The organism is Micromonospora sp. NPDC050187, from assembly GCF_044459745.1.
Classification (GTDB): Bacteria; Actinomycetota; Actinomycetes; order Mycobacteriales; family Micromonosporaceae; genus Micromonospora.
Genome location: NZ_JBITJH010000001.1, coordinates 510199 through 566165, shown reverse-complemented (window position 1 = coordinate 566165; position 55967 = coordinate 510199). Strand labels below are relative to the sequence as shown.

54 protein-coding genes and 1 pseudogene (2 of these 55 only partly in view) are annotated in these 55967 nt (G+C 73.3%); 14 read left to right on the top strand and 41 right to left on the bottom strand.

What is annotated here, in order from left to right; all coding sequences use genetic code 11:
- Positions 1-33, bottom strand: the beginning of a protein-coding gene (locus ACIBJE_RS02805) for a phenylalanine 4-monooxygenase (RefSeq protein ID WP_396742044.1). The gene continues 852 nt to the left of window position 1, outside the view; the window shows 33 of its 885 coding nt (coding positions 1-33); it begins with the start codon at positions 31-33; its stop codon lies beyond the left edge, outside the window.
- Between the two features lie 312 nt (positions 34-345).
- On the opposite strand from ACIBJE_RS02805, the gene ACIBJE_RS02800 reads away from it, so the two are divergent.
- A complete protein-coding gene (locus ACIBJE_RS02800; RefSeq protein ID WP_396742042.1) occupies positions 346-1629 on the top strand; it encodes a cytochrome P450 in 1284 nt (427 codons plus the stop codon).
- On the opposite strand, the gene ACIBJE_RS02795 is transcribed toward ACIBJE_RS02800, so the two are convergent.
- Positions 1592-2620 (bottom strand): ArsR family transcriptional regulator, encoded by a 1029-nt coding sequence (locus tag ACIBJE_RS02795; RefSeq protein WP_396742040.1) that lies wholly within the window; start codon positions 2618-2620, stop codon positions 1592-1594. The genes ACIBJE_RS02800 and ACIBJE_RS02795 overlap by 38 nt on opposite strands.
- A gap of 192 nt (positions 2621-2812) precedes the next feature.
- Here ACIBJE_RS02795 and ACIBJE_RS02790 point away from each other — a divergent pair, with 192 nt between their 5' ends.
- The 3 genes from ACIBJE_RS02790 to ACIBJE_RS02780 are packed head-to-tail and all read left to right on the top strand — an operon-like array spanning position 2813 to position 8054.
- Positions 2813-5998: an amino acid adenylation domain-containing protein gene (locus ACIBJE_RS02790; protein WP_396742038.1), complete on the top strand. Its 3186-nt coding sequence runs from the start codon at positions 2813-2815 to the stop codon at positions 5996-5998.
- The gene (locus tag ACIBJE_RS02785) at positions 5995-6870 is read left to right on the top strand and encodes an alpha/beta fold hydrolase (RefSeq protein WP_396742037.1); all 876 of its coding nucleotides are present in this window, start codon (positions 5995-5997) and stop codon (positions 6868-6870) included. Before ACIBJE_RS02790 ends, ACIBJE_RS02785 begins: the two co-directional genes overlap by 4 nt.
- Positions 6843-8054 (top strand): MFS transporter, encoded by a 1212-nt coding sequence (locus ACIBJE_RS02780; protein ID WP_396742035.1) that lies wholly within the window; start codon positions 6843-6845, stop codon positions 8052-8054. The genes ACIBJE_RS02785 and ACIBJE_RS02780 overlap by 28 nt, the downstream gene beginning before the upstream one ends.
- A 72-nt stretch (positions 8055-8126) precedes the next feature.
- Here ACIBJE_RS02780 and ACIBJE_RS02775 read toward each other — a convergent pair whose 3' ends face one another.
- Positions 8127-8573: a protein phosphatase gene (locus tag ACIBJE_RS02775; protein WP_396742033.1), complete on the bottom strand. Its 447-nt coding sequence runs from the start codon at positions 8571-8573 to the stop codon at positions 8127-8129.
- Between the two features lie 69 nt (positions 8574-8642).
- Here ACIBJE_RS02775 and ACIBJE_RS02770 point away from each other — a divergent pair, with 69 nt between their 5' ends.
- Both ACIBJE_RS02770 and ACIBJE_RS02765 read left to right on the top strand, forming a co-directional pair.
- Positions 8643-9782, top strand: coding sequence for a DUF6461 domain-containing protein (locus ACIBJE_RS02770; RefSeq protein WP_396742031.1), 1140 nt, complete (start codon positions 8643-8645; stop codon positions 9780-9782).
- 126 nt (positions 9783-9908) lie between these two features.
- Positions 9909-10307 (top strand): DoxX family protein, encoded by a 399-nt coding sequence (locus ACIBJE_RS02765; protein ID WP_396742029.1) that lies wholly within the window; start codon positions 9909-9911, stop codon positions 10305-10307.
- Positions 10308-10336: 29 nt separating this feature from the next.
- Here ACIBJE_RS02765 and ACIBJE_RS02760 read toward each other — a convergent pair whose 3' ends face one another.
- On the bottom strand, positions 10337-10906 hold the full coding sequence (locus tag ACIBJE_RS02760) for a DUF2087 domain-containing protein (RefSeq protein ID WP_396742027.1): 570 nt from the start codon (positions 10904-10906) through the stop codon (positions 10337-10339).
- Positions 10907-11318: 412 nt separating this feature from the next.
- Here ACIBJE_RS02760 and ACIBJE_RS02755 point away from each other — a divergent pair, with 412 nt between their 5' ends.
- Together ACIBJE_RS02755 and ACIBJE_RS02750 are read left to right on the top strand one after the other, a co-directional pair.
- Entirely contained in the window at positions 11319-11681 is a 363-nt protein-coding gene (locus tag ACIBJE_RS02755; protein WP_396742025.1) for a DUF952 domain-containing protein, read from the top strand.
- Positions 11682-11850: 169 nt separating this feature from the next.
- Complete coding sequence (locus tag ACIBJE_RS02750) at positions 11851-12312, top strand: hypothetical protein (RefSeq protein ID WP_396742023.1); 462 nt, start codon at positions 11851-11853, stop codon at positions 12310-12312.
- 150 nt (positions 12313-12462) lie between these two features.
- Here ACIBJE_RS02750 and ACIBJE_RS02745 read toward each other — a convergent pair whose 3' ends face one another.
- Complete coding sequence (locus ACIBJE_RS02745) at positions 12463-13941, bottom strand: MFS transporter (protein ID WP_396742239.1); 1479 nt, start codon at positions 13939-13941, stop codon at positions 12463-12465.
- Positions 13942-14014: 73 nt separating this feature from the next.
- Positions 14015-14731 carry a siderophore-interacting protein gene (locus ACIBJE_RS02740; protein WP_396742022.1) on the bottom strand — a complete coding sequence of 239 codons (717 nt, stop codon included), beginning with the start codon at positions 14729-14731 and terminating at the stop codon, positions 14015-14017.
- A gap of 115 nt (positions 14732-14846) precedes the next feature.
- On the opposite strand from ACIBJE_RS02740, the gene ACIBJE_RS02735 reads away from it, so the two are divergent.
- The gene (locus tag ACIBJE_RS02735; RefSeq protein WP_396742237.1) at positions 14847-15413 is read left to right on the top strand and encodes a GNAT family N-acetyltransferase; all 567 of its coding nucleotides are present in this window, start codon (positions 14847-14849) and stop codon (positions 15411-15413) included.
- Positions 15414-15442: 29 nt separating this feature from the next.
- On the opposite strand, the gene ACIBJE_RS02730 is transcribed toward ACIBJE_RS02735, so the two are convergent.
- From ACIBJE_RS02730 to ACIBJE_RS02705, 6 genes are read right to left on the bottom strand one after another with little or no spacing between them, the layout of a single operon-like run.
- Positions 15443-17020: a hypothetical protein gene (locus ACIBJE_RS02730; protein ID WP_396742020.1), complete on the bottom strand. Its 1578-nt coding sequence runs from the start codon at positions 17018-17020 to the stop codon at positions 15443-15445.
- The gene (locus ACIBJE_RS02725) at positions 17020-17319 is read right to left on the bottom strand and encodes a YciI family protein (protein ID WP_377661206.1); all 300 of its coding nucleotides are present in this window, start codon (positions 17317-17319) and stop codon (positions 17020-17022) included. Before ACIBJE_RS02725 ends, ACIBJE_RS02730 begins: the two co-directional genes overlap by 1 nt.
- Positions 17316-18638 carry a hypothetical protein gene (locus ACIBJE_RS02720; protein ID WP_396742017.1) on the bottom strand — a complete coding sequence of 441 codons (1323 nt, stop codon included), beginning with the start codon at positions 18636-18638 and terminating at the stop codon, positions 17316-17318. Before ACIBJE_RS02720 ends, ACIBJE_RS02725 begins: the two co-directional genes overlap by 4 nt.
- 40 nt (positions 18639-18678) lie before the next feature.
- Positions 18679-19512: an SDR family NAD(P)-dependent oxidoreductase gene (locus tag ACIBJE_RS02715; protein ID WP_396742015.1), complete on the bottom strand. Its 834-nt coding sequence runs from the start codon at positions 19510-19512 to the stop codon at positions 18679-18681.
- Positions 19509-20489 carry an alpha-ketoacid dehydrogenase subunit beta gene (locus tag ACIBJE_RS02710; protein ID WP_396742013.1) on the bottom strand — a complete coding sequence of 327 codons (981 nt, stop codon included), beginning with the start codon at positions 20487-20489 and terminating at the stop codon, positions 19509-19511. The genes ACIBJE_RS02715 and ACIBJE_RS02710 overlap by 4 nt, the downstream gene beginning before the upstream one ends.
- Entirely contained in the window at positions 20482-21417 is a 936-nt protein-coding gene (locus tag ACIBJE_RS02705; RefSeq protein WP_396742235.1) for a thiamine pyrophosphate-dependent dehydrogenase E1 component subunit alpha, read from the bottom strand. Before ACIBJE_RS02705 ends, ACIBJE_RS02710 begins: the two co-directional genes overlap by 8 nt.
- Positions 21418-21547: 130 nt before the next feature.
- Between ACIBJE_RS02705 and ACIBJE_RS02700 the strand changes: the two genes are divergently transcribed.
- Positions 21548-22678: a mandelate racemase/muconate lactonizing enzyme family protein gene (locus ACIBJE_RS02700; RefSeq protein WP_396742011.1), complete on the top strand. Its 1131-nt coding sequence runs from the start codon at positions 21548-21550 to the stop codon at positions 22676-22678.
- A gap of 125 nt (positions 22679-22803) precedes the next feature.
- Here ACIBJE_RS02700 and ACIBJE_RS02695 read toward each other — a convergent pair whose 3' ends face one another.
- The 6 genes from ACIBJE_RS02695 to ACIBJE_RS02670 all read right to left on the bottom strand — a co-directional run bounded on the left by ACIBJE_RS02695 (position 22804) and on the right by ACIBJE_RS02670 (position 28610).
- The gene (locus ACIBJE_RS02695) at positions 22804-23199 is read right to left on the bottom strand and encodes an L-rhamnose mutarotase (RefSeq protein WP_396742009.1); all 396 of its coding nucleotides are present in this window, start codon (positions 23197-23199) and stop codon (positions 22804-22806) included.
- Complete coding sequence (locus ACIBJE_RS02690) at positions 23196-24029, bottom strand: carbohydrate ABC transporter permease (protein ID WP_396742007.1); 834 nt, start codon at positions 24027-24029, stop codon at positions 23196-23198. Before ACIBJE_RS02690 ends, ACIBJE_RS02695 begins: the two co-directional genes overlap by 4 nt.
- Positions 24026-24985 (bottom strand): carbohydrate ABC transporter permease, encoded by a 960-nt coding sequence (locus ACIBJE_RS02685; protein WP_396742005.1) that lies wholly within the window; start codon positions 24983-24985, stop codon positions 24026-24028. Before ACIBJE_RS02685 ends, ACIBJE_RS02690 begins: the two co-directional genes overlap by 4 nt.
- Before the next feature lie 64 nt (positions 24986-25049).
- Positions 25050-26348, bottom strand: coding sequence for an ABC transporter substrate-binding protein (locus ACIBJE_RS02680; RefSeq protein WP_396742003.1), 1299 nt, complete (start codon positions 26346-26348; stop codon positions 25050-25052).
- On the bottom strand, positions 26335-27363 hold the full coding sequence (locus tag ACIBJE_RS02675) for a Gfo/Idh/MocA family protein (RefSeq protein WP_396742001.1): 1029 nt from the start codon (positions 27361-27363) through the stop codon (positions 26335-26337). Before ACIBJE_RS02675 ends, ACIBJE_RS02680 begins: the two co-directional genes overlap by 14 nt.
- On the bottom strand, positions 27360-28610 hold the full coding sequence (locus tag ACIBJE_RS02670; protein ID WP_396742000.1) for a M20 family metallopeptidase: 1251 nt from the start codon (positions 28608-28610) through the stop codon (positions 27360-27362). Before ACIBJE_RS02670 ends, ACIBJE_RS02675 begins: the two co-directional genes overlap by 4 nt.
- A 111-nt stretch (positions 28611-28721) precedes the next feature.
- On the opposite strand from ACIBJE_RS02670, the gene ACIBJE_RS02665 reads away from it, so the two are divergent.
- Together ACIBJE_RS02665 and ACIBJE_RS02660 are read left to right on the top strand one after the other, a co-directional pair.
- Positions 28722-29609: an amidohydrolase family protein gene (locus ACIBJE_RS02665; RefSeq protein WP_396741998.1), complete on the top strand. Its 888-nt coding sequence runs from the start codon at positions 28722-28724 to the stop codon at positions 29607-29609.
- Positions 29610-29706: 97 nt separating this feature from the next.
- A complete protein-coding gene (locus ACIBJE_RS02660) occupies positions 29707-31047 on the top strand; it encodes a hypothetical protein (protein WP_396741996.1) in 1341 nt (446 codons plus the stop codon).
- A gap of 115 nt (positions 31048-31162) precedes the next feature.
- Here the strand turns inward: ACIBJE_RS02660 and ACIBJE_RS02655 are convergent, their stop codons facing one another.
- The 13 genes from ACIBJE_RS02655 to ACIBJE_RS02595 all read right to left on the bottom strand — a co-directional run bounded on the left by ACIBJE_RS02655 (position 31163) and on the right by ACIBJE_RS02595 (position 41889).
- A complete protein-coding gene (locus tag ACIBJE_RS02655; RefSeq protein WP_396741994.1) occupies positions 31163-31465 on the bottom strand; it encodes a hypothetical protein in 303 nt (100 codons plus the stop codon).
- 143 nt (positions 31466-31608) lie between these two features.
- Positions 31609-32064, bottom strand: a complete 456-nt coding sequence (locus ACIBJE_RS02650) for a RidA family protein (protein ID WP_396741992.1) — start codon at positions 32062-32064, stop codon at positions 31609-31611.
- A 23-nt stretch (positions 32065-32087) separates the two neighbouring features.
- Positions 32088-32816, bottom strand: coding sequence for a 2-keto-4-pentenoate hydratase (locus ACIBJE_RS02645; protein ID WP_396741990.1), 729 nt, complete (start codon positions 32814-32816; stop codon positions 32088-32090).
- Positions 32813-33886 (bottom strand): 4-hydroxy-2-oxovalerate aldolase, encoded by a 1074-nt coding sequence (dmpG, locus tag ACIBJE_RS02640; protein WP_396741988.1) that lies wholly within the window; start codon positions 33884-33886, stop codon positions 32813-32815. Before dmpG ends, ACIBJE_RS02645 begins: the two co-directional genes overlap by 4 nt.
- A complete protein-coding gene (locus ACIBJE_RS02635) occupies positions 33883-34833 on the bottom strand; it encodes an acetaldehyde dehydrogenase (acetylating) (RefSeq protein WP_396741986.1) in 951 nt (316 codons plus the stop codon). Before ACIBJE_RS02635 ends, dmpG begins: the two co-directional genes overlap by 4 nt.
- Positions 34830-35627 carry a 2-keto-4-pentenoate hydratase gene (locus ACIBJE_RS02630; RefSeq protein WP_396741984.1) on the bottom strand — a complete coding sequence of 266 codons (798 nt, stop codon included), beginning with the start codon at positions 35625-35627 and terminating at the stop codon, positions 34830-34832. The genes ACIBJE_RS02635 and ACIBJE_RS02630 overlap by 4 nt, the downstream gene beginning before the upstream one ends.
- A complete protein-coding gene (locus ACIBJE_RS02625) occupies positions 35624-37129 on the bottom strand; it encodes a 2-hydroxymuconic semialdehyde dehydrogenase (RefSeq protein WP_396741982.1) in 1506 nt (501 codons plus the stop codon). Before ACIBJE_RS02625 ends, ACIBJE_RS02630 begins: the two co-directional genes overlap by 4 nt.
- 14 nt (positions 37130-37143) lie before the next feature.
- Positions 37144-37404, bottom strand: coding sequence for a EutN/CcmL family microcompartment protein (locus ACIBJE_RS02620; RefSeq protein ID WP_396741980.1), 261 nt, complete (start codon positions 37402-37404; stop codon positions 37144-37146).
- Positions 37404-37730, bottom strand: coding sequence for a BMC domain-containing protein (locus ACIBJE_RS02615; RefSeq protein WP_396741978.1), 327 nt, complete (start codon positions 37728-37730; stop codon positions 37404-37406). Before ACIBJE_RS02615 ends, ACIBJE_RS02620 begins: the two co-directional genes overlap by 1 nt.
- A 17-nt stretch (positions 37731-37747) precedes the next feature.
- The gene (locus ACIBJE_RS02610; protein WP_396741976.1) at positions 37748-38038 is read right to left on the bottom strand and encodes a BMC domain-containing protein; all 291 of its coding nucleotides are present in this window, start codon (positions 38036-38038) and stop codon (positions 37748-37750) included.
- A 20-nt stretch (positions 38039-38058) separates the two neighbouring features.
- Positions 38059-38889: a 2-amino-5-chlorophenol 1,6-dioxygenase subunit alpha gene (locus ACIBJE_RS02605; RefSeq protein WP_396741974.1), complete on the bottom strand. Its 831-nt coding sequence runs from the start codon at positions 38887-38889 to the stop codon at positions 38059-38061.
- Positions 38882-39871, bottom strand: coding sequence for a tRNA U-34 5-methylaminomethyl-2-thiouridine biosynthesis protein (locus tag ACIBJE_RS02600; protein WP_396741972.1), 990 nt, complete (start codon positions 39869-39871; stop codon positions 38882-38884). Before ACIBJE_RS02600 ends, ACIBJE_RS02605 begins: the two co-directional genes overlap by 8 nt.
- Positions 39868-41889 carry a hydantoinase B/oxoprolinase family protein gene (locus ACIBJE_RS02595; RefSeq protein ID WP_396741970.1) on the bottom strand — a complete coding sequence of 674 codons (2022 nt, stop codon included), beginning with the start codon at positions 41887-41889 and terminating at the stop codon, positions 39868-39870. Before ACIBJE_RS02595 ends, ACIBJE_RS02600 begins: the two co-directional genes overlap by 4 nt.
- A 101-nt stretch (positions 41890-41990) precedes the next feature.
- On the opposite strand from ACIBJE_RS02595, the gene ACIBJE_RS02590 reads away from it, so the two are divergent.
- Positions 41991-42830, top strand: coding sequence for an IclR family transcriptional regulator (locus ACIBJE_RS02590; protein WP_396741968.1), 840 nt, complete (start codon positions 41991-41993; stop codon positions 42828-42830).
- Positions 42831-42886: 56 nt separating this feature from the next.
- Here the strand turns inward: ACIBJE_RS02590 and ACIBJE_RS02585 are convergent, their stop codons facing one another.
- From ACIBJE_RS02585 to ACIBJE_RS02540, 10 genes and pseudogenes are all read right to left on the bottom strand, one after another.
- Complete coding sequence (locus tag ACIBJE_RS02585) at positions 42887-44509, bottom strand: thiamine pyrophosphate-binding protein (protein ID WP_396741966.1); 1623 nt, start codon at positions 44507-44509, stop codon at positions 42887-42889.
- The gene (locus ACIBJE_RS02580) at positions 44506-45258 is read right to left on the bottom strand and encodes an enoyl-CoA hydratase/isomerase family protein (protein WP_396741964.1); all 753 of its coding nucleotides are present in this window, start codon (positions 45256-45258) and stop codon (positions 44506-44508) included. Before ACIBJE_RS02580 ends, ACIBJE_RS02585 begins: the two co-directional genes overlap by 4 nt.
- Positions 45255-46613 (bottom strand): adenylosuccinate lyase, encoded by a 1359-nt coding sequence (purB, locus tag ACIBJE_RS02575; RefSeq protein WP_396741962.1) that lies wholly within the window; start codon positions 46611-46613, stop codon positions 45255-45257. Before purB ends, ACIBJE_RS02580 begins: the two co-directional genes overlap by 4 nt.
- Complete coding sequence (locus ACIBJE_RS02570) at positions 46613-47503, bottom strand: class I adenylate-forming enzyme family protein (RefSeq protein WP_396742233.1); 891 nt, start codon at positions 47501-47503, stop codon at positions 46613-46615. Before ACIBJE_RS02570 ends, purB begins: the two co-directional genes overlap by 1 nt.
- A 20-nt stretch (positions 47504-47523) precedes the next feature.
- On the bottom strand, positions 47524-48195 hold the full coding sequence (locus ACIBJE_RS02565) for an AMP-binding protein (protein WP_396741960.1): 672 nt from the start codon (positions 48193-48195) through the stop codon (positions 47524-47526).
- Between the two features lie 4 nt (positions 48196-48199).
- Entirely contained in the window at positions 48200-50209 is a 2010-nt protein-coding gene (locus ACIBJE_RS02560; RefSeq protein WP_396741959.1) for a hydantoinase/oxoprolinase family protein, read from the bottom strand.
- 30 nt (positions 50210-50239) lie between these two features.
- Positions 50240-50727, bottom strand: a pseudogene (locus tag ACIBJE_RS02555) (ABC transporter permease).
- A gap of 338 nt (positions 50728-51065) precedes the next feature.
- A complete protein-coding gene (locus tag ACIBJE_RS02550) occupies positions 51066-51944 on the bottom strand; it encodes an ABC transporter ATP-binding protein (protein ID WP_396741957.1) in 879 nt (292 codons plus the stop codon).
- Entirely contained in the window at positions 51941-52912 is a 972-nt protein-coding gene (locus ACIBJE_RS02545) for an ABC transporter substrate-binding protein (RefSeq protein ID WP_396741955.1), read from the bottom strand. The genes ACIBJE_RS02550 and ACIBJE_RS02545 overlap by 4 nt, the downstream gene beginning before the upstream one ends.
- Before the next feature lie 827 nt (positions 52913-53739).
- Positions 53740-54318 carry a hypothetical protein gene (locus ACIBJE_RS02540; protein ID WP_396741953.1) on the bottom strand — a complete coding sequence of 193 codons (579 nt, stop codon included), beginning with the start codon at positions 54316-54318 and terminating at the stop codon, positions 53740-53742.
- Positions 54319-54733: 415 nt separating this feature from the next.
- Here ACIBJE_RS02540 and ACIBJE_RS02535 point away from each other — a divergent pair, with 415 nt between their 5' ends.
- Positions 54734-55967, top strand: partial view of a class I SAM-dependent methyltransferase gene (locus tag ACIBJE_RS02535; RefSeq protein ID WP_396741951.1) — the 5' portion only. The gene runs 311 nt beyond the window's last position; 1234 of the gene's 1545 nt are visible here — the first part of the coding sequence; its start codon is at positions 54734-54736; its stop codon lies off the right edge, out of view.

The window sequence follows — 55967 nt, the reverse complement described above, 5'->3', positions numbered from 1 at the left end:
CACCGGCGAGTACAACGTCGCTTCCTTGAACATCGTCGCTTCCTCCCCCACGCCCGGCGGACGCGCGTCGAGGGACCGACGTGGTTCCACACGCACCCGGCCGGTCCCGCGTTGCCATCGGATCGGGCGGCGGCATTTCCGCACCAGCCCGGTACGACCTCGTCCGCACAATTCACGGGTGGTCACATGAGCCGAGCCTAACCCACAAATCCACATTATCGAGTGCCAGAAAATAAGTGATGGAAAACGCTCCGGAATGAGCTGGGAACCGGCGGCGTGCGACGCGCCCTGCCCATTTATGGCACCACCGCCCCCAGCAATTCCGCACCCCGACCGGAGGGACCTGTGCTGACCCGTACCCCCCTGTTCACCGCCGGCGGTGAGGATTTCGACCCGACCGATCCCCACCTGTTCACCACCGACCGGCACCTGGCGGTCTGGCGGCAGGCCCGGGCCCGGCACCCCGTCGCCTGGCAGGAGTCCGCCGACGGCGGCCTCTGGTCGGTCACCGGCCACCGGGCGGGCAGTGAGCTGCTCCGGCGGCCCGCCGAGTTCACCTCGACCCTGGGCATGCGCCTGGGCAGCAGTCCGCAGGCCGTCCGGGCCGCCGCCGGGCAGATGCTCGTGGTCGCCGACGGCCCCGCGCACCGTCGGCTGCGGACCGCCCACTCGGCGTGGTTCACGCCCCGGGCGCTGGCCGGGCTCCGCGCCGAGCTGCTCCGCCGGCTCGACGCGCGACTGGCGGAACTGCTCGACCGGGGCACGCCGTTCGACGTGGTCGGCGAACTCACCGCGCTGCTGCCGGCGTGGGCGCTGCTCGGCATGATGGGTGTCCCGGCCGCCGACTGGGACCACCTGGTCGGGCTGACCCTGCGGGCCTTCGACGACGACGAACGCGGCCCGGAGGCGGCGGCGGCCCGGACCGAGGCGCACACCGAGGTCTTCCTGTACTTCGCCGACCTGCTCGACCGGCGCCGGGCCGAGCCGGGCGACGACATGGTGAGCGCGCTGGCGCAGGCGGTGGTGGACGGCCGGCCGCTGACCGACGAGGAGATCGTCCTCAACTGCGACGGGCTGATGAACGGGGGGCTGGAGACGACCCCGCACGCCGCCTCCGGCGCGATGCTCGCCTTCGCCCGGCACCCGGAGGTCTGGCGACGGCTGCGGCAGGACCCGGAGCTGACCGACCGGGCGGTGGAGGAGATCCTCCGTTACACCTCACCGCCCATGCACGCGATGCGGACCGCCACCGTCGACGCCACCCTGGGCGACGCCTCGATCCGGGCCGGGGACCGGGTGGTGGTGTGGTTCCCGTCCTGCAACGCCGACGACACCGTCTTCACCGAGCCGGAGCGGTTCGTGGTCGACCGGTGGCCCAACCCCCACCTCGGGTTCGGCGGCGGGCCGCACTACTGCATCGGTGCGGCCCTCGCCCGGCTGGAGCTGCGTTGCCTGCTGGAGACCCTGGCCCGGCGGGTCGAGGCGTTCGAGGTCACCGGCGCAGTGGTCCGTCAGCCGTCGAACTTCCTGAACGGCCTGCGCCGCCTGGACCTGGCGCTGACCCCGGCCCCGTCGGCGGGCGGGACGGCGCTCACCGAGGGTCGTCGGCACTCCGGGACGCCTCGATGACGTGCATCCCGGGCGGACCGGCCACGGTCCGCCCGAACACCCAGCCCGCCCGCTCCAGCAGCTCCCGGTACTGCCCGAGGGTCCGTTCCCGGGCTCCCGGGTACAGCACCATCATCACCACGTCCGACCAGGCCTGGGTCGCCGCCAGCGGCCCCGACCCAGGGAGCAGGTCCTCGAAGATCCGCAGCCGCGCGCCCGGGGACGCGCCCCGGGCGAGGGCGCCGAGGATCCCGACCACCGCGTCGTCGTCCCAGTCGTGCAGGACCCGGGAGAGCAGGTACACGTCGCCGGCCGGCACGGGCGTGAAGAGGTCGTGCGGTCGGACGTCGGCCCGGTCGGCGAGCCCGCGTTCCCGGAACCGGTCCACCGCCCGGGGCAGCACCTGCGGCTGGTCCAACAGGATGCCCTTCAGCCCGGGGGCAGCGTCGAGCACCGCGGCCAGCAGCACCCCGCTGCCGCCGCCCACGTCCACCACCGTGCCGCCATCGGGCCAGTCCAGCAGGGGTACGCAGGGCAGCGAGAGCAGCCGCGCCTGTTCCGCCATCGCCTGGCTGAACACCGCCTGCTGGTCGGGACGGTCCGCCAGGTACTCCCAGAACCCGGTGCCCAGCGCGCCGGGGACGGCGGGACGGCCGGTGCGGATCGTGTCGACCAGCCGGTGTGCCACGTCGGAGACGCCGAGCGTGGCGAAGGTGGCCCAGACGGACATCGGATGGTCCCGCCGGAGCAGCTCGCCCCGGTCGGTGAGCCACACCCGGTCCGTCTCGCGGTGGTGCGTCACGATCTCGTGCCCGTCGAGCAGGCGCAGCACCCGGCGCAGTGCGTCCGGGTCGGCGGCCACCTCGGCCGCCAGGTCGGACACCGGCCGGGGCCCGTCCGCGAGGCGGTCCGGAATCTCCAGCCTGGCCACCGCGCAGAGCGCGTGGAAAACCAGTCCGGACTGATAGACGTGGAACAGCTCAGCGATTTCCGCGATCGGCTCCCGGAACACCAGAAATCAACCTCCCCGCGTTGGACAACGAAGGAAATCTAGCAAGGTTTGTCAATGCATACACCGCCCGGACGACCATGTTCGACGTACCGGCGGGCAACAGTCCGAACAGGACGCGAGAAAACCGGAAAAGCACCGGTGACACCTCCGAGGTCCCCCCACGACCGGTCGACCCGTGAAAGGATGCCGACGATGACGTCCCCTGCCCCCACGGTGGGCGGCGTGCTCCCGCAAGCCGCCGCACCGGCCGTGAGCACCCGGCTGCCACTCTCCTTCGCGCAGGAGCAGTTGTGGCTGGTGGACCAGCTCAGCCCCGGCGAGTCCACGTACCACAGCCCGCTCGTCTACCGCCTGCACGGGACGCTGGATCTCACCGCGCTCCGGGCCGCGCTGACCGGCCTGGTGGCCCGGCACGACGCGCTGCGGGCCACGTTCGGCACCGAGGACGGCACGCCGTACCAGGAGATCGCCCCGCCCGCCCCGGTCCGGCTCGACGTACGCCCGGTGTCCGGCGACACCCCGGACGACCGGGAGGCGGCCCTGCACCGGACGCTCCGGGCGGAGGTCACCACCCCGTTCGACCTGCGGGTCGGCCCGCTGTACCGCTTCCTGCTGCTGCGGCTCGCCGACGACGACCACGTACTCCTGCTGCTCCTGCACCACATCGTCACCGACGGCTGGTCGGCCGGGGTGCTCCGGCGGGACCTGGCCGCCGGGTACGCCGCCGCGGTCGCCGGCCACGCCCCGCGACTGCCACCGCCCGTCCGCACGTACGCCGCGCACGTGCTGGCCCAGCGCGCCCGGCTGACCCCGGAGACGCTCGAGTCCGGACTGCGGCACTGGGAGCGGACGCTGCGCGACGTCCCGCCGGTGGACCTGCCCACCGACCGGCCCCGGACGGCCGCCTCCGGGCAGCCCGGCGCGACGGTCGTCCGGCCCCTGCCCGACGCGCTGTGCCGCCGGGTGGCGGCGCTCTGCCGCGACCGTCAGGTGTCCCCCTTCATGCTGTTGACCACGGCCCTGGCGGCGGTGCTCGCCACCGAGGCCGGCCAGGAGGACCTGCCGCTCGGCGTGCCGTTGCTGGGCCGGGCCGAGGCGGAGCTGGAGGACGTGGTCGGGCTCTTCGTCAACATGGTGGTGCTCCGCCTCGACCTCTCCGGTGACCCCGCCTTCGACGAGCTGCTGGACCGGGTCGCCGAGGCGAGTCTCGGTCTCTACGACCACGACGAGGTGCCCTTCTCGAAGGTGGTCGAGCGGGTCCGACCGGTCCGCACCGAGGGCCGCAACCCGCTGTTCCAGGTCTGCGTGCAGTTGCTCGGCGCGGACACCAGCGGGGCCGGGCTGTCCCTGCCCGGCCTCACCGTCGAGCTGGTCCCGCCCCCGTCGGAGCGGTCCCCGTTCGACCTCTCCGTCGACTTCGCCGTCACGCCCGACCGCATCGACGTCCACCTCACGTACGCGACCGAGCTGTTCGACCGGTGGCGGATCGAGGCGCTGCTCGACCACCTCACCACCCTGCTGACGGCCGGGTGCGCCGACCCGGCCCGTCCGCTGTCGCGTCTCGCGCTGCTGTCCGACCGGGAACGGACCGCGCTGCTCGCACTCGGCGACGGCGGTCCGGACCGGACCGACGAACGCCCACTGGACGCCCGGATCGCGGCGGTCGCCGCCGCCCGCCCGGACGCGGTGGCCGCGGTCTGCCGGGGACGGGAACTGACCTACGGCGGTCTGCTCCGCCGGGCGGACGCGCTGGCCCACCGGCTGGTCCGGCACGGAGCCGGTCCGGAACGGGTGGTCGCCGTCGTCGCCGACCGGGACCTCGACCTGGTCGTCGCCGTGCTCGGCGTGCTGCGGGCCGGAGCCGCGGTGACCATCCTCGACCCCACGCACCCGGCCCGACGGCTGGCCCGCCTGGTCGACGCGGTCGACCCGCCGGTGGTGCTTACCCGGTCCACCCTGGTCGACCGGTTGCCGCCGCTGCCGGGCCGGGAGGTGCTGTCCCTGGACGTCTCGGCGGCCGAGCCACCCGCGCCGGGGCCGCTACCGGCGCACACCACGGCCACCCTGGCCGCCGTGGTGACCACCTCCGGGTCGACCGGCCGACCCAAGCCGGTGGCGCTCGACCACGCCGGACTGGTCAGCTTCGTCGACCGTAACCGCCGGGTGCTCGACCTCGGTCCGACCGACCGGATGCTCCAGTTCTGTTCGCTCACCTTCGACCTGGCCCTCGGCGAGGTGCTCACCGCGCTCACCGTCGGCGCCACGCTGGTGCTCGTCTCCCCCGAGGAGGGGTCCGCGCCGGACGAGGTGTCGGCGCTGATGCGGGCGCAGCGGGTCACCTACCTCGGGCTGACCCCGACCATGCTCGGCAGCCTCGACCCGACCGGTCACCCCGCCCTCCGGGTCGTGCTGAGCGCCGGCGAGGTGCTGACCACGGATCTGGTCGACGCCTGGACCGCACCGGGCCGCCGCATGGTCAACCTGTACGGCCCGACCGAGATCTCGGTGGGCTGCACCGACCACGAGTGCGCGCCGGTCCGGGGGCACTGCCCGCCGCCGATCGGCCGCCCCCACCCCGGCCGGTGGCTGTACGTGGTGGACCGGTACGGACGCCTCGCCCCCCGGGGCGCCCCCGGTGAGCTGCTCGTCGGGGGCGTCGGAGTGGCCCGGGGGTACCTCGGCCAGCCCGCGCTGACCGCAGAACGCTTCGTGCCCGACCCGTTCCGCCCCGGGGGCCGGGTCTACCGCAGCGGCGACCTGGTGCGGTGGAACGGCGCCGGTGAGCTCGAGTTCCTCGGTCGCCTCGACGACCAGGTCAAGCTGCGCGGGTTGCGGATCGAGCCCGGCGAGGTCGAGTCGGCGCTGCTGACCCACCCGCGCGTCCGCCGGGCGGCGGTGGTGGTCCGCCCCGACCCGCGCGGGGAGCCCCGCCTGGTCGGGTACGTCAGCGCCGACGGGCCGCCGCCGACCCCGGCGGAACTCCGGGCCCACCTCGACGCGGTGCTCCCCGCGTACCTGGTGCCGGGCGCGTGGTGCGTGCTCGACGAGTTCCCGCTGACCAGCTCACAGAAGATCGACCGGGCCGCCCTGCCGGACCCGGAGCCGACCGCCGCGCGGGGCGGAGCCGTCCCTGCGGCCACCCCGACCGAGGCCGCCCTGGTGGCGATCTTCGGGGAGGTGCTCGGGGTGCCGGAGGTCGGTGTGGACGCCAACTTCTTCGCGCTGGGCGGCAGTTCGTTGCAGGGCATGCGGGTGGTCAGCCGGATCAACCGGACGTTCGGGGTACGGCTGAACCTGCGCCTGCTCTACGGCACCGCCACGGTCCGGGACCTCGCCGCCCGGATCGACGGCACGACGAGGCGGGAGGCGGCCGGGTGACCGACGACGAGGCGGTGCTGACCATCCGCGCCACCGGGCACCGGCCCGCGCTGTGCTGCGTACCGGCCATCTCCGGGTCCCCCTACCCGTACCTGCCGCTGGCCGCCCTGCTCGACGCCGACCAGCCCGTCCTCGCTTTGGAGGCGCCCGGCTTCGACGACGACCGGCCGCCGGCCGGCTCGCTGCCCGACCTCACGGCCGGCTACCGGGACACGCTGCGCCGGGTCCGGCCCGACCGGGCGTACGCCCTGCTCGGGTGGTCGATGGGGGGCGTGGTCGCGTACCACCTGGCGCAGCGGCTGCGTGCCGACGGGTTCGGCGTGCCGGCGCTGGTCCTCGTCGACAGCGTCGTGCCGACCCTGATGCGGCATCCCGCAGGAGCGGAGCGGACGACGAGGTTCGTGGTGGACCTGCTGGCCACCTCGGGCCAGCCGGTCGAGCCGGCCCGGGCGGTGCTCGACGGCCTGCCCGCCGGGAGCACGCCGGAGGCGACGTTCGCCGCCCTGTCCCGGGCCGGTGTCCTCCCGGACGACCTCGACCACGACTTCCTGCTGCACCGGTACGCGCTGTTCGACGCCCACCTCACGGCGCTGAGCCGCTACCGGCCCACCGGCGGGTACGACGGTCCGGTCACCGTGGTCCGCGCCGCCGACTCCCCCGCCGACCTGATGCGCTGGGACGGCCTGGCCTCGGACGTCACGGAACTCGTCGTCCCCGGCGACCACTACTCGATCTGGCGGGGCGAGGGGTTGGCCGCGCTCGGCCGGGCCCTGCGCCGCTGCCTGTCCACCACCGACACCGACGACCAAGGGCGCCCGTACGCCCGGAAAGGAACGGCCGACGAATGGCCTCCGCCACCTGGCGGCGCGTGACCGTACTGCTGGCTCTCGCCCTGTCCGCCTTCACCTTCAACACCACCGAGAACCTGCCGATCGGCCTGCTCCCGCTGATCTCCGAGGACCTGGACGTCACGTTCTCCTCGGTCGGTTACCTCGTCACCGGCTACGGCCTCACGGTGGCCGTCGTCTCGCTGCCGCTCGCCCAGGTGACCCGGGACCTGCCCCGCCGGTGGGTGCTCACCGTCGTGCTGGCGGTGCTCGTGGTGTCCACCCTGGTCTCGATCATCGCGGCCAGCTACTGGGTGCTGCTGACCGCCCGGATCGCGACCGCCGTCGCCCAGGCCGTCTTCTGGGCGGTGATGGCGCCCGTCGCGGTGGGGCTCTTCGCACCCGAGGTACGGGGACGGGTGATCGCGGTGATGTCGGTCGGCGGCTCGCTGGCCACCGTGCTCGGCGTGCCGGCCGGCACCTGGCTCGGACAGCAGGGTGGCTGGCGGGCACCGTTTTTGGTGCTGACCGCCCTGTCCCTCGCCGCGCTGGTGCTGATCGCGCTGCTGCTGCCGACCAGCCGTCCACAGGACAGCCACGGCGCGTACGGCTCCGCCCCGCACACCGGCCGGTTCGTGGTCACGTTGCTGGCCACCGCCGTTTCGGTGACCGGCATGTTCGCCGGGTTCACCTACGTCGTCCGGCTGCTCACCGACGTCACCGGCTTCACCGACGAGACGGTGAGCGTGCTGCTCTTCGTCTTCGGGCTCGCCGGCATCGCCGGGGTGAGCGGGGTCGGCCAGATCCTCGACCGGTTCCCCAACGGCGCGCTGGTGCTGACCATCGGGCTCCAGGCGGTCGCCCTGCTCGGCCTCTGGCTGTTCGCCACCGAGAAGGTCGCGGTGATCGCCATGCTCGCCCTGCTCGGCGCGTCGGCGGCACCGGTGTTCATGGCCACCCAGGCCCGGATCCTGGTGGTCGCCCCGGGCCGGACCGAGATCGGCTTCGCGGCCAACTCGGCGGCGTTCAACGTGGGCATCGCGATCGGCGCGGCGGTCGGCGGACTGGTGCTGACGCCGCTGGGCGCGCGTGGGGTGTTCGGCATCGGCGCGCTGGTCACCTTCGTGGCCCTGGCGGTCGTCGCGGGCGAGTCGCTGCTGGCCGGTCGTCCGGAGGCGGTCCCGCCCGCTCCGGCAGCCACTCCGGAACGGGCCGACAAGGCCTCCTGACCCGGCGTCGGCGGCGTCGGGGTAGTCGACGGCGGCTCGACGGTCGTCCGGGCGCGGACCGCGCCCGGACGGTCAGCCGTCGTTGCCGGCGGGACGGAAACTCGCCACGTAACGCTTCTGCCAGAACGTCTCCACCGCGCGGCGGTGGTAGTGCCGCCGGACGAACGCCACCGCCTCGGCCGGCGGCACCCCGTCGATGACCGCGAGGCAGGCCAGGGCGGTGCCGGTGCGGCCCCGGCCGCCGCCGCAGGCCACCTCCACCCGCCCGGTCGCCGCCCGGTCCCACGCCTCGCGCAGCAGTGGCCCGACAGCGGCCCGGTCCCGGGGCAGCCGGAAGTCGGGCCAGGGCAGCCATCGGCTCTCCCAGTCCACCGCAGGCGGTGGTGCGCCGAGCAGGTAGACGGCGAAGGTCGGGGCGGGACCGGACGGCAGCCCGGCCCGCAGCCCCCGCCCCCGGACCAGCCGCCCCGACGGCAGTCGCAGCACCCCCGGAGCGGTCGGCTCCCACGTCGTGTCCATGGGTCGATCGTAGGGATCGGGCGGGTCCCTTCACGCGCGACTGTCGTACGTCCGCGCGAGGATGCCGGCGTGCAGGCTCTCGACCACTACACCGATCTGCTCGCCCGGCCCGACGTGCCCGCCGTGGCGCTCTGCCTCACGGTGGCCGCCGTCGGCGACACCGACGAAGCACTGCTCCGCTACGACGCGTTCCGTCCCGACCGGCGGGCCACCCTGGTCGACGTGGCCCAGGAGGCGTGGGTGGATCCGCTGCGAATCGTCGTGGCGGACCGGCACGGCGACGGGGTCCTGCTGGTGGAGTCGAACGGCTTCCACGGCGCGCGGCCGCCGGTGCTGCGGCGGCTCTCCCAGGGCACGGTGGCCGCCAGCGTGTACTGGAACGTCAACGCGGTCAGCCGGCTCAGTTACGCGTGTGACGGCGAGGTGCTCACCGCGTTCGAGGTCCTGGGCGGCCCACCCCGGGACCTGCCGGCGGTACTCGTCCCGTTCCTCGACGGACTGGACTTCGGCCCGGGGATCGCCTGGGCGTCCGCGTTGACCTTCCTCGAACGGGTCGCCGGCGCCCGGCTGACCGCGGACTGGTTCCACACACCGCACCCGGCCTCGTTGATCGTCGACCCGGAGCGGTTCGACCGCCCCGCGACACTGGCCGCCCTGCTGCCCGGGATCCACGACCGCCACTGGTCGCCGCGGAGCGCGGGTGGACCGAGCCTGCCCGAGCCGGCCCGGACGGTCTTCCGGCGACGCGCCGAGGGGCGGGGCCGGCTGCTCCGACAGGCCACCGACCTGACGGTGCGGCAGGTGCTCCCGGACGTGGCGCTGCCCGACCCGACGAGTCTGACGGAGACCGAACGACAGCGGTGCCGGGCGGACCTGATGGCGGCGGCCCGGGAGAGCTACCGGGCGGGGGCCGGGTGGTACTGGGCCGACGAGGACGACGATGACGAGCCGACCGGCGGCAGCATCGAGGATCTGGTCGCCGAGATCTCCGACGAGCAGGCGGCGGAGGAGGCGGCCCAGGCCGCGCTACGCCGGGGCCATGCCCTCGCCGCCGCCCGGCACCGGTTGCTCGCCGACCCCCGGGCGGCTCTCGCCGGCGCCCTGGCCCAGGCCCAGGCCGCCGATCCGGTGGGCTGGCCGCACCTGCGTCAGCAGGTCACCGACCTGCTGACCCGGACCGACCCGAACGCCGTGGCAGAGAAGGCGTGACCCGAGCAGGTCATCACCCGGGAGGTAACCTTCCCCGCCGGACGCACCGGTCGACCGTCCGGCGTGGACGGACGACCGGCGGCCACCTGATCTGCTACGGTTCCGCGTGCTGATCAACGATCTCGAATGGCTTCCTCGGAGGGCCCGCACATGAACGTCGCCCTGTGGGTCACCGCGGGTCTGCTCGCCGCCGTCTTCCTGGTGATCGGCGGCATCAAGCTGGCCCGCCCGAAGGATCAGCTCCTCACCAACGGCATGGAGGCGTTGGAGCCGCTCCCGCCCGGCCTGATCAAGTTCATCGGCGCGGCGGAGGTGCTCGCCGCGTTCGGGCTGGTCCTCCCCGGCCTGCTCGACATCGCCCCGGTGCTCGTACCGCTGGCCGCCGTCGGGCTGCTCGTCATCATGGTCGGCGCGGTCGTCACGCACGCCCTGCGCCGGGAGGTCGGCCCGGTCCTGCGCAACGTGGTGCTGGTCGCCCTGCTCGTGCTGGTGGCCTGGGGCCGCTTCGGGCCGTACGCCTTCTGACCCCTGCGTGACCACGGGCCGAGGCGGCGTCAGCTCAGCCTCATCGCCCGGACGTGCCGTTCCGCCCGGCCGGGTTCGCCGGCCGGCTCCGGGCCGAGCCGGTAGACGCCGTCCGCGCGGGAGAGGATCCGCAGGTCGACGAGGTACCGGCGGATCGTCACGTGGTCGATCTCTCCCCCGTCGCACCAGGTGCGGAGCCGCTCGTTGACGGCCGCCTCGGGGTAGTCCACGCCGGGCGTGAACGACCGTTCGGCGACGTGCCGCAGCAGGTCCCGGCGGCGACCCTGCTGCGCCGGAAGACCGACCAGCCGGTCGCCGCGCAGGAACGGCCGGAACCCGACCTCGCCGCCGGCGTCGACGGCGGGAGATGTGGCCCGCGCCAGCTCGCGCAGCCGGTCATAGTCCACCCGGAGGGCGTCGCCATCCGCGAGCACGAGTTCCTGTTCGCGCAGCCGACGCAGCGCCACCAGCGCCGCCTTCGCGCCGAGGCCGGAGGCCGCCACGACGGCATCGGGCGTCAGCGCCCCGAGCGCGACCGCGCCGAGCACCCGCAGCCGATCCGGCTCCGCCACCAACCGCACTACCGTCTCAGGAGTCACGACCCCTTTCTCCCCGTTCCGCGCCCATCCCTCAACAGGTTTTCCGTCGCCCGGGTTCTGCCTCGCGGGTCTCGTCGTTGACAACGGCGGCCAGCTCACCCGGGGTAACCCCCCAGACCGCACACCACACACCCTGCTGCGCCCTTTGCTCTGCACCCCTCTATGCGCCAGATACCCACGGTCACCAGCCGCTCCCCACACAGGGGCGCATCGACACACCATTACCCCTGTTCACCACCGGTGTCGCGTATCCGGGTGCAGAGCAAAGGCAAACCCCGGGGAAGACACCCACTGGCGAAGAACCGCCCAGCGTGAAAACCCACCAGCATCCGAACATGCCACACACAGCGTGACGGACACGAGCGGGAGCCGGCGTCAGGCAGGACGGCGGGAACTTCGGTACCGTCCGGCTGTGCTCTTCCACATCGCCGAGGTGGCGGACTGGCAGCGGGCCCGCGGGGCCGGGGACTACCGGGTTTCCACCCGGGGCCGGACCCTGGCCGACGAGGGTTTCATCCACGCCTCGCGGCGCGACCAGATCCTCGGCGTCGCCGAGGCCTTCTACGCCGACGCCGGTCCGCTCCTGCTGCTGCACATCGACCCGGCCCGGCTGACCGCACCGGTCCGCGACGACGAGGTGGCACCGGGAGTGGTGTTCCCGCACGTCTACGGGCCGATCAACCTCGACGCCGTCGTCGCCGTGACCCCGCTGCCCCGGGCCGCCGACGGGACGTTCCTCCTCCCCGACGAGTTGCGGGACGGGCCAGAGGCTTGACCCGCCCTGGCAGCGTGGCTGTCGCACCGAGGAGGACGCCATGTCTCTCGTGGCCACCCTGCTCACCCTCGCGGCCGGCCACCGGCGACGCTGTCGTAGATCTGTCAGAACGGCCGGCCAGGTCGGGGAGACGGTTCGGGTAGACACCCTCTCCGGAAAGGAAACGGCCATGAATCGCAGAATCCGTCCGCTGGCCGCGGTGACCGGTCTGATCGCCCTCCTCGCACCCGTGGTGGGGGCACCGGGCACCGCCCAGGCAGGGCCGGGCTCGACGCCGGGGCAGGCGACGCACGGCTGCGCGCCGCTGCGGCCCGAGTCCGACTTCTACGCCGGTGGTCGGGTGGCCACCGTGCTGCTGACCGTGCCGCAGAACCCGACCTGCACCACGATCAGCGTCTCGCACGTCGTGGACGTGGCCGCGCCGTCGGACCGCTGCCAGGACTTCCTCGTCGTCTTCTACCCCACCGACGGCAGCGATCCGGTCGCCACCGAGCCGGTCACGGCCTGCTCCCACGGCCCGCGTTCCCGGCCGGTGGTCCTCGCCACCGACGTGCCGGACGGCGCGCCGTACCGGGTGCTGTACGAGATCGACTACCTGGGCCAGGACGTCCGGTTCACCGTCCGGCACTGACGGCGGCCCGGACCAGCGCCCGCAGCAGGTCCGTCACCGTCTGACCGGTCTCGACGGCCGGGCCCGGTCGACGCGTCAGCAGTGGTGACGCCCGCCGGGCCCGGTCGACGCGTAGCCGCTGGCGACGTCCGGCCGGGCCCGGTCCCGGGCTCAGTCCGCCCGGCGGGCCGCACGGTGCAGCAGCAGGGCGGCCAACAGGCCGCCGACCAGGACCGCAGCCGCGCCGACGGTCTGACCGACCACCACGGCCGAGGAGAACGCCTCGGCGACCGACTGGCGTTCGGGTTCGCTCCGGGCGGCGGCCAGGGCGGCGGGGAACGAGGCGGCACCCGCCAGGGCGACCGGCAGCGCCGCCGTGAAGCGGGCGTTCATCACCGCGCCGAGCACGGCCACGCCGAGGCTGGTGCCGACCTCCGTCATGGTGCCGTCCACACCGGCCCCCGCACCGGCCCGGTCGACGGGGATCGCGCTCATCACCGCCTCCACGATGGCGGGGTTGGCCACGGCACAGCCGGCACCCATCAGCACCAGACCGCCGAGCAGCACGCCGTAGTCGTCGATCGGGGCGTGCGCGGCGACCACCAGCCCGGCGGCGAGCGACGTCATGCCGGCGGCGATGGCCGCCGGGATGCCGAGCGCCCGGATCAACCGGGCGGTGACCCCGACCAGGTTGAGCAGGACCACAGTCAACGCGAACGGCACCATCCGCAGGCCCGCCTCCCAGGCCGTGTGGCCCCGGACGAACTGCAACTGTTGGGCCAGCAGGAACAGGGCGCCCGCGCTGCCGAAGGTGATCAGGACGACGCCGGCCACCGCGCCGACGAACCGCCGGTCCCGGAACAGGTCCATGTCGAGCATGGGATGCGGGATCCGCCGTTCCCAACTGACGAAGAGACCGACCAGCGCCACGCCGGCCAGGGCCGCGCCGAGGACCGACGGCGAGCCCCAGCCGTCCTCGGGACCACGGATGACCGCGTAGACCAGCGCGGTCAGCCCGGCGGTGGAGAGCACCGCCCCGACCAGGTCGAGGCGTCCGCCGGTGGCCCCGCGCGACTCGGGGACCAGCAGCGCGACGGCGGCCACGCAGAGCAGCGCGATCGGCACGTTCAGCAGGAAGATGGCCGGCCAGGTGAAATGGGCGAGGACGAACCCGCCCACGGGCGGCCCGGCGGCGAACCCGAGCGCGCTCACCGCCGCCCAGATGCCGATCGCCCGGGGCCGCTCCTCGGCGTCGAAGACCTGCATGGCGACCGCCAGGGTGCCGGTCACCAGGAGTGCGCCACCGACACCGAGGCCCGCCCGGGCGGCGATCAGCTGCCCGCTGGACTGCGCGGCCGCGGCGGCGAGCGAGGCGAGCCCGAACAGGACGAGCCCGGCCAGCAGCATCCGCCGCCGGCCGTAGCGGTCGACCACGCTACCGGCGGTGAGCAGCAGGCCGGACTGCACCAGGGCGTACGCGTTGATCACCCACTGGATGTCGGCGGTGCTGGCGTTCAGGTCCCGGGTGAGCGCCGGCACCGCCACGGTGAGCACGGTGTTGTCGAGCACCACGACCAGTTGGGCGAGACTGAGCACCCCGAGGATGAGCCAGCGGGTCGGCAGCCGGCTCGCGACGGCGTCGTCGTGGATCGGAGGCCCGGTCGTGGTGGGCGCGACGGTCACCGGGCACCGTCCGCCGGCGGGCCGCAGTGGACGGCTGGGGTCACCGGTCGGTCCAGTAGGCGAGCGAGGAGACCTGGTGCTTGCCGGCGCCGAGGCCGCGCCGGAGGTGCCGGGCGATGCTCCGGTTGCTGCCCGCCTCGCAGGCGACCCAGTAGTACGCCCCGTCGGTGTCCGGCGGGATCGCCGCGCACACCGTGTCGACCAGGTACTGTCCGCCGTCCTGGCGGGGCACCCACATCACCTTGTGGTGACCGCGCGCACGGGGGGTCAACGCCTGCTCGTTCTCGTGGGCGTACTCGAGCCAGACCGTGGCGGGGACCTCCCCGGCGTGGTCGAGCAGGCTGTTGACCGCCGGCAGTGAGGCGGCGTCGCCGACCAGGTAGAGGTGGCGCGGGGCGGGGTCGTCGGGCAGGGCGAACCCGGTGCCCTGGACGGTCGCGTCGATGGTGTCGCCGGGGCGGACGCTGGTGGCCCAGCGGGCGGCGACGCCGTCGTGCAGGGCGAACTCCAGGTGGAACCGGCCGGTCACCGGGTCCGGGTCGACCAGGGTGTACGCGCGCTGGTGCGCCTTGCCGTCGTTGTCGAACCACAGGCGGACCCACATCGTCGGATGCACGCCGCAGGCTTCCAGCAGTCCGCCACCGTCGACCAGCAGGCGTTGGTAGTGGGCATTCACCGACTCGGACTCGAGCACGGTCAGCCGGAAGTCCCTGCCTCCCATGGCCTTGAGCACCAGGGCTTCCCAGTTCCGTTTCACGCGGTCCTCCCGTACAGTCCTGCCCAGTTAGGCAAGGCTAACCTAAAACGATCGGTTCTGGGGAGAGGCGTCGTTTCGCGCACCGGACGATCCGCAAGACCATGAGATGAGGCACGTGATGTACGAGGAGACGATCCCCGGCTTCGGCACCCTGTCACTCACACCGGTGGACCCTGCGCTCCACGCCGGACTGTTGCACGGCTGGGTCACCCAGCCCCGGGCAGTGTACTGGGGTATGGGCTCCTTCACCCCGGACGACGTCCGTGAGGTCTACGAGTTCATCGCAGGACTCACCACCCACCACGCCTACCTGATCCAGCTGGACGACGTGCCGGTGGGTCTGTTCCAGACCTACGAGCCGGCAGCCGACCCGGTCGGCGAGCGGTACGAGGTGCGGACCGGCGACATCGGCATGCACCTGCTGCTGGCCCCGCCGCCCGGCACCGGGCGCGGCCTGACCACGGCGGTCGGACCGGCGCTGGCCCGGTTCCTGTTCCGCGACCCGGCGCACCACCGCATCGTGGTCGAGCCCGACGTCCGCAACGAGCTGGCGCTGCGCCGGCTGGAGCGGGAGGGCTTCACCTTCGACGACGAGATCGACATGCCCGACAAGCGTGCCCAGCTGGCCTTCCTCACCCGCACCCGCTTCGAGGCGGACCACCCGCAGCCGGTGGCCCGGTAGTCCACCCCACCCCACACCGTCGGGAGCGGTCAGGCGGCGGAGTGGGCGTGGCGGGCGGCCCGCTCGGCCAGCCACAGCCAGCGGCGCTGCACGTCCCCGGCGCTGGCCGCGACCATGGCCAGGGCGTCCGACCGGACGGCGTCGAGCGCGTCCGCCGTCGCGGCGGGGTCGTCCAGCACGGCCGCGCCGTCCGCGAACGCCTGCGCCTCCGCCGGGCCGCCGAACCGGGGGGCGACGTCGTCGCGCCAGAAGTCGGCCCAGGCCAGCTCCGGGTTCCAGGTGAACCGGGCGTACGCCAGGTAGCTGACCTCGTTCGTGGGGTGGTACGCCGAGGGCTCGGCGAAGATGGTCAGCCCGCGCAGCCCGGCCGCTCCGGAGCGGGCGGCCATGTCGGCGTACATCTCCGGCACCCAGGAGTGCCGCTGGCGGTTCCACTGCGAACCGGCGTGGGTGCGCAGCACGTTGGTGGTGTGCGGCAGCCGCTCGACGTGGTCGGCGGTGAGCCGGTCCCGGTTGTCGTACCAGAAACCCCGGTTCACGCAGTACTGGTACGCCACGTCGTCGGGCAGGTCCGCGAGGGGCTGCTGCGCGTCCAGGTCGAAGATGTTGTCCCAGTAGACCTCCACCAGGTGCCGCAGCGGCACCCCGGCCGGGCCGGTCCGGCGGGCGGTGTCCAGCAGCGTCGGGTACACCGACCGCATCGCCTCGTACGACCACGAGGTGCGCTCCCCGCCGGTGCGGGCCGCGCACCGGGCGCACGCGCAGCTGCCGTAGTCGCCGGTCTCGAAGTTGATTCCGCCCACCGGCAGGGTGTCCAGCAGCCAGTCGACGGCGTCGCGGTGCCAGGCCAGGTTGTCCGGCTGGGACGGGCAGGCGGCCATCATGTACTCGCTGGCCGGGAAGTGCAGGTCGCCGAACTCGTCGATGTCGAAGCCGACCTTCTTCGGCAGTTCCGCGGCGAGGTCGGGGCGCTGGCGCAGCCAGGTGGCGAGGTTGTAGCGGTGCCGGCCGTCGAAGTAGATGCCGCCGTAGGCGTTGACCCCGATCCCGGCGACGATCCGCACGCCGCGCTCGTTGGCGTACTCGCACAGGTCGCGGGCCGCCTCGACACCACCGTGGGCGTCGCGCAGCAGCCCGTACACGACGATGCCGCCGATCCGCTCCCGGCTGCAGAAGTCGACCAGCCGCCGGTAGTCCGCGCCGAACGCCTCCGCCGACTTGGCGTACGGGTTGAGCGCGCCGATCTCCTGCTGGCCGAGCTGGCGCAGGTCCCAGTTGGTGGAGTGGTCCCAGGTCCACAGGGTGCGCAGCGGCAGGCCCGGCGACCCGGTCCGCACGCCCACCGGTACGCCGGCCGGGGTGGCGGAGTCGGCCAGTTCCCGGGCGGCGTACACCAGCCCGGCGAAGGGATCGCCGCTGACCCGGATCTCACCGGTCTCGGGCACCTCGATCCGGTAGCCGCCCTCGGGCAGGGCCGGGTCGGCGGTGAACCGGACCGGCACCCCCTCGGACGCCCGGCCGAGGGCCTCCTCCACCAGCCGGGCGGCGTACGGCGCACTCTCGGCGCCGTGCACCCGGACCCCGGCGATCCGGCGGTACTGCGACATCATGACCTCCCGAGGGACTGCGGGGTGGCGGCGAGGTACTCGACCACCTCGATGGCCGTCCAGACCCCGTGCTGCCAGTACGGATCGTGTGCACAGCGGGCGCGTGCCGCGTCGGCGTCGGCGGCCCGCAGGACGAGGACGGAGGCGCCCAGGTCGGCCCGGGCCCCGGCGACCAGGGCGGTGCCGTCGGCCAGCAGGGACGCCACGTGGGCGAGGTGGGCGGCGCGGTGCGGTTCCCGCCGGGTGGCGGCGTCGGCGGCGAAGGTGGCGGTGACCAGGTAGGTGGGCTCGAACCTCACGTGCCACCGCCGATCGCCTCGCCGAGGCGCTGCATGGCCACCCGGTAGACGGTCTGCGGCCGGCCCGCGCCGGTGCTGACGTGCAGCCCGACCTCCTCGGCGAAGCCCGCCGCCCGCAGCGCCTTGAGCAGCCGCCGGGCCGAACGGGCCTCCACCCCGTACGCGTCGGCCAGGCCCCGCGCGGTCACCTGGTTCGGGTCCATCTGGTGCAGCGCCTCCAGCAGCCGGCGGGTGGAGAGCGGCCCGAGCCGGAGCTGCTCGGAGACCCGCAGGATGCCCGGCGCGGTCTCCCGGAGCCGCTGCTTGACCGGGCTCTCCCGGCTGGAGTAGATCTCCCCGTCCGGGAAGACCACGTGGGTGTCCCCGCTGCTCCGGCCCAGCGCCAGGGCCTTGCGGGCGTTGTCCTCGGCGGCGGCGATGGTGGTGCCGGCCCCGAAGCCGACGGTGTGCTCGACGTCGACGCCGCGCAGGGTGAGCAGGGAGGCGTGCCCGGCCCGGTAGCGGGCGATGGCGCTGTCCACGGTGCCCCGGGTGGTGGTGATGAGCATCGTCCGGTCGTCGATCGTGCCCAGCCGGCCACGCATCCGTTCGGCGTGCTCCAGCAGCGCCTCGCGCAGCCGCAGCCGCGCCCGTTCCGCCTGGTACGGATCGCCCTGGCGGCTGGCCGGCTCGGCCAGCTCGATCATCATCACCGCGATCTGGGTGCCCCGGGACTGGCGTACCTCGGCGGCGAGCCAGGCCCGGCGCAGCGCGTCCCGGACCGAGGCGCGGGTGTGCTCGACGCGCCAGACCGGCACCCCGGCGTCCCGCAGGTCCCGGTGCACCGCCCCGAGGCAGGTCAGGCAGGCTTCGACCGCTCCCGACTCGTAACGCTCCCGGTGGTACGCGGTGATCTCGTCGAGGCCGGAGAAGAGCAGGCCGGAGGAGTCGGCGATGGGCAGGATCTCGGTCGGCGGGGCCTGCTCGATGTCGTGGTAGGTCTCCCGGACGACGTCGGCCTCGATGGTGTCCACGCTCACCCGGGGTAGTCGTCCGCCGGTGGCCAGCAGCATCCGCGACAGCGTCCGGTAGAGGTCGATGCCGGCGTGCGGCACGAAGTCGATCTCGGCACGCAGCCCGCCGGTCGCGGCGGCGAACGTGTACGGGATGCGCCCGGTGAAGAGCATCACCTGGCACAGCCCGTCGAGTTCCCGGGCCAGTTCGGGGGCCTGTTCCGGCCGGGTGTAGGCGCGGACGGTGAGGTCGGCGGAGCGCTGTTCGCCCTCGGCGACCTCCTGTACGAGCCGGATCGAGTCCTCCGGACCGATGATGCCGATCACTGTGCTGCCTCCACGTCGTCGCCGCCCTCGGGTGGGGTGCTCAGCCGGTGTGGACGGTGCCGACGACACCGTCGCTGGCCGGCGAGGCCAGCAGCACCAGTGCCGACGCCACGTCCTCCGGGCGGCCCAGCGCGGCCTCGATCGCCGCGACCCGTCCCCCGTCGGTCCCGTTGGCCCGCGCCTCGTCCAGCGACCGCCGCATCAGCGGCGTGTCGATGTCGCCGGGACAGAGCGTGTGCACCCGGATCCCCTGTGGACGCAACTGCCGGTCGAGGGTGAGCGCCAGCCCGTGCAACCCTCCCTTACTCGCGCCGTAGGGTACCGAGCCCGAGCCGGTGAGCACGCCGGCCTTCGATCCGACCAGCACCAGCACACCCGAGCCGGGGGTGAGGTGCCGGGTGGCGTGCCGGGCGACCAGGAACGGCCCGGTCAGGTTGACCGCGATCACCCGCGCCCACAGCTCGACCGGGACGTCCCGCACGTCCAGCCCCTGCCCGAGCATCACCCCGGCCACGTGCAGCACGGCGTCGATGCCGCCCAGTTCGGCGGCGACGTCGTCGAGGGCGCTGGCGACCTCGTCCTCGACGGTCACGTCGACCCGACGGGCGCAGGCGGTCGCCCCGGCGGACCGGGCGTCGGCGGCGGCGGAGGCCGCGCCGTCACCGTCGGCGTCCAGGACGGCGACCGCCGCGCCCGCCTCGGCGGCGGCCCGCACGGTGGACAGGCCGATGCCGGAGGCCCCGCCGACGACCACCACCCGTCGGCCGGCCAGCAGGCCGGCCGACGAGGTGGGACTGGCCGACGGGTCCGGACCGGCCGACGGGGTGGAGTCGGCCGACGGATCCGGACCGGCCGACGGGGTGGGGCTGGTCATCGACCGACCGTCCGCCGCACCGCGGCCACCACGTCGGCGGCCTCGGGCACCACGGCCTGCTGGAGGGTGGGAGCGGCCGGCATCGGCAGGTCCGGCAGGCCCACCCGGGCCACCGGGGCGCGCAGGTCGGCGAAGCACTCGGCGGCGGCGCGGGCGGCGATCTCCGCGCCGAATCCGCCGGTCAGGTTCGCCTCGTGGGCCACGACCAGCCGGCCGGTGCGGGCCACCGAGGCGGCGACGGTGTCGAAGTCCAGCGGGTTGAGCCAGCGCAGGTCGATCACCTCGGCCTCGATGCCCTCCTCGGCGAGGGTGCCGGCCGCCTCCACCGAGGCGGACACCATCCGGGACCAGGTGACCACGGTGACGTCGCCGCCGGGGCGGACCACCCGGGCCCCGCCGACCGGCTCGACCGGGACGTCGGTGCGCACCGGCCCACGCGTCGGGTAGAGCATCCGGGCCTCGGCGACCACCACCGGGTCGTCGCTGACCACGGCCGTCCGCAGCATCTGGTACGCGTCGTCCGGCGTGGCCGGCAGCGCGATCCGCAGCCCGGGGGTGTGCGCGAAGTACGCCTCCGGGGAGTGCGAGTGCTGGGCGCAGGCGCCCGGCGAGTAGCCCTGCTGCATCCGGATCACCAGCGGGGCCTTCCAGCGGCCGTTGCTGGCGTACCGGATGGTGGAGATCTGGTTGACGAACTGGTCCATCGCCACGAAGGAGAAGTCCGCGTACATGATCTCGGCGATCGGCCGCAGGCCGGTCATCGCCGCGCCCAGCGCCATGCCGAGGAAGCCGGTCTCGGAGATCGGGGTGTCGAAGATCCGCGCGGAGCCGAACCGCTTGTGCAGCCCCTTGGTCGCGCCGAACGGCCCGCCGGGCAGGGCGACGTCCTCGCCGAAGTAGACGGTGTCCTCCCGGCTGTCCAACGCCCAGGCGAGCGCGGCGTTGACGGCCTGGATGTAGCGCAGGGACTCAGACATGGACGTGCTCCTTGACGGTCGCCGGGTCCGGGAACGGCACGGCGCGGGCGGCGGTGACGGCGGCCTCGACCTCGGCGGCCACCTCGGCGTCGATGACGTCGAGCCGGGCGGTCAGGTCGGCGTCGGCGGCCTGCCGGATCCGCGCGAGGGGCTCGCGTTCCCGGGCAGCGGCGATCTCACCGGCCGGCCGGTAGTGCTGCACGTCGCCGCTGTAGTGGCCGACCAGCCGCTCGGTCATCGCCTCCACGATGGACGGCCCACCGCCCTCGCGGGCCCGGGTGACCGCCTCGGTGACCGCCTCGGCGACGGCGTCGCAGTCGTTGCCGTCGACCACCCGGCCGGGCACGCCGTAGGCGGGGGCCCGCTCGGCGAGCTGGCGGATCCGCACCATGTCCTCGATCCGGGACATCTCGGAGTAGACGTTGTTCTCGACGACCAGCACCAACGGCAGGTCGAGCACGGCGGCGAGGTTGATCGCCTCGTGCACGTTGCCCTGGTTCATCGCGCCGTCGCCGATGCTGACCACGGAGACCGCGCCGCTGCCGGTGCGCTGGGCGGTCAGCGCCGCCCCGGCGGCGACCGGCACACCGGCGCCCACGATGGAGTTCTCGCCGATGAACCAGCGGCCCGGGTCGGTCAGGTACGGCGAGGCGGCCCGCCCGCCGCACAGCGCCGAGTCACGCCCCATCATCTCGGCGAAGAGCCCGACCAGGTCCACGCCCCGGGCGATCGCCCAGCCGTGGCCCCGGTACGTCGCGGTCACGTGGTCGCCGTCGCGCAGGGCGCGGGCGGCACCGACCGGGATCGCCTCCTGCCCGTTGCACAGGTGGATCGAACCCGGGACCTCACCGGCGTCCTTGAGGGCGGCCAGCCGCTCCTCGAACCGGCGGATCCGGGCCATCAGCCGATAGTCGTCCGGCAGACCCATCACACCCCCAGTGTTAGTTAGAGCCTTATTCCGGCTCGTTCGCATCGGAGCCTAGACCAGCGGCGTAAGGCTATGGAAGAGTGCAAGAGCAAGTTTCTGGCCGTTATTGGTCTCTAATTTGGGGGCAGGTATGGAGATCACCGCCGTCGAGTCGGTGGTGCGGGGCGACGCGCACTTCGTCCAGGTGCGGACGTCGGACGGTCTGGTCGGCGTGGGCCAGTCCGCCTGCTGGGGCTACCCCACCGCCGTGCACGCCGTGGTGGAGGCGTTCCGGCCGCACCTGCTCGGCGCGGACCCGAACCGGATCGAGCACCACTGGCACCACCTCTACCGGATGGGTCCGTTCCGGGGCTCGGTGCTCACCGCCGCCGTCTCCGCGGTGGACATCGCCCTGTGGGACCTGCTCGGCAAGCGACTCGGCGTGCCGGTGTGGCAACTGCTGGGCGGCCGGGTGCGGGACCGGATCCGGCTGCACCTGCTGCTGTCCGGCACCGGAGCGGAGGCGCTGGCCGCGCAGGCGGCGGCGGCCGTGGCCGACGGCTTCACCGCGGTCAAGTTCGACCCGCTCCCCGCCGACTACGGCGACCTGTCGCTGCACCGGCTGGTCACCGCCACCGAGGCCACCACCGCGGCGGTCCGGGAGACCGTCGGCCCCGACGTGGACCTGCTGGTCGAGCTGCACCGCAAGCTCACCCCGTTACAGGCGGAGGCGGTGGTGCCGGCGCTGGCCCGGCACCTGCCGCTGCTGGTCGAGGACCCGGTGCAGATCGACAGCATCAGCAGCCAGGCGACCGTGGCCCGGCGGGCGCTCGGCGTGCCGATGGCGAACGGGGAACGGCTGCACACCATCTGGGAGTTCAAGGAGTTGCTCGCCCAGGGCGGCGCCCAGTACGTCCGCCCCGACCTGGGACTGGCCGGCGGGATCAGCCACGCCCGCAAGATCGCCGCGTTGGCCGAGTCGTACCACGCCGCCGTGGTCAGCCACAACTGCCTCGGGCCGCTGCTGACCATGGCCTCGGTGCACCTGGACGCGGCCATTCCGAACTTCGTGACGCAGGAGTACTCCCCCCTCGACGACCAGCTCGCCGACGGCCCCGCCCGGGCGTGCGTCCGCCGGCAGGGCGGCTGGCTGCCGGTGCCCGAGGAGCCGGGGCTCGGCGTCACCCTCGACCTCACCGACGACACCCCGCTGGACCTGACCGGCCGGCCGCTGACCCGCATCCCGCTGCGCGCCGACGGTTCGGTCGCGTACGCCGTCTGACCCCACCCCCGCGCCCGCTCCGCGCGCGTCGCGTCGCGTCGCGTTGATCAAGAAGTTCGCGTCGGGAGAACGGCGTTCCGCTGACGTCGACTTCTTGATCAACGCGCGCGGGGTGGGTGGGGCGGTCAGGGTGGGGGGTGGCCGGGGTGGTGGAAGACGGGGTACGCCCAGAGCGGCTCGCCGTCGGCGTCGGCGATCTCGGCGAACAGGTGCGCCAACGACTCCGTCCACCGCCGCTGCACCGGCGAGCCGTCGGTGACCCGGCTGGCGTGCCGGAACCCGTGCCGGGTGCGCAGCACGCAGATCAGCAGCAGCCCGTGCCGATGGATGTGGTAGTCGTAGATTCCCGCCTCGTCGAGCAGCGCCGACATCTCCGGCCAGATCTCGGCGTGCCGGCGCTCGTACTCGGCCTCCGCCCCGGGTCGGAGCCGGTACAGGTGGCACACCTGCACCCCCGGCCCGGCGTCGGCCGGACCGGGGGTGGCGGCTACCGGGCCGAAACTGGCGTCGGCCGGGCTCACTTGCCCGAGCCGGCGAGTGCGCCGGAGACCAGTTGCCGCTGGAAGACCAGGTAGATGATGAGCACCGGCAGCAGGGCGACGATCAGGCCCGCGCTGACCAGCGGCACCGAGACGTCGTACTGCCCACTGAGCATGGAGACCCCGACCATCAGGGTCTTGCTGTCCGAACCACCCATGATGACCAGGGGCAGCAGCAGGTCGTTCCACATCCAGACGAAGTTGAAGATGGCGAGCGCGGCCAGCGCCGGGGCGGCGATCGGGGTGAGCAGCCGGAACAGGACGGTGAAGTGCCCGGCCCCGTCCACCCGGGCCGCCTCGATCAGCTCGTCCGGGATCTGCTGGAAGTAGCCGGCCAGCTGGTACGTGCCCAGCGGCAGCCCGAAGGCGGCGTAGGCCAGGATCAGTCCCTGGTACTCGCCGGACATGCCCAGGTCCAGCACGGTCTGGTAGAGCGGGTAGATGATCGCCTGACTGGGGATGGTCAGCGAGATGATGATCAGCAGGAAGACCAGCCTGCCGCCCCGGAACCGCAGCTTGGTCACCACGTACGCGACCAGCAGCGCGGCCAGCACCGACAGCACCAGCCCGCCCACGGTGGTGACGAGCGAGTTCAGCAGCAGCCGGGGCATGTCCATCCGGCGGAACGCCTCGAGGTAGTTCTCCAGTGTGATCCCACTGGTCGGCAGGCCGAGCGGGTCGCGGGCGAAGCCGGTCTGCGTCTTCAGGGAACTGACCACGGTGAACAGCAGCGGGTAGATCGCCGCGACCGCGACGACCACCAGCGCGAAGGTCAACAGGTAACGCCCGATCCGGGCGGCGTGTGTGTTCATCGCGGCTTGCGGGTCCCCTCTTTGAACATGTGCCGCACGCTGAACACGGACAGCAGGGCGACGAAGACGAACAGCGCGATGCCGATGGCCGAGCCGTAGCCCCGGTCGAGGAACTGGAAGGTCGTCAGGAAGACCAGGTACTCCGGCATCATCGTGGCGTCCCCGGGGCCACCCTGGGTCAACGCGTAGATCAGCGGGAACAGCCAGATCAGCACGCCGGACGCGCAGAGCACGCTCCAGTACGCCACCGTCGGACGCAGCATCGGCACCACCACCGAGAACAGCCGTCGCCAGAAGTTGGCCCCGTCGAGGTAGGCGGCCTCCAGCACCTCGTCGGGGATGGTGGAGAGCCCAGCCAGGTAGGTCATCACCCCGAGCCCGAAGAAGCTCCACAGCGCCACCGCGACCAGCGAGAAGATCGCGCTCCACCGGCCGTTGAGCCACTCGATGGCCAGCGGCTCCAGGCCGACCGTGCGCAGCAGGGCGTTGATCGGCCCGTCCGGGGCGAGGATCTGCCGGAACATGATGCCGACCACGATCGGCGCGATGGTGTACGGGACGAAGTAGACGGCCCGGAAGAACTTCCAGCCCGGGGCCCGCTGGTGGATGAAGACCGCCAGGACCAGGGGGATCACCACCCAGAACGGCAGGGTGGCGACCACCAGCAGGGCGTTGCGGAAGCTGGTGAGCACCATCGGGTCGTCGAGCATCCGGGTGTAGTTGTCCGCCCCGGCGAACGACCCGCCGTCGAACCCGCCCGACGACTCGAGACTGGTGATCACCCCCCGGACCAGGGGCACCAGCTTGAACGTGACCACGAGGGCCAGGGCGGGCAGCACCAGGGCGGCCCCCAGCCACCACTCCCGCGCCCGGCCCGACCCGCGTGGCGCAGGGGTGGGCCGGGCGGGTTCGTCGGCGCCCGCCGACTTCGCGACCGGCACGGTCGAAATGGTCATCAGGGTTCCTTCCCCGGGACTCACCGGTCGCAGGCGGCACGCCGGCCGCCTGCGACCGGTACGGTCACTTGCCCTGCTTCTTCGTGGGACTGCGCTCCAGCGCCTGCTGCATCTGCTCGGCCCACTTGTCGACGGTGAGCTGGCCCAGGGTCACCTGCTGCCAGCCCCGGGCGAGCGCGTCCGCCTCCGGGCCGGAGAGCATCACACCGGCGTGCAGGGTCGGCTCGGCCACCAGCTCCTGGATCTTGCGGAACGCCGGGGACGAGGGCAGCAGCGCCGGGTCGACGTTCTTGTTCAGCGGCTGGCCCTTGGCGTGCTTCACCCAGAGCTCGCCGTTCTCCTTGCCGGCCAGCCAGGTGATGAACTCCAGGCCGGCCTCCTTCTTCTCGCTCCACTTGGTGACGCCGTAGACGGCGCCCTCGATGCCGGAGAACTTCTGCGCCAGCGGGGCGTCCGGGTTGATCGTCGGCCAGCGGGTGACGCCCAGCTTGTCGTCACCGAGGGCCTTGCCGAAGGCGTCCCAGTTGACCGCGTCCGAGATGATCGTGCCGGCGAAGGCGGCGTCCCCGCGCTGGAAGATGTCCGCGCCGTCGGGCAGCATCGTGATCGACGGGGCGTTCTTGTTGGTCCAGCCCTTGGTGGTGATCTCGGCCAGCTTCTCCAGGACGGACACCAGCTTCGGGTCCTTCCACGACAGGGTGCCGGCCAGCAGGCCCCGGATGTCCTCCTCGGACAGGTAGTTACGGGCGATCTCCGGGAAGTCCCAGTAGGCCGGGAAGGTGCCGGAGAGGCCGAGCGCCAGGCAGGTCTTGCCGGACTTCGTCACCGCGTCACAGGCCGCGCTGAAGTCGGCCCAGGTGGCCGGGGGCTTCTCCGGGTCGAGGCCGGCCGCGCGCAGGACGTCCTTGTTGTAGTAGAGGACGTTGCCCTGGTACGAGAAGGGCACGCCGTAACAGGGCTTGGCGGTGTCGAAGCCCTCGCACGCGCCGCTGTAGGTGACCAGATCCTTGTTGATCTCGGCGGCCTTGTCGCCGAGCGGCACGTACGCGCCGCGCCGGTCGAACAGCTCCAGCCCGGCGTTGTTCGCCATCACGTCCGGCCCGGACTGCGAGGTGATGTACGGGCCCTGCACCTCGGGGTACTTGTCGAACGGGACGGACTGCATCTCCAGCTTGATGTCCGGGTGGGCAGCCTCGAAGCTGGTCTTGACCTGCTTCCAGTACTCGGTGCCACCCGGCTCCCAGGTCAGCACCTTGAGGGTGACCGGGCCGTCGGAGGCGTCGTCACCGCCGCCGCAGCCGGTCAGCAGCGCGGCGACCGCCGTGCCGGCGGCGACGACGCCGGCCAATCTACGTCGAAACATCGGCAGAAGCTCCTGTCACGTGTGGGGGGCTCGGGGGGATCCGGCGGACCGCGCCACCGGCGGTGGCGCTGTCGACCACGGCTTCAGCGACCCGGACGACGTGCAACCCGTCGGCGAGCGGGACCACCGCCGCCGGTTCGGTGCCGGCGACCTGGCCGAGGAAGTGCCGCAACTCGGCGGCGAGCGCGCCGCCGCCGTCGGCCGGGGAGAGGAGCCAGTCGGGCGCCTCGGTCGGCTCGCCCTGGACGAGCAGCGTGGGGTGGCCGAGGTCGACGTGCGCGACCCCGTCGGTGCCGTACACCTCGACCAGGTCCGAGGTGTGGTTGGTGGCGTGCTCAGGGAGCAGGTAGCTGTTGCGGATCGACGACACGACGTCGTTGGCGTGCCGAAGCTCCGCCCACACCAGGACCGGGCTGGCCGGTCCGGGTCGGGTCCGGGTCACCGCGCGCACCTCGACCACCGGCGCTCCGGCGTACCAGAGCGCCAGGTCGATGTCGTGCACGGCGGTGAGCAGCGCGGGGTGTTCGCGCGGGAAGAGGCGGCTCAGCGTCCGGGGCCGGTCCCGGCGGGACGACACGGCGAGCACGTCGCCGAGCCGGCCGGCGCGGACCGCCTCGTACAGGGCCCGGTGCGGGGCGCTGTGCCGCAGGATGTGGCCGGGCTGGCAGAGCACGCCGGTCCGCTCGGCGGCGACGACGATCGCGGCGGCGTCGTCGACCGTCGCGGCGAGGGGCTTCTCCACCAGGACGGGCACCCCGGCGTCGAGCAGGTCGACGGCGACCGCCCGGTGCGCCGGGCCGGGTACGCAGACCGAGGCCGCGTCGGGGCGTCCGGCGGCGAGCAGGTCGGCGACGGAGGCGTAGGTGTACGGCACCGCGTACTCGGCGGCGACCCGCTCGCGGGTCGGGGCGTCCGGCTCGACCAGCGCCCGCACCGGCACGCCGAGCGACCGGTACGCGGCCAGGTGCCGGACGCCGAACGCCCCGGCGCCGACCACCGCCACCGACCGGCTCATGCCCGGACCGCCCCGACGGCGGTGGCCCGGTCGCCGTCCGTCCCCGCCCGGTCGCCGTCCGCCGCGACCGGGTCGCCGGTCTCCGCGAGCCGGCCGTCGAGGACCGCCCGGGTGAGCCGCTCCAGGGCAGTCACTCCCGCCCCGAGGCAGCGCTCGTCCACGTCGAAGGAGCCGGAGTGCAGCGGCGCGCCGCCGCGCTCGCCGGTCACCCCCAGCTTGACGTAGAGGCTGGGGCCGAGCGCGCCGAGCAGGGCGAAGTCGTCCGTGGTCAGCGGCGGCTCGGCCAAGTCGGCCACCTCGACGGAGCCGGGCAGCTCGACGTGCGCGAGCCGCACCAGCGAACCAGCGTTGCGGACCGGGGGCATCTCGTTGGCCCAGGTGAACCGCACGCCCAGGTCGAGCGCGGCGGCCTGCTGCCGGGCGATCCGCTCGATGACCTCCTTGAGCCGCTCGCGGGTGGCCTCGTCGTGGGTACGCAGCGTGCCGGTGGCCTCCGCGTGGGCCGCGACCTGGCTCTGGCTCGCGCCGCCGGAGATCGTGCCGATGTTGAAGGCGACCAGCTCGTGCGGGTTGCGGGAGCGGGCCACCCCGGCGTGCAGCAGGTTGACGATGCCGCTCAGGCCGAGGATGGCGTCCCGGCCGAGGGCGGGGGTGGCGGCGTGCGCGGCCCGCCCGAGCACCTCGATCCGGAAGGCGTCCTTGGCGGCCATCGCCGTCTCCCGGTCGACGCCGACCGTCCCCACCGGCAGGTCGGGCCAGCAGTGCAGGCCGAGTACGGCGTCGTAGCGCCGCCCGCGCAGGGCCTCGTCGGCGAGTGCCGCGGCGGCGCCGGACGCTTCGCCGAACGGGATCTCCTCGGCCGGTTGGAAGAGCAGGGTGACCGACCCCCGGGCGGGCGGGTCGGCCGCGAGCCGGGCGGCGACACCGTAGACGACGGTCATGTGGACGTCGTGTCCGCAGGCGTGGCAGACCCCGGGGTTGGTGGAGGCGTAGTCGGCCTCCTTGGCGTCCTGGACAGGATAGGCGTCCATATCGGCCCGAAGCAGCACCGAGGGTCCCGGGGCACGCCCGTCGATCTCGACCAGCAGACCGGTACCGGCAATTCCGGTCCGGACCCGGCCGACGGGAGCCAACCGCTCGGCCAGGGCAGCCGCCGTACGGTGTTCCGTGAACCGCAGCTCGGGGTGCTGGTGAAGCTGCCGACGCAGCTGTACCAGATCGTCAACGTCCTCGTGCACCTGCACCACGCGGCTCCACTCCTCGCCTGCGGCCGATAATCCGGACCTAATTGAGACAAGAACTTAAGCGAGCGGTCCTCCCACGTCAATGGCCTGGTCGGAGTGGGTTAGGGTCCCGCCATGGAACGCGCCGACGCACACCTGCACCTGTTCGCCTCCGGGTATCCGGGCCGCTACGGACGGTCCCCGGCCGGCGGCGACGAGCTGGCCGTCTACGGATCGCTGCGCCGGACGCACGGCATCGACCGGGCACTCGTCGTCGGGTACGAGGGCGCGCCGGAGTTCGTCGGCAACAACGCGTACCTCGCCGGACTCGCCGCCGACCACGACTGGATCGCTCCCGTCGCGTACGTCCCGCCGGGCGGGCCGACCGACCCGAGCGACCTCCGCCGGTGGTGGGCCGAAGGGTTCGTCGGGATTTCGGCCTACCTGGCCGACCCGGAAGCCAGCCGGGCCTTCGGCATGTGGCTGGGCGACGCCGCCGCCGACCTCGACCGGGTCGGCGCGGTGCTCAGCCTCAACGCCACCCCCGCCGCGACCGCTCACCTCGGCCCGGCGCTGGCCGCCCTGGGCGACTGCACCGTGCTGGTCAGCCACCTCGGCCTGCCCGGTGCCCACCCGGTCCCGCCGGGCCGGGACACCGCCGCGTCGGTGCTCGCCCCTCTGCTCGGACTGGCCGAGCTACCGCACGTCGGGGTCAAGCTCTCCGGCCTGTACGCGATCAGCGAACCGGCGCACGCCTGGCCGCACGACAGCGCCCGCCCGTTCGTCGAGGTGCTGCTGGGCGCCTTCGGTCCGCAGCGCCTCTACTGGGGTTCGGACTTCTCCCCCAGCCTCGACCACGTCTCGTTCGCGCAGACCCTGCACCCGGTCGGCCTGGACGGGCTCTCCCCCGCCGAGGCAGCCGACGTGTACGGCGGCAACCTCTGCCGCGTGCTACCCACGCGGGCCGGCGTCGTCACACCCGGCGAGCAGCCCCACAGAACGATCGCAGCCGGTATCAAGTAGACAACCTTCGGTTACTTCAGATCTTCCTTGACCCCCTGGTCGGCTGCTGTACTACTCGCGCCACTCACGTCAGCCGAGCCACGGGGAGCCCCTGACCATGCCTGAAGCCCACCCTTCCCGGCGCACCCGGCGCGTCGCGTCCTCGGCGCTCGTCGGCGTCGTAGCCGGTGTCGTCCTGGCGGCCGCTTCACCCGCCGCCGCCAACCCGCGCGAGCCGGTCGAGGCGACCGGGGCCGGAAGCGCCACCGAGACGGTCATCACCCGCCCCGTCATCACCCCGCCCAGCGAGCCGACCACCATCGGCGTGCCGGCCGAGTTCAGCGTCACCAAGGCGGACGGCACCACCCCGAACGCGTACGTCTACCAGTTCAACGCCGGACCGCCGGTGCAGGTGCCGGCCGACGCCAACGGCGCGGCCACCATCTCCGTCAAGCCGACCTGGTACACCAACACGCTGACCGTCTACGGCCTCTTCCCGGGTGACTCCGCCGGGGAGAGCGCCAGCATCACGTTCAACTCCGGCGCGGCCCCCGTCGCCCCCGACGCGGACCTCACCGGCGACGGGGTCGCCGACCTGCTCACGGTCGGCGGCGCCCACACCCTGCCCGCCGGGCTCTGGCTCGCCACCGGGGACGCCGCGACCGGCATCGACCCGGCCAGCACCAACATCGGCATCCGGGGATACGGCATCGACGGCAACGACCCCGCCGACTTCACCGGCAGCCAGATCACCACCGGGCGGTTCTTCGGCGGGTCCTTCCAGGACATCCTCGTCTACCACCCGACCGGCGCCAAGGCCGGCGGTGCGACCATCCTGCGCGGCACCGGCGACGGCTCGCCACTGCACCCCCAGCTCAGCGGCAACCAGCAGCCCATCATCTCGGCCCAGTTGCTGGACGAGTACGGCAACTCGCCTCTCCAGCTCGCCAACGCCGGGGACAGCCGTCGGCTCGGCAACGACATCCCCGACCTGATCGGGATCAGCGGCGACGCGACCAACGGACACCACCTCACCTACTACCCGAACTTCTTCACGCCCGGCGGCTACTTCCTCGCCACCCGGACCACCGCGCTGACGCCGACCGGCGGCACCGACTGGAACAACTGGACCATCACCACCACCCAACTCAGTGGCGGCACCGCCATGTTCCTGTGGAACCGCACCACCGGCGCACTTCACCTGTGGACGGAGCTGACCTTCAGCCAGGACACCGGCCAGCTCGACCACACCGCATTCCACCTGGCCACGAACTGGAACACCAACGCCGCTCTCGACCTGCGTGCCGCCGACATCGACGGCGACGGCACGCCCGACCTCTGGACGGTCGGGGGCGCGGCCTCGGTCACCCCGTGGCTCGTGTCGGACCTGACCACCGCCGGCACCGGCACGGTCACCGCGCAACCCGCCCAGACACTGACCACTCCCAGCCAGAACTAGCAACTCGACAACGGTGACACCGGAGTGGTCGTCACCACGGCAGACGCCGGCGGCACCCTGCACGCCGCCGGCGCCTCTGCCGGGGTCACCTGGACCCGCCGTGCGCTGCCGCAGTTCAGATGAACGGACCGTCCAGGATGTCGAAGGAGAGCTGACCGGCGATCACATACTGGGCACTACCGCTCCTGATCGCCTGCGCGAGCACATCGAGCGACCACTCGTCAGGACCGGGCTCCAGGTCCAGGAAGTACAGGTCGTCGGAGAACGCCAGTTGCAACCCGTCCGACAGAACCTGTAGCGGGTACGCGGCCGTCTCACTCAGCCGGTACTCCCTGAGATCAGACAGGGTCATCCGGACAAGCTTCCAGCCGTACAGCGGCTGCCACTGTCCCCCGCCGCCGGGCGTCTCACGATCCATCGCCTGGATGTCGACAGTGAGACGCCGCCCACTCCGGCTCCGCCGCAGCTCAGATCCGTGGTGCGGTGGCGGGTGCAGAGCAAAGGACGGAAGGAACATGGCCGATCCGGCCGGGGAAGCGACGCGGTGTCACCGCTCGACGGTCACCCCGGCGGCAGGTACGCGACCGCCTGGATCTCGATGAGCAGGTGCGGGTGTGGCAACTGGTGCACCGCCACGGTGGTGCGGGTGGGGCCCGTCTCGTCGAAGTACTCGGCGTACACCGCGTTGTAGCCACCGAAGTCGTTCATGTTGGTCAGGTACGTGGTGACCTGCACCAGGTCCGTCAGGTCCGCACCCCGGTCGCGCAGGATGTCGCGCAGGTTCCCGATCACCGCCCGGGTCTGCGCGGCGATGTCGAGGCTGGTGGTGCCCATCTCGTCGACCGTGGCGCCGACGATGGTGTTGTCCGGGCGGCGGCTGCTCGTACCGGAGACGAAGAGGAAGTCACCGGCGACCTTGACGTGCGGGAAGCGGCCCCGGGGGGTGGCCTTGCCGGGCACCACGCGGCCGGCGGACCGGCCGGCCGGGGCCGGGCCGCCCGCAGCGGCGGCGCTCACGCCACGGTCCGGACCGGCGGCGCTCACGCCACGGCCCGCAGCGAGGCGGTGCCGAGCTGCTCGACCACGGCCCGCACGTGCGCGCCCGGCCGCAGCGGCACGGCGGCGGTGGCGGCCCCGGCCAGCAGGATCCAGCGCTCCGGCAGGTCCACGTCGTGACCGGCGGCGAGCCGGACGGCCTCGTCGACGGCCCGGCGGGGGTCACCGAGGATGGCGGCGGTCGACCCGACCTGGGCCGCCCGGCCGTCGATCTCCAGCAGGACGCCGAGGTTCGCCACCTCCGGCGGGACCGGCTGCCAGGCCCCGGTGACGAAGCCGGCGGCGCTGGTGTTGTCGGCGACCACCTCGGGGAGGGTGAACCGGAAGTCGACGTACCGGGAGTCGATCACCTCGACGGCCGGGGCGACGGCGACGGCCCGGCCCGCCTCGACCAGGAAGGCGACTTCCGGTTCGACCTTCGGGTGGATGTGGACGCCGAGGTCGACGGTGCCGCCGTCGGGGATCCGCATGACGTCGGTGAGCCGCCCCCAGATGACGTCGGTGACACCCATCTGGAGCATCTTCGCCCGGCTGGTCAGGCCGAGCTTGAGCCCGACCAGCCGTTCGCCCCGGTCGAGCCGGCGACGGACCAGGTCGGCCTGGACGGCGTAGGCGTCGGCGACGTCCGGGCCGAGCGCGTCGCCGAACTGTGCGACGGCCCGCGCGGACCGCTGGGCCTCGTCCAGGACGGCGGCCGGTGTCGGGTCGTTCACTGTTGTGCTCCTTGTCGCATCGCTCCGGCCAGGTCCAGCGCCACGTCGACGATCATGTCCTCCTGGCCGCCGACCATCCGGCGTCGGCCGAGTTCGACCAGGATGGAGCGGACGTCCACGCCGTAGCGCTCGGACGCGCGCTCGGCATGCCGCAGGAAGCTGGAGTAGACGCCCGCGTAGCCGAGGGAGAGGGTCTCCCGGTCGACCTGGACCGGCCGGTCCTGAAGCGGACGGACCACGTCGTCGGCGGCGTCCATCAGGGCGAAGGTGTCGCAGCCGTGCCCCCAGCCGTGCAGGTCGGCGACGGCGGCGAACACCTCCAGCGGGGTGTTGCCGGCCCCGGCGCCCATTCCGGCCAGCGACGCGTCGACCCGTACGGTGCGCCCGTGCGGCGCGTCCGGACTCACCGGGGTGTCCCCGGTGATCCGGCCGTGCTCGACGGCGACGACGCTGTTGGCGACGCCGAGAGCGAGGTTGTGGTGGGCGTGGATACCGATCTGGGTGGTGGGTTCCAGCACCTGCCGGTACGCGTCGACCCGGTCGGCGACGTCGGACATCAGCAGCCGTCCGCCCGAGTCGGTGACGTAGACGCAGTGCGCGCCGTAGGACTCCATCAGCCGGGCCTGCCCGGCGAGGGTCGCCGGGTCGGCCATGTGCGACATCATCAGGAAGCCGGAGACGTCCATGTCGTTCTCCCGGGCCCAGGAGATGTGCTGGGCGGCGATGTCCGCCTCGGTGCAGTGGGTGGCGATCCGGACGCTGGTCACCCCGAGGGAGCGGGCGGCCCGCAGGTCGGCGATGGTGCCGATGCCGGGCAGCAGCAGGGTGGTCAGCCGGGCGCTCGTCAGCACCTCGGCGGCGGCGGTGATCCACTCGGCGTCGGTCGCGGCGCCGTGGCCGTAGGTGACGCTGGAGCCGGCGAGGCCGTCGCCGTGCGCCACCTCCACGGCGGCCACCCCGGCGGCGTCGAGCGCGGCGGCGATGGTCCGGACCTGGTCGACGGTGTAGCGGTGGGCGACGGCGTGCATGCCGTCGCGCAGGGTCACGTCCTGGAGGTAGAGGTCGGTCATCGCGCTCCCCTTCCGTCGCCGCTCGTCCCGGCCGGGAGCCGGGCGGCCAGGCGCTCGGCGGTGCGCAGGGCGGCCGAGGTCATGATGTCCAGGTTGCCGGCGTACGCGGGCAGGTAGTGCCCGGCGCCGGAGACCTCCAGGAAGACCGAGACCTGCCACCCGGTGAGGTGCCGGCCCAGCGCGGGCACGTACGTGTCGACCCGGTCGAACTGCACGTCCTGCTTGAGCCGGTAGCCGGGCACGTACCCCTGGACGGTGGCGACCATCGCGGTGACCGAGTCGGTGACCGCGTCGCGGTCGAGGTCCTCCTCGGGGCAGAGGCAGTAGACCGTGTCCCGCATCAGCAGCGGCGGATCGGCCGGATTGAGCACGATGATCGCCTTGCCCCGGGCCGCTCCGCCGACCACCTCGATGGCGCGGGCGGTGGTCTCGGTGAACTCGTCGATGTTCGCCCGGGTGCCCGGTCCGGCCGAGCGGGAGGCGATCGAGGCGACGATCTCCCCGTACGCCACCGGGGTGGCCCGGCCGACGGCGGCGACGATCGGCACGGTGGCCTGCCCGCCGCAGGTCACCATGTTCACGTTGCGCTCGCCGAGGTGCTCGTCGAGGTTGACCGGCGGCACCACGTACGGCCCGATCGCGGCCGGGGTCAGGTCGACCACGGTGCGGCCGTGGGCGCGCAGCACCGCGTCGTTGCGGGCGTGCGCACCGGCCGAGGTGGCGTCGAAGACCAGCCCGACATCGGCGAACTCGGGCATCGCCACCAGCCCGTCCACGCCGTCGGCGGTGGTCGCCACGCCGAGCCGGCGGGCCCGGGCGAGCCCGTCGGAGGCGGGGTCGATGCCGACCATCGCCACCATCCGCAGCGACTCCGACAGCCGCAGCACCTTGATCATCAGGTCGGTGCCGATGTTGCCGGAGCCGATCACCGCCACGCCGACGCTCATGCCCGGTCCCCCTTCGTGAAACAGGCCCGGACGCTGCCGAGACCGGAGATCCGCGCCTCGTACCCGGCGCCCGGGGTGACCGGCACCATCGGGCCGAGCGCCCCGGAGAGCACCACGTCCCCGGCACGCAGCGGGTCGCCGGCCCGGGCCATCGTGGTGGCCAGCCAGCCCAGCGCGTGCAGCGGGTTGCCCAGGCAGGCCGCGCCCGCGCCGACCGACACCGGCTCCCCCGCGTGCTCCAGCACCATCCCCACCAGCCGCAGGTCGAGCCCGTCGAGCCGGCGCGGCACGGTACCGAGGACGAAGAGCCCGCTGGAGGCGTTGTCGGCGACGGTGTCCACGATGGAGATGTCCCAGCCGGCGATCCGTGAGTCGACCACCTCGATCGCCGGCAGCACGTGGTCCACCGCCCGCAGCAGGTCCACGGTGGTGACCCGCTCGTCGATGAGGTCGTCGGCGAGGACGAAGGCGACCTCGGCCTCCACCCGGGGTTGCAGCAGTCCGTCGAGCGGGATCTCCGCCCCGTCGGGCACCGCCATCACGTCGGTGAGCAGCCCGAAGTCGGGTTGGTGCACGCCAAGGGCGTCCTGCACCGCCGGGGAGGTCAGGCCGATCTTGACGCCGACCCGGCGTTGCCCGGCGGCCAGCCAGGCATCCACCTGCTCGCGCTGCGTCGCGTACGCCGCCTCGACGTCCCCCTCGGGCAGCAGCCGGCCGCGCAGCGGCGCGCAGGGCCGGCCGGTCCGGCGGGCCTCGGTCAGGTCCCGGGCCGCGGCCCGGTGTGCGTCGCTCATGTCAGGTCCACGCAGACGTTCGTCAGTTCGGAGTAGAAGTCCAGCGAGTGCACGCCGCCCTCCCGGCCCACGCCGGAGGCGCGCATCCCGCCGAACGGGGTGCGCAGGTCCCGCAGGAACCAGGTGTTGACCCAGACGATCCCGGTGTCCAGGGCGGCCCCGGCCCGGTGCGCACGGCCGACGTCCCGGGTCCACACCGTCGCCGCCAGGCCGTACGGGGTGCCGTTGGCCAGGGCGAACGCCTCCTGCTCGTCGTCGAACGGGGCGACGTGCACCACCGGGCCGAACACCTCCTCCTGGTTGGTGCGGGTGTTCGGGCCGAGCCCGGTGAGCACGGTGGGTTGCACGTACGCGCCGCCGTCGCGGGCGTCGCCGAAGGCCGGCACACCCCCGCCGGCCAGCACCTCGGCCCCCTCGGCGCGGGCCAGGTCGTAGCAGCCGAGCACCTTGTCCCGGTGGGTGTGCGAGATCAGCGGCATGGTCGCCGTCTCCGGGTCGGTCGGCCAGCCGTACGCCAGCGCACCGGCCCGCTCCGCGAGCCGGGCGGTGAACTCCTCGAAGACCGGCCGCTGGACGTAGATGCGCTCGGTGCAGAGGCACACCTGCCCGCCGTTGGTGAAGCTGGACCGCACCGAACCGGCGACCGCCGCGTCCAGGTCGGCGTCGGCGAAGACCAGGCCGGCGTTCTTGCCGCCGAGTTCGAAGGAGACCGCCTTCACGCCGTCGGCGGCGGCCCGCATGATGGCGCTGCCGGTGGCCGACTCGCCGGTGAAGGTGATCGCGTCCACTCCGGGGTGCCGGGTCAGGTGCTCCCCGGCCGAGCCCGGTCCGAAGCCGTGCACCAGGTTGAACACGCCCGCCGGCACGCCGGCCGCCGCCATCACCTCGGCGAGCAGCGTCGCCGAGGCGGGGGTCTCCTCGCTGGGCTTGACCACGACCGCGTTGCCGCAGGCCAGCGCGGGGGCCACCTTCCAGGTGAGCAGCAGTAGCGGCAGGTTCCACGGCACGATGACCGCGACCACACCGACCGGCTTGCGCAGCGCGTAGTTCAGCGCCCGACCGCCGGTGGGGGTGACCGTGGTGAACGACTCCGTCGAGGCGGTCGCCACCACGTCGGCGAACGCCCGGAAGTTCGCCGCGCCGCGCGCCACGTCCAGGGTCCGGGCCTGGGCGAGCGCCTTGCCGGTGTCGGCGACCTCGGCGGTGACCAGGTCGTCGAAGCGGCGCTCCAGTTCGTCGGCGATCCGCCGCAGCACCTCGGCCCGTTCCCGTTCGCCCGTCCGGCCCCACGGGCCGCGCAGCGCGGCCCGCGCGGCGGCCACCGCGTCGTCCACGGTGCCCTCGGACGCCTCGACCACCTCGAAGATCGGCTCGCCGGTCACCGGGCTGCGCCGGGTGAACGTCCGGCCGCCGTCGACGAACTCTCCGCCGACGAAGTTGCGCAGCCGCACTGGCCCGTCCGGGGCCCGGCCCCCGGTCAGCCGGGGATCCCACACCGTCATGGTGTCCCTCTCCCTCAGTCGTCCCGGTTGGCTGGGTCGGCGACCAGTGCCACGACGGCGGCGTCCACCCCGTCCTGGCCGGTGAGCGCCGCCGCCGCCTCGTCGGTGGCGACGAGCACGGTGGTGCCGACGCCCACGTTCAGCGGGTCGACGGCGACCAGGTCGGCCCGGGCCGCGTCGTTGGACCTCGGTCGGACCAGGACCAACCGGCGACCCTGCAACGGGGGCAGGATCCGGTCGGCCCACACCTTGGCCACGACCTCACCGAGCAGCATCAGGAGTCCCCGCGCAGCTGGGCCATGACCTCGCGGATCCGGGCGGACTCCGGGTTCTCCAGCAGGGCCGCGGTGGTCGGGTGCGGCTTCGGGTACACCTGGGAGCTGCGCAGGTCGCCGTGCTGGCGGATGGCCGCCTCCCCGGCGGCGACGGCCTGCCGGACGGCGGCCAGGGTGCCCTGCACGGCCACGGCGAGGAAGCCGCTGGTGACCCGTTCCACCGCCACGCAGCGCACGTCAGCGGTCTTGATCATGGCTTCGATCCCGGCGGACAGGGCCACCACCCCCCGGGTCTCGACGATTCCGATCGCGTTGTCGGACGACATGTCTGGTTCTCCTCCGGTCAGTTGCCGACGAGTTGGGGGTCGACGGCCAAGGCGCTGACCGCGTCGCAGGGGCTGGCGAAGACGATGGAACGCACCGCGCGGCTCTTGGCGCGGGCGGTCCGCTCGCCGATGTCCACCGCCTCCTCGACGGTGGCGAGGTCACCGCGGAGCGCCACGGCGACGATCCCCCCACCGAGGCGGACGACCTTGGTCACCTCCACCTCGGTGGCCTTCACCATCGCGTCGACGGCGTCGAAGATCGGGGTGAATCCTTCGGCCTCGACGAAGCCGGCGGCCATGTTGCGCATGGTTGCTCCTCACAGGGGTTTCAGGGCAGGTTCCAGGACAGGACGGCGCCGCCGGTGCCCCAGATCGGTCCGTAGGCGTGCAGGTGGGCGGGGCCCTCGGTGGCGCCGGCTCCGGCGGCGAAGGCCAACGCCCGGAACTGGCTGTCGGCCTGGGCCTGCCGGGCGAAGTCCTCGCGGACCGCGAGTGCCCCGTCGGTGTCCCCGGCGACGAGCAGGTCCAGGACGCGGGTGTTCCACTGGTCGTGCCGGGCGTCGGAGATCCGGTCCCGGTCGGGTTCGATCCACTGCTGGATCAGCCCGGAGGAGAGCCCGCTGACCACGACCACCGCTGCCCGTAGCCCGGCCTCCCGGGCCGCCGCCGCCCCGGCGCGTCCCACGTCGGCGAGGGTCTGCGCGTCGGCGTAGAGGTTGCAGGAGACCTGCGCCCAGCGCAGCCGGTGGTCCGGGTCGAGCAGGTTCGAGGTGACGATGGTGCCGGCGTCGATGGGGAAGCCGTCGTAGCGGGTCTGGCGGGCCTGCATGCCGTCGGCCGCCACCCGGCCCGCCCACCGCTGGGTGAACGGCACGTCGACGTGCAGGTCGTAGCTGAGCAGGCCGTAGTCGTACGCGTACCAGTTCTCGTCGACGTGTTCGCCGCGCGGGTTCGGGTCGCACTGGAACTGGTGGCCGAGCACGGTGAACCACTGGGTGGAGAGCAGCAGCACCACGTCCGGGTCCAGCCGGCGCAGCCGCTCCCCGACGTCGCGGGTCGCGGCGGCCAGGGCCGCCCAGCTCGGCGCGGGCTCCTTGGCCAGCAGGTGGGGCATGCCGGGCAGCAGCGCCCCGGCGACGACTCCGGTCCGGTCAGCCACGGTGGCTCCTCTCCGGCTGCCACTCCACGACCGCGTTCCCGGTGCCGATGATGGTGCCGTAGCCGAGGACCTCCCCCGGCACGGCCGGCCAGCCCATGGCGGCGAGCAGCCAGGTCAGGCTGCCGGCCTTGGTCTCCGACGCGGTCGCCTCGATGTGTTCGCCGATCAGGCCGCGCAGCGGGGCGGTCGGGCCGCGCCGGATGGCCTCCAGCAGTTTCATGTCCCACCGGTACTGGTGGTTGTTGTACGGGTGCTCCCGTTCCATGTCCTCCGGCAGCTCCGGCTCCTCGTGCCAGTGCAGGTGGGACAGGGAGTTGGAGGCGAGCAGCACGGCCCGCCGGCCGGTTGCCTCGACGGCCCGCCGGGTCGCCTCGCCCAGCACCTCCATCTCCTCCAGTGACGCGTCGGAGTAGAAGTACGGGTTGTTGTTGGCCGACAGCGACACCACCGGGATGTCCCACGCCGGGTTGACCAGGTGCAGGGCACCGATGGTGGCGTAGTCGACCCGGACCCGGGGGTCGCGCATCGCCCGGGTGACCAGACCGAGACCGGTCGCCTCCTCGACGATCGCCTCGCCGAGTTCCACGTCGGTGCGGAAGTCGTAGTGGTACCGGAACAGGTGCGGGAAGATCGGCTCGACCGAGACGCCGCGCGGGTTGGGCGCGCAGTTCACGTGGTGGCCGACCATGGTGATCCAGTGCGGGGCGTGCACGATCAGCACGTCCGGGCGGTGCACCTCGCGGATCCGCTGCCGCAGCCGCTCGTACGCCCAGCGCAGCATCTCCCAGCCGCCGGTGGAGCGGGGCTCGTTCTGCGGCGGGTTCTCCGCGTAGATCAGGTGCGGCGGGTGCGGGCTGAGGCAGCCGGCGACGATGCCCGGCCCGGAGTTGGCGGCCGGCGCGGGCGGTGGTCCGCCCACGGGGGCCGGCTGTCCGGCCGACCGGCCGGTGGGGACGACCGGCAACTGGAAGACCCTGCTCATGACTGCTCCTCCCGGTCGGTCAGCACCCGCACCCAGGAACGCTCGCCGGCGTCGCAGCCGAGGATGCGCAGCCCCGCGTCGTCCACGGCGAGCTGGTCGTCGGCGAGCGCCGGGTCATGGCGGATCCAGGCCCGCAGCGGTGCCGGATGGACGCCGTGCACCTCCACGAGGGTGTCCTCGGCGAGCCCGGCCCCGGGTGCGACGTAGGCCAGGCGACGGCTGCCCCGGCGTCCGGTGTACGGCGGCCGGGCGCTGGACACCGTCCGCAGCCAGCACCGTTCGGCGCGGAGCCGTACGCGCGCCTCGACCGTGGCGGCGACGTCGACGTCACCCGACGGTCCCAGCACCACGCCGTAGCGCCGGTACGCCTGCGCCCCGGTCAGGTACTCCTGGGCCACGTCGTCGGCGACGTCGGCGGGCAGGCGGTCGAGCGGGTCGCCCCAGCCGCCACCCCCGGCGGACTCCATCACCAGCACGTCGCCGGAGCGCATCGGGTGTCCGGCGACCTTGCCCGGGGTGACGAAGTCCTCCCGCGCGCCGTCGGCCCGCCGGATGTGGGTGACCGTGGGGGCACCGGGCCCGCCGTGGCGCAGCCCGTACGGCGGCACGGTGGTCCGGTCGGTCTGCACCGAGTACGCCCCGGCGCTGGCCAGCAGCCGGGTGGCCCGCAGGGTGCCGAGGCCGCCGCGGCGTTCGCCGTCGCCGCAGGAGGCCGGACGCAGTTCACACGCCTCGACCAGGATCGGGATCTCCGCCTCCAGCCGTTCGACGGACTGGATGGTGGAGATGTCCCCCAGGTCGACGGGGTTCATCGCGCTCGGCCCGTCGGCCTCGGCGAACCCGCCGTTGCCGCCGGCCGGATAGTCGTAGTAGAGGTACGGCCGGCCGGTGTGCTCGTCCACCCCGCCGATCAGGTTCTGGAAGGTGGTGCCGAACTGGTCGGCCGCGACCAGGTCGGGCGCGACCTGGCTGAGGGCCGCCATCACCGAGGAGATGACCCGCTTGCGGACCTCGCTGTGCGCGTTGGCCGGGGCGGGATACTCCACGTGCACGACGGTGCCCGGCTCGGTGTGCACCCGCAGTGGGCGGAACGCGCCGTGGTTGACCAGGCCGCCCGGGTCGAGGGCGGACTTCACCGCGATGAACACCCCGGCGACGGTCATCGCGCGCGACGAGTTGACCACGGCCGCCACCTGCGTCGTCGAGCCCCGGAAGTCGGCTTCGATCTCGTCGTCCCGGACGGTCAGCGCGCAGCGCACCAGCGCGGCGTCGTACCGACCGTCGGTGTAGAGGTCGAGGTAGTCCTCGTAGTGGTAGGTGCCGTCGGGCAGGTCGCGGATCATGTCGCGCAGCCGCTGCTCGGTCCGGTCCATGTTCGCCGCGACGCACTCCAGCAGCAGGTCGACGCCGTACCGGTCGACCATCGCGCGCAGCCGGCGTTCGGCGGTGCGGCAGGCGGCGATGCTGGACTCCAGGTCGCCCCGGCGCTCCTCGGCCATCCGCACGTTGGCGAAGACGATGTCGAACGCGGCCCGGTTGGGCCGGCCCTGCTCGATGAGGCGGATCGGCGGGATGCGCAGCCCCTCCTGGAGGATCTCGGTGGCCTGGCCGGAGACGCTGCCCGGCGTCATCCCGCCGATGTCCGCCCAGTGCATCCGCACGCAGGGGAAGAGGAACAGCTGGTCGTCGACGAAGACCGGGCTGATCAGCGTCACGTCGTTGAGGTGGCTGCCGCCCCGGTACGGGTCGTTGACGATGTAGAGGTCGCCGGGGCGCATCTCGTCGGCGAAGTCGGCGAAGATCTCGGCCACCGAGGCGGGCATGGCGATGACGTGGCCGGGCATGTCCCGCCCCTGGGCGACCATCTGGCCCCGGGGGTCGAAGAGTGCGCAGGAGAAGTCCTGCGCGTCGGCGATCACCGGCGAGTGGGCGGTCCGGAAGATCGTCTGACGCATCTCCCGGACGATCGAGATCAGACCCTCGGTGACGATCTCGAGTTCGATCGGGTTCACGGTCATGCTGACCTCACTGACTGTCGGTGGGGAAGGGCCCCTCCGGCGGGGCAGATGGACCACCATGTGGTCCTAGAGTTATATTGTGAAACCTAGCAACCGCGAAGATGGGAAGCAAGATGTCGTACGCGACCGAACCGACGGCCACCGTCGCCGAACCGGCCGCCCGGGAGTCCGGCACGCAGGCGCTGGACCGCGCGCTCGCCGTGCTGCTGGCCTTCCGGGGTGACGTGGTCGAGCGCAAGGTGAGCGACGTCAGCCGCGAACTGGGGCTGCACAAGTCGACGGCCAGCCGTCTGTTCCGCGCCCTGGCCGACGCGGGATTCCTGCAACGCAACGAGGAGACCGGCGCCTACCGGCTCGGGGTCACCGTCTTCGAGCTGGGCGCGCGTTACCTCGACGGCATCGACCTGCACGCGCTGGCCCGGCCGCTGGTGCACGAGCTGGCCGAGCGGGAGGGCGAGAGCGTCAACCTGGCCGTCCGGGAGGGGCTCGACGCGATCTCCCTCTACATCGCCCAGGGCACCCGCAACGTACAACTGGTCTCCCGGCTGGGGCGACGCATTCCGCTCTGGGTCAGCGCCGCCGGCAAGGCGCTGCTGGTCGACCACGACGACGACGCGCTGCGCCGGATGCTGTCGGACGCGCCGCTGGCCGCGCTGACCCCCAACACCATCACCTCGCGGGACGCGTTCCTCACCCACATGGCCGGGGTCCGCGAACGCGGCTGGGCGCTCAACGACGAGGAGAGCGAACTCGGCCTCCGGGTGGTGGCCGCCCCCGTCCGGGACCGGTTCGGCGCGGTGACCGCCGCGATCAGCGTCTCCGGCCCGATCTTCCGGCTCGACCGGGACCGGGTCGAGGAACTGGCCGAGGCGGCCCGGCACACCGCCGACGAGCTGTCCCGCCAGCTCGGCCACGGCTTCGGCGCGGTCTGGGGCGACTGACCCCCCGCCCCGGCGGACCGCCGGCACGCCGACGGCGGACGACACGGGCCGGCGGTTCAGAAGCGCTCCTGGACGACGTCGGGGGTCACCCGCACGTGCAGCAGCACCGGCCCGGTCAGCGGCAGGACGGCGTCGAGCGCCGCCTCCGCCCCGGCGGTGTCGGTGACGGTGTACGCGGTGAGCCCGAGCGCGCGGGCCACCGCGGCCAGGTCCCGGTCCGGGAAACGGGCCGGGGCCGGGTCCACCCCGCGTGGCCGCAGCTTGCGCACCTCCGCGCCGTACGCCGAGTCGTCGAGCACCACCAGCAGCACGGCGGCTCCGGTGCGGGCGAGGGTGTCCAGCTCCCCGAGTCCGGTGAGCAGGCTGCCGTCGCCCTCGAACGCGACCACCGGCCGGTCCGGGCGGCCCACCGCCGCGCCGACGGCGAACGGCAGGCCGACGCCGATGCTGCCGAACTCCCAGGGCGCGACCAGGGACCGGTCTGTCGCGGCCGAGTCCAGCAGCAGGTTGGGCCAGCCGCCGAAGTGCCCCACCCCGACCACCGTGGTCCGTTCCGCCGGCAGCCGGCCGGCGCAGACCCGGACGAACTCTCGGGGGTCGATCCGGTCCGGCGTGGAGCAGACGTCCAGGTCGGCGAAGGGGTCGGCGGCGGCGAGGTCGGCCGCCAGTTCCGCCGTCCGCCAGTCCGGTCGCGACTGTGGCGCCAGCAGCGCGCCGACCGCCCGCGCGGTGGTGCCGGCGTCGCCGAGCACCGCGTCGTCGACCGGCCAGCGGGCGCCCGGCGCGGCCGGGTCGGTGTCGACCGCGACCACGGTGGCCGCGCCGGCCAGGGTGCCGTGGTCGGCGGTCCACCGGTTCCAGCCCGCGCCGAAGGTGACCACCAGGTCCGCCTCGGCGAACATCCGCCGGGTGAGCGGGCGGGCCAGCCCACCGGCCACCCCGAGGTGGTACGGGTGCCCGGCGAACAGCCCGGCCGCCATCAGGGTGGTGGCCAGCAGCGCACCGCTGCGGTCGGCCAGTTCGCGGATCGCCGGACCGGCCGACTCGGCACCCCGGCCGGCGAGCAGCACCGGACGGCGGGCCGCCCGGAGGCGGTCGGCGAGCGCGGCGACCGCCTCCGGATGCGGCGCGGGCGGCTGCGCGGGACGCGGCGGCACGTGCGGCACGCACGGCGGCGCGCCGGACGGCACCGGTTCGTCCTGGAGGTCCATCGGCACGTTCAGCACCACCGGACCGGGCAGCTCCCGGGCCTGCCGGAAGGCCCGCGCCAGGTCCCGAACGGCCGTGGCGGGGGTCGCCACCGGCACGAAGCTACCCGCCGTGGCCAGCGCGAACGGCTGCTGGTCGAAGTGCTGCACATGCCCCGGGTCGGCCGGCGGAGTGTCCCCGGCGACCAGCACCAACGGGGTGCGCGCCTGCCGGGCGATGGTCAGCGCCGCGCCGGCCACCGCCAGGCCCGGCCCCTGGGTCACCGTGGCGACCGCGCAGCGGCCGGTCACCCGGGCGTACCCGTCGGCCATCATCACCGCGGCGTTCTCGTTGCGGGCCGCCACGAACCGCACACCGTGCCGTTCGATCAGGTCGGTGACCAGGAACATGTTGGCGTCGCCTAGCAGGCCGAAGATGGTGTCCACGCCGTGCGCCACGATCGCGTCGGCGAGCGCCTGGTAGGCCCTCACCGCGCCGTCCCCCCGATCCGGTAGTCGCCGGCCCCGCGCAACGCCACACCCAGCCCGGCCAGGTACGAGTCGGTGGCGACCGCGTCGAACCGGGGCCCCGCCAACCGGGCGGTCCGCTTGGTCATCGACCGGGCCACCGGCGACGTGGCCAGCAGCCGGTCGACCAGCCGTTCCCCCGCCGCCGCCAGCCCGTCGGGCGGGACGCAGGCGGTGACCAGGTCGTACCGGAGCAGGTCGGCCGGGTCGATCCGCTCCTCCAGCAGCAGCCACCGCTTGGCCCGGTCGGCCCCGACCAGGTCGGCCAGGATCGCCATGCCACTCCAGGTCAGCGGGATGCCGAAGGTCACCTCCGGGAAGGTGAGGTGGCAGGTGTCGCTGGCCACCCGCAGGTCGGCGGCGAGCCCGAGGACCGCGCCGGACCCGATGGCCGGGCCGTTGAACAGGGTCACCGTGGTCTGGTCCAGCCGGTACCAGCGCTCCACCAGCTCGGCGGTGCGCCGCTGCACGCGGGTGGTGGTCGCCGCGTCCAGGGTGGCCAGTTCGCGCAGGTCGGTGCCGGCGCAGAAGGCGGTGCCCGCGCCGGTGAGCACGACCACCTCCACCTCGTCGTCGCGGGCGAGGTCGTGCAGCACGTCCTCGAACCGGGCGAGCATGGCCAGGTCGAAGCTGTTGCGCCGGTGCGGCCGGTGCAGCGTCACCCGGGCCACCCGGCCGACACGTTCCAGGCGTACGGATTCGTCTGTGCTCACGGGGTCTCCGAGGTCAACAGGGCGCGGTCGACGAGGGCCGCCGCGTGGCCGACGTAGGACAGGGGGTCCAGCAGGGTGGCCAGGTCGGTGCCGGCCAGCGCGGCGGTGACCTGCGGGTCGGCCCGGAGCACCTCGGCGAACGGACGGTCCTGGTCGATGCTGTCCCGGACGATCCGCATCACCAGGTGGTGGGCCTGTTCCCGGCCGAGCGGGCCGGCCAGGCGCAGCATGACCGCCTCGGAGAGCACCAGCCCGCCGGTGACGTCGAGGTTGGCCCGCATCCGCTCCGGCGACACCCGGAGGTCGCCGAAGACCTCGACGAGACGTTCCAGCGCGCCGCCGATGAGGATGAACGACTCGGGCAGCAGCTTCCACAGCGTCATGCCGACGCCCATGTCCCGGTCGTCCTGCGCGACCATCGCCTGCATCGCCAGCGGCACCTGGGCGCGCAGCGTGCTCGACGCGGCGACGACCGCCTCGCAGCGGATCGGGTTGCGCTTGTGCGGCATCGTGCTGCTGCCGACCTGGCTGGCCCGCTGCGGCTCGTGCGCCTCGCCGATCTCGGTGCGGCCCAGGAAGTAGACCTCCCGGGCGAGCTTCTCCGCGCTGGCGGCGACCAGGCCCAGCACCATCAGGCACTCGGCGAACCGGTCGGGGGTGGCGTGCCAGGGGGTGTCGGCGACACCCAGGCCGAGTTCGGCGGCGACCGCCCGCTCCAGGGCGAACGCCTGCGGGCCGTACCCGGCCATGGTGCCGGCCGCCCCGCCCATGCTGGTCACCAGCAACCGCCGCCGCAGCTCGGTCAACCGGTCCCGGTGCCGCTGCAACTCGCTCTGCCACACCGCGCAGCGCAGCCCGAAGGTGGTGGGCAGGGCCTGCTGGCCGTGGGTCCGCGCCGGCATGGGCGTCTCGCGGTGCCGCAGCGCCAGCTTCCGCAGGATCCGGACCAGCTCGTCGACCTGCCGTTGCACGATGTCCAGGCCGGCCCGGCAACGCAGCACGAAGCCGGTGTCCATGACGTCCTGGGTGGTCGCGCCGAGGTGCACGTACCGGCCGGCGTCGCCGGGGCAGGCGGCGGTGAGCGCGCGGACCAGCGGCACCAGCGGGTGCACGGTGTCCGCCGCGTCACCGGCCAGCGCGGCGGTGTCGAGCTTGTCCACCCGGGCGGCGGCGGTGATCTGTTCGGCGGCGGCGTGCGGAATGACGCCCAGCGACGCCTGGCCCCGGGCGAGCGCCGCCTCCACGTCCAGCCAGGACTGCATGAGCTGCCGGTCGTTGAAGACCGACCGCATCTCCGCGTTGCCGAAGAAGCTGGTGACGGTCAGCGAGTCGAGGAAGCAGGAACCGAGCTGCATCAGCGTCCCTCCGTCCCGGCGGCGCGCAGCAGGGGCGCGACGGCCCGGCGGTCCACCTTGCCGGACGGCAGCATCGGCAGGTCGGGGACCACGCGCACCAGCGTCGGCACCTTGTGCCGGGCCAGCCGCCGGGCCGCCCCGGTGAGCAGCCGTTCGGGGTCGACCACCGCTCCGGCGGCCGGTACGACCAGCGCGCCGACCTCCTCGCCCCAGCGCGCCGACGGCACCCCGAGCACGCACACCTGCCCGACACCGGGCTCGTCGAGCAGGGCCGCCTCGACCTCGGCCGGGCTGACGTTCTCCCCGCCCCGGATGATCAGCTCCTTGGCCCGGCCGGTCAGGGTGAGCACCCGGTACACGTCGAGGGTGCCCAGGTCACCGGTGCGCAGCCAGCCGTCGTCGGTGAGCGCCGCGCGGGTGGCCGCCGGGTCGTCGAGGTAGCCGGCGGTGACCGACTCGCCGCGCACCAGCAGCTCGCCCGGTTCCCCGACGGGCACCGGCCGAGTCGTGCCCGGGGCCACCACGAGGGCGTCGAGACCGGGCACGATCCGCCCGACGGTGGTGCCGGGCAGCCCGCAGTCACCGTCGCCCGGGTCCACGCTGATGGTCGGCCCCGCCTCGGTCTGCCCGTACACCACGGCCACCCGGTGGAGCCCGAGCACCCGCGCGGTCCGCTCGACCACGGCCGGCGGGCAGTGCGCGCCGCCGAGGAAACCGACCCGCAACGACGACAGGTCCCACCGGCCCGGTTCCCGGAGCACCTGCTCGACCAGCAGGCCCGCCATGGTCGGCACGGCCTGGAGCACGGTGCACCGGTAGCGGGCGATGCCGTCGAGCACCTCCTCGGTGCGGAACCGCCGCCCGGAGACCCAGAGCGCCCCGGTGACCAGGGCCAGGATCGCGCCGCTGCTCAGCCCGCGGCGTGCGCCAGCGGCAGCGGTGAGGCGATCCGGTCGGTGTCGCGCAGGCCGGCCGCCTCGGCGGTCCAGCCGGCGTTGGCGACGAGGTTGCGGGCGCTCAGCGGCACCATCTTCGCCGGTCCGGTGGTGCCGGAGGTGAACTGGATGTTCAGCACCGCGTCGGGATCACCGGCCGGAGCCGGCTCCGGGTCGTCCCAGCCGGGCAGCGCGGCCATCGCGGTCGGGCCGAGGTCGGCGCCGAGCCGGTGGCAGGCGTTCGGGCGGGCGTCGACCGGCAGCGCCGCGACGGCCCGCGCGGCGGCGGCCGGGCCGTCCCGGTCCCGCAGCCGGTCGGCGACGAAGAGCAGCCGGGGCCGGCTGCGGGCCAGCGCCCCGGTCAGCTCCGCCTCGGTGAGTCCGGGATGCAGGGTCACCAGGGCCGCGCCCCGCCACGCGGCGGCGGCCAGCAGCACCAGCCAGGCCAGCCCGTTCTCCGCCCACACGGCGATCCGGTCGCCCCGGCCGACGCCGTGGGCGGACAGCACCGCCGCGGCCCGCCCGGCGAGCCCGGCGAACTCGCCGGTGGTCACCGGGTGGGGCAGCTCGGTGGGGGCGTAGAGCGGACGGTCCGGTTCCCGGGCGGCCCGGTGCAGCAGCAGCGCGTCGAGGGCAGGCGGTGTCACCGGGTCACTTCCTGGTCAGCAGCAGGTTCCCGTGGTCGTCGGCGGTGGCGGTCCAGCCCGCGCCGACCACGGTGGTGCTGCCGTTCTCCCGGACCACCGCCGGGCCGGGGACCGCGTGCCCGGGGGCCAGGTCGGCGCGCCGCCAGACGGTCGCGTCGGTCCAGCCCTGTGGGCCGTAGAGCCGGGTCCGGCCGGGTTCCGGCCGGTCGGCCACCGGCGGCGCGAACCGCACCTCGGGCCGGGGCCCGAACGCGGTGAGCCGGCAGTTGACGATCTCCGCCGGCTGGCCGTCGCGGACATATGCGTACCGCTCGGCGTAGGCGGTGTGGAACGCGTCGGTCAGCTCGGCCGCCGTCGCCGGCAGCCCGTCCAGCGGTACGGCCAGGTCGAAGCTCTGGCCCCGGAACCGCATGCCGACCGACAGGCCGAAGGTGACCTGCTCCGCCTCGACGCCGTCCTCGGCCTTGAGCTGGGCGCGGGCGGTGTCCTGCAACTCGGCGACGACGGTCCGGACGGTGTCCAGCCCCGCCTCGTCTGCCGGCACGAGCACGGTGCGGACGTAGTCGTGCCGGGCCTGCGCGGTGACGAAGCCCAGCGCGGAGAAGTTGCCCGGCACCGGCGGCACCAGCACCTGCCGGATGCCCAGCTCGTCGGCGAGGACGGTGGCGTGCATCGGACCGGCGCCGCCGAACGGCATCAGGACGAAGTCCCGGGGATCGTGTCCCCGGGCCACCGAGATCTCCTTGATCGCGCTGGTCATCTTGACCGTGGCGAGCAGCAGGATCCCGTACGCCAGCTCCAGGTCGTCGAGGCCGACCTCGCCGGCGAGCCGGTGCATGGCGGTACGGGCGGCGTCGGTGTCCAGCCGGACCTCGCCGCCGAGGCTCTCCTGCGGGTCGAGGTGGCCGACGAGCAGGTGGGCGTCGGTGGTGGTGGGTTCGGTGCCGCCCCGGCCGTAGCAGGCCGGGCCGGGGGTGGAGCCGGCGCTGCGCGGCCCGACCCGCAGTTCACCGCCCCGGTCCCGCCAGGCGATCGACCCGCCGCCCGCCCCGATGGTGTTGATCTCGACCTGGAAGGTGCGGTTCGGGTGGCCGGCGATGGTGCCGTCGTTGGTCATCAGCGGCACGCCGTTCTTGATCAGGCAGACGTCGGTGCTGGTGCCGCCGATGTCGCAGGTGATCACGTTGGCGTAGCCGGCCCGTCCGGCGACGTGCACGCTGGCGGCCACGCCCCCGGCCGGACCGGAGAGGGCCAGGTTGATCGGCACCCGGCTGGCCTCCTCGGTGGAGACCACGCCGCCGCTGCTGGTCATGATGGAGAGCGGGTGCGCGTACCCGCCGTCGGCGAGCGCCGCGCCGAGGCCGTTCAGGTAGTCGGCGACGGTGCCCCGGACGCTGGCGTTCAGCACGGTGGTGGCGAACCGCTGGTACTCCCCCGGCTCGGGCACCACGTCGGAGGAGATGGTGCAGACCAGACCGGGGTGGCGCTCCGCGATCCGCCGGGCCACGGCGCGCTCGTGCGCCGGGTTGCGGTACGCGTGCAGCAGGCAGACCGCCACCGCGCGGGGCCCCGCCCCGGCGACCCGCTCCAGCACCGCGTCGAGGTCGTCGTCGTCCAGCGGGCGCACCACCGCGCCGTCCGCGCCGACCCGTTCCCGCAGCACGTGCCGGAGCCGACGCGGGGACAGCGGCGGACGCCCGGCCTCCTTGACGCTGTAGAGGCGGGGCCGGTGCCCGAGCCCCATCTCCAGCACGTCCCGGAAGCCCTCGGTGGTGACCACGCTGACCGGTTCACCCGAGCCCTCCAGCAGGGCGTTGGTGACCCGGGTGGTGCCGTGGACGAACCGTTCCACTTCGTCGAGCCGTACCCCGAGCTTGGCCAGCCCCTCGAAGATCGCGGCGGCCGGATCGGCCGGCGTGGAGAGGGCCTTGGCCTCGGCGAGCCGGGCGGTCGCCGGCTCGTACACGATGACGTCGGTGAAGGTGCCGCCGATGTCGACGCCGATGCAGAGCATGAGCGTGCCTTTCGCGAGATGCGGGAAGGGTCAGAAGGTCACGCCGTAGCGGCGCAGGGTGCTCCGCGTGACGACCCGCAGGATCCAGTCGAAGAGATAGCCCAGGACGCCGAGGGCGATGATGCCGACGAAGACCCACTCGGTCTTGGCGTAGTTGCGGGCGGTCCAGATGAGCGACCCGAGGCCGCTCTCCGCGGCGACGATCTCGGCGGAGACGATGGTGAGGAAGCTGTTCCCCATCGCCAGCCGGGCCCCGGTCACCACGTACGGCACGGTCGAGGGCAGCACCACCGAGACCAGCGTCCGGGTGGGGCTAGCCCCGGGGCGCGGGCGGCGCGCAGGCGCAGCTCGTCGACGCCGAGCACGCCGGCCAGGGTGTTGAGCGCGACCAGGAAGACGGTGGTGTAGAAGATCAGCGCGACCTTGGACGCCTCACCGGGGCCGAGCCAGATGATGGCCAGCGTGACGAAGGCGATCGGCGGCACGAAGCGGAAGAACTGGATGTACGGGTCGAGCATCAGCCGCAGCCAGGGGATGCAGCCCATCAGCAGCCCGACCGGCACGCCGACCACCACGCCCAGCGCCCAGCCGGTGAGGATCCGGGTGGCCGAAGCGCTGATCGACGTCCAGAGGGTGCCGTCGGCGACCAGGTCGAGCGCGCCCTGCCAGGTCAGCATCGGCGAGGGCAGGAAGAACGCGGTGTAGTTGCGGCTGACCAGGTCCCAGATCGCGACGCCGAGCAGCACGGAGAGCACCGAGAGCCCGATCCGGGTCAGCCTCGGCCGGTTGGCCCGCAGCCGCTTCTCGCGGCGCGGGTCGGGCCGGGTCTGCGGCGGTACGGTCCGCACGTCGGCGGTCATCGCGCGTCCTCCGGTTCCCGTCCGTCGTGGCCGTCGTCGAGCCCCTGGGCCCGCAGGGTGCGGGCGACCTCCTCGCCGATGTCCGCCCGCAGGTCACGGAAGAGCGCCGCGCTGGCCGGGTCGGTCAGGTCGCGGGGCCGGGGCAGGTCGCACGGGTAGACGTTCTTGATCCGGGCGGCCGGGCCGGCGGTCATGGTGACGATCCGGTCGCCGAGCAGGATCGCCTCGCCGATGTCGTGGGTGACGAAGACGATGGTCGCGCCGGTCTCCCGCCAGATCCGGTCCAGTTCGACCTGCATGACCAGCCGGGTCTGGGCGTCCAGCGCGCCGAACGGCTCGTCCATCAGCACCACCGACGGCTCGTTGGCGAGCACCCGGGCGAGCTGTGCCCGCTGACGCATGCCGCCGGAGAGCTGCTCCGGGAAGCGGTCGGCGGCCTGGCTCAGGCCGACCATCGTCAGGTACCGGTCGACGCTGGCGTCCCGCTTGGCCGCCGGCACCCCGCGCATGCGGGGGCCGAAGGCCACGTTCTGCCGGACGGTGAGCCAGGGGAAGAGCGCCTCGGCGCTCTGGAAGACCACGCCCCGGGAGACGTCCGGGCCGGTGACCCGGCTGCCGGCGCAGCTGACCTCGCCGCCGGCCGGCGTGACGAACCCGGCCACCGCGTTGAGCAGCGTCGACTTGCCGCAGCCGCTCGGACCGAGCAGGCAGACGAACTCCCCGGCGGCGATGTCGAGGGAGGCGCCCTGCACGGCGGTGAAGCCGCCGAACCGGATGTCCACGTCCCGGATCGACACCGGTGTCCCCGCCGCCCGGCCGGCCTCCGGCACCGGCCGGGTCGGGGCCGCCGGGCGGGTCACCCCGTTGGCCCTCACGCCACGCCCCTGACCATGACGGTCGCCGGGTCGGCCGGCTTGTCGACGATGCCGCTGTCCGCCTGGAACTTCGCGATCTCGCCGTACCGCTTCAGGTCGTCGTCGGTGAAGTCGCGGACCTGGCACTGCACGCCCTCCAGCAGCGTGCTGGCCTCGGCCGCCGGGATCTTGATGGCCTTCTCGGTGACCGTGCCGGCCTTGTCCGGGCTGGCGGTGAGCTGCTCGCAGGCGGTGGCGATGGTGTCGACGACCTTCTTGGCGGCGTCCTTGTTGGCGTCGTACCACGCGCCGTCGACGCCGATGACCAGGTTGTAGACGTAGCCGATGTCACCGCTGTTGAGCAGGATCTTTCCGCCGTTGGCGACGCCCCGCGACGGCCACGGCTCCCACATGATGTAGCCGTCGATGTCGCCGCGTTGCAGCAGCGCCGGCATCTCCGCCGGGGACGCCTTGACGAACTCGACGGCGTCCTTGCTGATGCCCTTCGCGTCGAGCACCTTGTTGGTGGCGTACTCGTTCACCGTGCCGGGCACGACGCCGTACTTCTTGATGCCCGCCACGTCCGAGATGCCGGAGCGGGCGACGAGCTTGATGAAGCTGGGCGACTGGGAGAAGACCGCGAGGCCGCGGATGTCGCCCCGGGTGGCCCGGTTGAGCAGGCTCGACTCCGTGCTGGCGGTCAACTGACCCTGCTTGGCCAGGATCGCGTCCAGCCCGCCGGTGCCCTCCTGGTACTGCTTCACCGTCACGTCGAGGCCGGTGCCGTCGAAGAGCTTCTCCTGGTCGGCGAGGTAGATCGGCGAGTACGCCGGGTCGACGCCGACGCCGAGGGTGATCGGACCGGTCGCGGCGGGGCTGTCACCGCCGTCGCCACCGTTTCCGCCGGGTTCGGCGTTCTCCGCACACGCCGCGAGCGTGGCGGTCAGCAGCAGGGCGGCGACCGCGGCCCGCGCGCTTCGCATCTTCATGGTCACCCCAGTCTGTTCGGCTCATATTCTGGTTCTAGTTGCTTAATGTGGGACGCTACTGCGGTCCAGCTCACAGCGTCAAGGGGATGCGACCAGACAGCCCCACCAGAAGCCGAACGGACAGTGACGACCCACCCCCTGGGCCAAGTCGACACCACCACTGCGAAAGCCGAATCAACCCCTTGGTCCACCTGCGCGAACGCGCCACCACGGGGAGTGAACAACCCCGCCAAGAACGTGTCACGACTCTCGCGTTATCACTCAACGTATAACGTCGTGGCTGACTTTCAAGATCAACTTGCCGGAACCGTGACCTGCGGTCGGAGGAACGCGGGACTGGCTGCTCGACCCGGCCGGCACCGCATGGCCCAGCTCGGCACGGCCGGGGTAATAGGCGCGCAGGTCCTTTGGAGCTGCCCCGTCGGTGCTACCTGCCACCGCCGGTGAAGCACAGACTCCAGGTAGTGCCCGACCAGGAGACGCACGCGCCCGGGGCGGGCAAGGACGCCGAGTTGCGGGGCCAGGTGGGTGAGAGGCCGAGAAGGACGCCGAGAACGGTCCCCTCGTGCCGGCGCCGGTCCCGGATCAGACCGGATCATGTCCGCCCCGTCTGTGCGGGCAGCTCCACAGCGTCCGCGTAGGCACCATCCCGCCAGCGCCCGGACGTCGTCGCCCACCGGACTCCGGCCCGACGACCAGGCTGGCCCGACGCCCAGGCTGGTCCGACGACCGGACTCCGGGCCCGACGACCGCCCACCAGGGCAACGGACGGCCACGTGTTCCAGGGGTCGGTACGGGGTCGCCGTGGCCCCACCGGGCCGGCCCGGTCAGTCCGCGCCGACCACCAGGACGCTGGCCTCCTCGTCGTCGAGGGCCGCGACGAGCTGTTCCAGCGTCGCCGGTCCCTCGTGATCGAGGATCAGGACCGGACGCAGCTCGTCACCGCAGGGCTCGCCCTCCGGGCTCAGCGCGGCCCGGTGACCGGGGGCCGGTAACAGCCCCACCTGGTCGGCCAGGGCCGCCGGGTCGATCCGGATCTCACGACGCAGCACGGTGACCCGGCCGTCCGGGAGTTCCTCCAGCGGCAGGGCCGCGACGAGGCGGCGGAACTCCTCGTCCCGGTACTCCACCGACTGCGCGACCCGCTCCCGCCAGGCCACCAGGCGGACCGTGAGCCAATCGCCGGCGACCTCGACCCGGGCCCACAGGTCCATGGGGAGCAGGTAGAACACGCCCTCCTCACCCTCGTGACCGTAGTTGAACAGGGCGCAGGCCAGCCGCTCGCCGACATCGCCCCGGGTGTCCACGGCGAGCACGATGTTCGCCTCGTCCGCCCCGGACAGGGGCAGGGCGGTGATCCACATGCGCACCGAGTCGTCGCCGATGTGGGGCAGCGGGAGGTTCATGCGGGGATCAAAGCACAGCGGTGGGACAGCGCCGCGCCCCTTCTCCTGGGACCTGAAGCGGGTTCGTGGTCAGCGAGCCACGGTGTCGGACACCGCCACTGGTCGGCCGCCCATGATCACACGCTCCACCGCCCGGTGGACCGCCCTGGTCCGTGAGCAGCCCGACCGCATCGCGGCGGGAACGCTCGCGGAAAAGGACGCCCACGCCGACGATCGAGACCGGCGCGCGGGAGGAGATCTGCGCACGTCGACCGGGTCCCGACTCCGGCGGGGTTCGACGTCAGCGCACTCATGGCGCGCCAGGGTCGGGACAGGTCCGAGCTGACCGACCGTTGGCGTGACTGGTGATCCCAGTCGCCGGGTGAGCCGGCACCCCGCCGGGACCGACCCGGTGGGGATCCGCTAGGAACGTCGCATGCCCCGCTACCTGCTCTTTCCTGGTCGGCACCACCTGCTGACCCGGTTCCAGGCCGAGTACCTCCGCCGACTCGCGACCGGCGGTGACACCGCCACGGCCGACGGCGGTGCCGGGGCAACCGTCGTCTGGGCGGTCACCTCGGCCAACCACGAGAACACCCGACGCAATCCGGTCCCCTACCACCGGCGGGAGGCCGCGATCGAGCGGTTCAGCGTGCTCACCGGCCTCCGGTCGGTGGTGGTGCCGGTCTTCGACACCGCCGAGACCGACCGGTTCGCCGAGGTGACCCTGAAGAACGTGGCGGCGGCCACCGGACGGGAGCTGACCCCGGCCGACACGGTGGTCGCCTGCTCGACGCCGGAGGTCGCCGCGATGTACGAGCGGCTCGGCTTCACCATCGCCGGGGTGGAGGCCGAGGTCGATCCGACCCCCGCCCGGCCGTGGGACGTGCTGCTGCGGCTGGCCGCCGGGGACCCCACCTGGCGGAATCTGGCCCACCCCGCGACCGTCGACGTCTACCACCGCTACCGGCTGGACGACCTGGTGCGGGCGGTGGTCAACGACCCGGTGGTCGGCGACGAGGGCGGTCTCACCGCCACCCGGGACTATCGGACGTACGCCGAGGCGTTCGCCGACGCCGCGCAGCGCAAGTGGTCGGCGGTCCGGGAGCACGTACGGCCGGGGCGGATCGTCGACGTCGGCTGCGGCGCGGGAGCGGTGCTGGAACTGGCCGACCGGGAGCCGGCGCTGCGGGAGAGCGACCTGATCGGCGTCGAGGTGGCCCGGCACCTGTTCGAGGAGTGCGTGCACAAGAAGGCGCAGGGCTTCTTCACCAACCCGAACGTCTTCTTCTACCGCCGCAACGTGCTCGGTGGGGCGGTGTTCGCGCCCCGCTCGGTGGACACCACGTTGACCTTCGCGCTGACCCACGAGATCTGGTCGTATGGCGACCGGATGGCATCGCTGCGCCGGTTCGTGCAGGCCATCTACGACCACACCGTGCCCGGCGGGGTGTGGATCAACAGTGACGTGTGCGGTCCGGACGGCCGGGACCGGACCGTGCGGTTGCGCCTGTCCACGGCGGACGGCGCGAATCCGGCGCAGCCCCGGACGGACCTGGCGTCCCTGCCGCCGGAGGAAGTGGCGTCGTACGTCGGCGGGCTGTCGACCCGGGCACGGCTGGAGCAGTTCGCCGTCGACTACCGGTTCCCGTTCACCTACCGCCCAGGGC

Excerpts from the sequence above, each read along its gene's own strand:
- ACIBJE_RS02710 (WP_396742013.1), bottom strand. The coding sequence starts at position 20,489 with ATGTCTGAGTCCCTGCGCTACATCCAGGCCGTCAACGCCGCGCTCGCC.
- ACIBJE_RS02680 (WP_396742003.1), bottom strand. The coding sequence starts at position 26,348 with ATGTTTCGACGTAGATTGGCCGGCGTCGTCGCCGCCGGCACGGCGGTC.
- ACIBJE_RS02660 (WP_396741996.1), top strand. The coding sequence starts at position 29,707 with ATGCCTGAAGCCCACCCTTCCCGGCGCACCCGGCGCGTCGCGTCCTCG.
- ACIBJE_RS02615 (WP_396741978.1), bottom strand. The coding sequence starts at position 37,730 with ATGTCGTCCGACAACGCGATCGGAATCGTCGAGACCCGGGGGGTGGTG.
- ACIBJE_RS02600 (WP_396741972.1), bottom strand. The coding sequence starts at position 39,871 with ATGAGCAGGGTCTTCCAGTTGCCGGTCGTCCCCACCGGCCGGTCGGCC.
- ACIBJE_RS02705 (WP_396742235.1), bottom strand. The coding sequence starts at position 21,417 with ATGGGTCTGCCGGACGACTATCGGCTGATGGCCCGGATCCGCCGGTTC.
- ACIBJE_RS02620 (WP_396741980.1), bottom strand. The coding sequence starts at position 37,404 with ATGCTGCTCGGTGAGGTCGTGGCCAAGGTGTGGGCCGACCGGATCCTG.
- ACIBJE_RS02790 (WP_396742038.1), top strand. The coding sequence starts at position 2,813 with ATGACGTCCCCTGCCCCCACGGTGGGCGGCGTGCTCCCGCAAGCCGCC.
- ACIBJE_RS02750 (WP_396742023.1), top strand. The coding sequence starts at position 11,851 with ATGAATCGCAGAATCCGTCCGCTGGCCGCGGTGACCGGTCTGATCGCC.
- ACIBJE_RS02545 (WP_396741955.1), bottom strand. The coding sequence starts at position 52,912 with ATGAAGATGCGAAGCGCGCGGGCCGCGGTCGCCGCCCTGCTGCTGACC.
- ACIBJE_RS02655 (WP_396741994.1), bottom strand. The coding sequence starts at position 31,465 with ATGGATCGTGAGACGCCCGGCGGCGGGGGACAGTGGCAGCCGCTGTAC.
- ACIBJE_RS02590 (WP_396741968.1), top strand. The coding sequence starts at position 41,991 with ATGGGAAGCAAGATGTCGTACGCGACCGAACCGACGGCCACCGTCGCC.
- ACIBJE_RS02595 (WP_396741970.1), bottom strand. The coding sequence starts at position 41,889 with ATGACCGTGAACCCGATCGAACTCGAGATCGTCACCGAGGGTCTGATC.
- ACIBJE_RS02685 (WP_396742005.1), bottom strand. The coding sequence starts at position 24,985 with ATGACCATTTCGACCGTGCCGGTCGCGAAGTCGGCGGGCGCCGACGAA.
- ACIBJE_RS02665 (WP_396741998.1), top strand. The coding sequence starts at position 28,722 with ATGGAACGCGCCGACGCACACCTGCACCTGTTCGCCTCCGGGTATCCG.
- ACIBJE_RS02540 (WP_396741953.1), bottom strand. The coding sequence starts at position 54,318 with ATGAACCTCCCGCTGCCCCACATCGGCGACGACTCGGTGCGCATGTGG.
- dmpG (WP_396741988.1), bottom strand. The coding sequence starts at position 33,886 with ATGACCGACCTCTACCTCCAGGACGTGACCCTGCGCGACGGCATGCAC.
- ACIBJE_RS02625 (WP_396741982.1), bottom strand. The coding sequence starts at position 37,129 with ATGACGGTGTGGGATCCCCGGCTGACCGGGGGCCGGGCCCCGGACGGG.
- ACIBJE_RS02700 (WP_396742011.1), top strand. The coding sequence starts at position 21,548 with ATGGAGATCACCGCCGTCGAGTCGGTGGTGCGGGGCGACGCGCACTTC.
- ACIBJE_RS02690 (WP_396742007.1), bottom strand. The coding sequence starts at position 24,029 with ATGAACACACACGCCGCCCGGATCGGGCGTTACCTGTTGACCTTCGCG.
- ACIBJE_RS02775 (WP_396742033.1), bottom strand. The coding sequence starts at position 8,573 with ATGGACACGACGTGGGAGCCGACCGCTCCGGGGGTGCTGCGACTGCCG.
- ACIBJE_RS02630 (WP_396741984.1), bottom strand. The coding sequence starts at position 35,627 with ATGAGCGACGCACACCGGGCCGCGGCCCGGGACCTGACCGAGGCCCGC.
- ACIBJE_RS02780 (WP_396742035.1), top strand. The coding sequence starts at position 6,843 with ATGGCCTCCGCCACCTGGCGGCGCGTGACCGTACTGCTGGCTCTCGCC.
- ACIBJE_RS02635 (WP_396741986.1), bottom strand. The coding sequence starts at position 34,833 with ATGAGCGTCGGCGTGGCGGTGATCGGCTCCGGCAACATCGGCACCGAC.
- ACIBJE_RS02730 (WP_396742020.1), bottom strand. The coding sequence starts at position 17,020 with ATGTCGCAGTACCGCCGGATCGCCGGGGTCCGGGTGCACGGCGCCGAG.
- purB (WP_396741962.1), bottom strand. The coding sequence starts at position 46,613 with ATGCAGCTCGGTTCCTGCTTCCTCGACTCGCTGACCGTCACCAGCTTC.
- ACIBJE_RS02765 (WP_396742029.1), top strand. The coding sequence starts at position 9,909 with ATGGCTTCCTCGGAGGGCCCGCACATGAACGTCGCCCTGTGGGTCACC.
- ACIBJE_RS02610 (WP_396741976.1), bottom strand. The coding sequence starts at position 38,038 with ATGCGCAACATGGCCGCCGGCTTCGTCGAGGCCGAAGGATTCACCCCG.
- ACIBJE_RS02715 (WP_396742015.1), bottom strand. The coding sequence starts at position 19,512 with ATGACCAGCCCCACCCCGTCGGCCGGTCCGGATCCGTCGGCCGACTCC.
- ACIBJE_RS02675 (WP_396742001.1), bottom strand. The coding sequence starts at position 27,363 with ATGAGCCGGTCGGTGGCGGTGGTCGGCGCCGGGGCGTTCGGCGTCCGG.
- ACIBJE_RS02560 (WP_396741959.1), bottom strand. The coding sequence starts at position 50,209 with ATGCTCTGCATCGGCGTCGACATCGGCGGCACCTTCACCGACGTCATC.